Below are 56,949 nucleotides of genomic sequence, written 5' to 3'. Positions count from 1 at the left end.
GCCTGATGATCGCGGCGGAGGTCGCGCAGGGCGGGCTGGTGCTGGCGATCGCGCTCACCCTGCCGCCGCTGCCCGTGCTGCTGGTGCTGGTCGCGCTGCGGGCGGTCGCAGGTCAGGTGTTCCTGCCCGCGTCGCGGGCGGCGATGCCGGCATTGGTGGCGGACAAGGACCTGCCGGCGGCCAACGCGTTGTTGGGGTTCGGCGCCAACGGCGGTGAGGTGCTGGGGCCGCTGCTCGCCGCGGCACTCGTCGGGGTCATCGGCGTGCCAGGGGTGTTGCTGGTGGACGCGGCGAGTTTCGGGTTGTCCGCCTTGCTGTTGCTGGCGGTGCCGGCGATGAGGCGGGAAACCGAAGCCGGGCTGCTGGGCTCGGCGCTGGACGGCCTGCGGTTCATCCGGTCACACAAGGCGGTTCGGGTGATCGCGCTCGGTTTCTGTGCTGTGGTGGCATGTAACGGCGTGGACGACGTGGCTCTGGTGTTCCTGGCGCAGGACACCTTCGGCGCCGGCGACGGGGCGGTGGCGCTTCTCCTTGCGGCAGTGGGCATCGGGCTGCTGGCGGGTTACGCCCTGCTGTCCACACTGGGCGGGCGGGTGCCGATGACCGTGCTGCTGATCGCGGGCTTCGCGGTGAGCAGCGTCGGCAACCTGCTGACCGGTGTGGCATGGGCGGTGGCGGCGGCATTCACCGTGCAGACCGTACGCGGCCTCGGCATCGCGGCAATGGACGTCGCCACGAACACACTTCTCCCCCGCCTGGTGCCGGTGGCCATGCTGGGCCGGGTGTTCGGCAACCTGTACGGCGCGATCGGCGCGGCCGCCGCACTGTCCTATGTGGGCGGAAGCGTGCTGCTGGACCTCACCTCGCCGCCGGTGACTCTGATCGTCGCCGGCGGCCTCGGCACACTGGCCACCGCGGTTACCGCACTCGCGCTCAGGAGAGCAGCTCCCGCGTCGGGGCGTGGTGGACCTTCCCGTCGTGGGTGACACAGCAGCCCGACACGATGTCGTCGTCCAGGTCCAGTGCGAGTTTTCCCTCGGATGCCATGTGCAGCAACAGGTTCACCACGTTCGTCGAATACAGCTGGCTCGCCTGCGCCGGCATCTGGCTCGGCACGTTCGCACCGCCCCACACCCGTACGCCGCCGACCGCGATCTCCTCGCCCGGTACGGCGCCCTCGACGTTGCCGCCCTGCTCGGCGGCCAAGTCCACCACCACGGAACCCGGTCGCATAGCCGCCACCATCTCGCGGGTCACCAGAAGTGGTGCGCGCCGGCCCGGCACGGCGGCCGTCGTGATCAACGCGTCGGCCTCGGCCACGTGCGGGGCCAGCAGCTCCAGCTGCTTCGCCGCGCGGTCCTCGGTCATCTCCCGCGCGTAACCGCCCGCGCCCTCCAGCGGCGGCAGCTCCAGCTCCACGAACTCGGCGCCGACACTGCGGACCTCCTCGGCCGCCGCGGCACGCACGTCGTACGCCCGCACCACCGCGCCGAGCCTCCGTGCGGTGGCGATGGCCTGCAGACCGGCGACGCCAGCACCCAGCACCAGCACCTTGGCCGGCGCCACCGTGCCGGCCGCCGTCATCAGCAACGGGAAGAACCGGGGCAGCCGCTCCGCCGCCACGATCGCGCAGCGGTAACCCGCGACCAGCGCCTGCGAGGACAGCGCGTCCATCGACTGCGCCCGCGACGTCCTCGGCACCAGCTCCATCGAGAACGCCGACACGTTCGCGTCCCGCAGCGTCGTCACCAGCCCCAACTCCTGGGCGGGCGGCAGGAAGGAGATCACCACCGCGTGGTCGGCGAGGGTGTCGACCTGCGCCTCCGTCGGTGGTTGGACCCCCAGCAGCGCGGCGGCGCCGGACACCGCGTCGGGCGTCACGTCGGCACCGGCCGCGCGGTAGTCGTCGTCGGAATGGTGGGCGGCGGCACCGGCGCCCGGCTCGACCGCGACCTCGAAGCCCGCACCGGTCAGGCGCGACACGAGGTTCGGTACCAGTGCCACCCGCCGCTCACCGGATCTCGTCTCAGCAGCAATGGCGACCTTCACACTGCGTGACTGTAATTGTCCGTGCGGCTCTTGTCAGTCGCTTGCCGCGGTGACACGTTGGACTTCATGCGCACCCTGCTCACGCTGGCGGCTGCCACCGTGGCGCTGCTTTCCTTCAGCGCGCCCGCACAGGCCGCCCCACCCACCATCGACCCCCGCCCCACCAACGAGGTCCTCGGCGCGACGCTGAAAACGCTCGCGCGACAAAGCCATGGCCGCATCGCGGTCCGGTCCATCGGCGCGACGAACGAGGGCCGGCCCGTGTGGGCCGCGCGCGTCGGACACGGGCCAGTCCGCATCCAGTACGTCACGCAGCAACACGGTGACGAGCCGCTCGGCACCCCAGCCGCCGTGGAGTTCCTCCGGACGGTCGGCCTGCCCACCACCGGGTGGCATCGCTGGCTGCTGTCCCGCGTCACGGTCGACGTCATCGTTCGAGCTAACCCGGACGGGCACGTGCGTGACTGGCGGTACAACTTCGACCCGGACGCCGTCCCCGAGTTCGGCGAGCAGGGCAAGGGCTACGACATCAACCGCTACCACAACCCGACGCTCGCGCCGGACGACAACCCGGCGACCGAGGCCGGGCACATCCAGCGCGCGTACACCGAGTTCCGGCCGGACATCGTGATCGACTACCACATGCAGGGCCGGTACCGGGACGAACAGGGACGGGAGATCACCGCGTCGGTGCTGTGGCCCACCAACACGGGCGTGTCGCCCGCGCTGGTGGACGACGCCAAACGGGTCACGGTGGTGGCCCAGCAGTCCATCGACCGCCTCGCCGGCGGCAACGTGAGCCAGTACCCGGGCGGCGACTACGAGGGCATCGCCCGCAACGCGTACGGGCTGCGCGGCAGCGCCAGCGTGCTGTTGGAGCTGAGCGCGATCGACGACGAGCAGTCACAGATCCGGGCGGCGTACGTGGCGATGCTGGCCGTGGTCCAGACCGCGGCCGACGGTTCACTCGATCGGGTGGACCCGGCCCGTGCCGACGCCATCCCGCCACGCGGCGACCCGGCACGCGGCATCACCGACTGATCTTTCCCCTGGTCCTGACGCTCCGGGCAGGGCCCCGTCACCGATGAGGCTGCCTTGGCTGCCCCATCGGGTACGGCTGTGTCTTGATCGCTATCTGCGTGTCGCCCCGATGCTCTACTGACGTGGGTTCGCCGACGGACAGGTGGATCGAAGGGGTGGATCGGCTTGGCGAGCAAGAGCAGCAGGGCACAGCACCGGAGAAGGGGCCGGCGGGCGAACATGTTCGCGTGGCCCACCGCGGGGCAGGGCAGGCACCGGCTGCGCGTCCCGTCCAGCGGGTTGATCGCGATGAGCGCCGTGGTGCTGGCGGCGTCGGCCGCGTCGTCGACAGTTCAGGCGGCGCCCGAGCCGCCGGCACCACCCGCGGAGCCGGTGCCGCTGCCCGCGTCAGCGGACGGTGGCACGCTGCCCACGATGCGGTTTCCCGACGTCGAGACTCATCTGACGAGCGGCCGGTTCGTCGGCGCCGACGTGCCGGCGACGACGACCGGGAGCGTCCCGGCGGCCGTGCTGGCCGCGTACCAGCGGGCCGTCGAGCGCACGAACATGCTGCAGCCGAACTGCCACATCCCGCTCGAGCTGCTGGCCGCCATCGGCAAGGTCGAGTCGGGCCACGCACGCGGCGGCCGTGTGGACGAGACCGGCCGCACGCTGACGCCCATCCTGGGCCCGGTGCTCAACGGCGGCCCGTTCGCCGCGATCGCCGACACCGACGGCGGCGAGTTCGACGGCGACACGTCGTGGGACCGCGCGGTGGGGCCCATGCAGTTCATCCCGGGCACGTGGGCGCGCTGGGGGGCGGACGGCAACGTCGACGGCCAGCTCGACCCGCAGAACGTGTACGACGCCTCCCTGGCCGCGGCCAGGTACCTGTGCGCGGCGAACCGCGACCTGGGCACGCCACAGGGCCTGGACGAGGCGATCCTGAGCTACAACCACTCGACGAGCTACCTGTCCCTGGTCCGCTCGTGGATGGCCGTTTACCGGAACGGCATGGTCTCGGTGGAGGACATCCTGGGCGTGCCCGAGACCCCGGTGGACGCCCTGACCCAGACCCCACCCCCGACCACACCACCGCCGACGACGCCGCCACCGCCAACGGAACCACCGCCAACGACACCGCCACCAACGACACCTCCGCTGACAGAGCCACCGCCAACGAAGCCGCCGATGACACCGCCGACGGAGCCACCCCCGACGACCCCACCGGCCACGCCACCACCCGCGACCGCGGACCCGGGCACGCCACCGCCGACCACGGACCCGACCCCGCCACCGGCGCAGGACCCACCGGCGCCCGAGCAGTGCGACCCGACGGACACCGTGGGCGACCTGGTGAACGACCTGGTCGGCGGCCTACTCGGCGAGGACCCGAACTGCGTGCTGGAGCTGGAACTGGCCACCCCAGAGGCCCCCGCCCCCGCGTAGTTCACACACAAAACGCGCGAGTCTCGCTTCCGGCCCCCGCGAGTCTCGCTTCCGGCCCCTGCGAGTCTCGCTTCCGGCCCCTGCGAGTTACGTTTTCGGGAACACGAGGCTGTACTCGAAAACGCAACTCGGAGGGGCTGAACGCGCAACTCGCAGGGGCCCAACGCGCAACTCGCAGGGGCCCAACGCGCGACTCGCGGGGGCCGAACGCGCGACTCGCGGGTCTCCTGTGTTGGACTCGCGCGGGGCCGGAGGGAGCCGCGGGGTTAGTTGCCGCCGTTCGGGGCGTTGCTCGGTGGGGTGTTGCCACCGGACGGGGGCGTGCCGTTGCCGCCGTTGGTGCCGTCACGGCGGGTGCCTCCGCCTGGCATGTTGCCGAACTCCATGACCGTCTCGGCCGTGGCCTTGTCGTTCTCCGTCGTGGCGATGACCGTCACCTGGTCGCCCTCGGCGATGCCGCTCGCCACCTGGGTGTTGTCGTCGATGACGTACGTCTGCTCGTAGTCGTCCTCGCTCTTGACGGTGATCGAGTCGTCCGAGATGGCGGTGACCTCGCCCGTCTGGAACTCGCCGTGCTGGACGTCGCCGCCCATCGGGCCGCCCACGATCATCTGGCCTGGGCCACCGCCCGGGCCGCCACGCATGCCGCCGGGGCCGCCGCCCTGGGTGTTGTCCACCGAGCCGCTCGCCGCGTAGATCGCGGCACCGCCGGCGCCCGCGATGCCGACCGCGACCACCACGGCGATCAACGTGCGCTTCACCGTCCACTTCGAACGTGGCGCGGCCGGGGGCGGCGGGGCACCCCACTCGGCGGTCGGCTGCTGGCTCACGGCCGGCTGCTCCGTCGTCGAATCGGTCTGTTCGGTACTCATAGCAGACACCGTGCGTGGAGAACCTGTGGACGACCTGTGTTCACTGTTGGCAACCCCTGTGACATTCGCCCCGGCACAGGAAATCCACAGGTTTCACTTAGCGGACCCACACCTCCATGTATCACGATGACACCCATGGTGGAGCGGAGTGAGCTGCGGCGACCCGACGGGCAACCCGTCCGGGTCCTGGTCGTCGACGACGAGGCCACGTTGGCCGAACTCGTGTCGATGGCGTTGCGTCTGGAGGGCTGGGAGATCAAGAGCGCATCGGACGGCCTTGCCGCGGTGCGCACGGCCCGCGAGTTCCGGCCCGACGCCGTCGTTCTCGACGTCATGCTGCCGGACATCGACGGTTTCGAGGTCCTGCGGCGCATGCGCGCGGACCTGCCGAACCTGCCGGTCCTCTTCCTCACTGCCAAGGACGCCGTCGAGGACCGCATCGCCGGTCTCACCGCGGGCGGCGACGACTACGTCACCAAGCCGTTCAGCCTGGAGGAGGTCACCCTCCGCCTGCGTGCCCTGCTCCGCCGCACCGGCGTGACCGAGGCGACCGCCGGAGCGTCCCTTGTGGTCGGTGACCTCACCCTCGACGAGGACAGCCGCGAGGTCACCAGGGGCGGCGAGGAGATCGACCTGACCGCCACCGAGTTCGAGCTGTTGCGATACCTCATGCGCAACCCGAGACGTGTGCTGTCGAAGGCACAGATCCTCGACCGCGTGTGGAACTACGACTTCGGCGGGCAGGCCAACATCGTCGAGCTCTACATCTCCTACCTACGCAAGAAGATCGACGCGGGCCGGACGCCGATGATCCACACCATGCGAGGCGCCGGATATGTCCTCAAGCCAGGAGCGTAAGGGCGTCGAGTCGTGGTCGTTACGGCGACGGCTCATCTTCGAGCAGATCGTTCTGCTGGCCCTGGTCTGTGTGTGCATCGTGCTGGTGACGGAGGTCGCCCTGCGGGCTTTCCTCATCAACCAGCTCGACGAACGGTTGGAGGAGTCGAGCACACGGGTCGTGCTGTTCCGCGAGAGGCCTCCGCAGAACGGGCCCGCACCCGATGAGGTCGGCCCTGGGGGCGCGCCGGGACAGTCCTCCGGCACGATCAACGCGTGGAACGACGCACGCGGAGCGCAAGCCGTGCTGCAGACCAGAACCGGCCCGCAGGCACTGACCTCTGCCGAGACGGCCATCCTCTTCGACGTACCTTCGGACGGCAAACCGCATACCCAGACTGTCGGTGACCTCGGCGAGTTCCGCGTGCTCTCGGTGACAGGCCCCAATGGCGATGTGATCGTCACCGGGCGTCCGATGTCCGAGGTGAACGAAACGCTGCTGACCGCCGGGTTGATCATGGGTGGGGTGGCGCTCGCCGGGCTGTTGGCCGCGGCGGGCGCGGGGGCGTTCATCGTGCGAAGAGCGCTGGATCCGTTGCAGCGGGTGGCGGCGACGGCGTCCAAAGTGGCCGAACTGTCCCTCGACCAGGGTGAGGTGGAGCTGGCCGAGCGGGTGCCGAAACGCTATACCGACCCCCACACCGAGGTCGGTCAGGTGGGGCTCGCGTTCAACCGCATGCTCGGCAACGTGCGGGACGCGCTCGTCGCCCGCCACGAGAGTGAGACCCGCGTGCGCCAGTTCGTCGCCGACGCCAGCCACGAGCTGCGCACGCCGCTCGCCGCCGTCCGCGGGTACACCGAGCTGATCCGGCGCCGCGACGACGACGTCACGCCCGAGGTCTCGCACGCGCTCTCCCGCGTCGAGTCCGAGGCCGCCAGGATGACCACGCTCGTCGAGGACCTGCTTCTCCTGGCCCGCCTGGACTCCGGCCGGCCGCTCGAGTACTCGACGGTCGACCTGTCCCGGCTGGTCGTCGACGTGGTGAGCGACGCCCAGATCGCCGGCCAGGGCCACGTGTGGCGGCTGGACCTGCCGCCGGAACCGGTCACGACCGCAGGCGACGACGCACGGCTGCACCAGGTGGTGGCGAACCTCCTGTCCAACGCCCGAACACACACCCCGCCCGGCACGACTGTCACGGTTGGACTGTCGACAAACGGCAACGAAGCGCTGCTGATGGTCACCGACAACGGGCCCGGCATTCCCCCCGACCTGCTGCCGGAGGTGTTCGAGCGGTTCGCCCGCGGCGACTCGTCCCGTTCCCGCGCGGCCGGCAGCACCGGCCTGGGGCTGGCCATCGTGGCGGCGGTCGTGCAGGCACACCACGGTCACGTGAGTGTGCGCAGTGGTCCCGGGCTGACCCAGTTCATGGTGCGGTTGCCGCGCACAGCTCGTCCACAGATTTGACCAAGGCACCGCTCAGCAACGCTGAGCAGTTTGGTGTCATGACGACGATCGCCCCTTCTGTGCGCCGAACACGCATCCGGCCGGCGCTCCCCTTGCTGTTGACCGCGACCGGAGTGCTCTACCTGTGGGGGCTCGGCGCCTCCGGGTGGGCGAACGCGTACTACTCGGCCGCCGCGCAGGCCGGTGCCGCGAGCTGGAAGGCGCTGCTGTTCGGCGCCACCGACGCGGCCGGCGGGATCACCGTCGACAAGACCCCCGCGTCGGTGTGGGTCATGGGGTTGTCGGCGCGGCTGTTCGGCGTGAACGCGTGGAGCATCCTGGTCCCGCAGGCGCTGATGGGCGTCGCGACCGTCTGGCTTCTGTACGCGGCGGTCAAGCGGGTTGCCGGCGAGACGGCCGGGTTGCTGGCGGGGACGGTGCTCGCACTGACCCCGGTGGCCGTGCTGATGTTCCGGTTCAACAACCCGGACGCGCTGCTCGCGCTGCTGCTGACCGCGGGCGCCTACGCGACCGTGCGGGCCATCGACGACGGGCGGATGCGCTGGCTCGTGCTGGCCGGGGCGTGCGTCGGGTTCGGGTTCCTCACGAAGATGGGGCAGGCGTTCCTGGTGTTGCCGGCGTTCGGGCTGGCGTACCTCATCGGCGCGAAGCGGCGGCGGATCCTCGGTCTGGCAACGGCTTTCGGTTCGATGGTGGTCGCGGGCGGCTGGTGGGTGCTGCTGGTGTACCTGTGGCCGGCCGGCGACCGGCCCTACATCGGCGGGTCGCAGACGGACTCGGTGCTGGAGCTGACGTTCGGCTACAACGGGTTCGGCCGGCTCACCGGTGACGAGGTCGGCAGCGTCGGCGCCGGAGGCAACTGGGGCACGACAGGCTGGTTCAGACTTCTCACCGGCGAGATGGCCGGTGGTATCGCATGGCTGCTGCCGGCCTCGATCGTGCTGCTGGCCGGCGGTTTGTGGGCGACATTGTCCGGCTCCTCCGGAGAAAGTACGCGCTGGCGCAAGGACGCGGCGTTCCACTCCCTGGTGTTGTGGGGCACCTGGCTCGTGGTCACCGCGGGTGTCTTCAGCTACATGAACGGGATCATCCACCCGTACTACACCGTCGCGCTGGCCCCCGCGCTCGCCGCCGTCATCGGCATCGGCTCGGTCGCGTTGTGGCGCAAGGGATTCGTGGGTGTCGCGGTGATCTCGGGCGCGGTGGCGCTCGCGGCGCTGGAGACGTACATGCTGCTGGACAACATGGTGCTGTTGGTGATCGGTCTCGCGGCGGCGGGTCTGCTGCTGGTCGTCGAGCGGAACCTGTGGGTGGCCGCGCTCGCGGTGGTCGTGGCGCTGGCCGGACCGGCGGTGTACTCGCTCGAAACCGCGGCCGCGCCGCACACCGGCGCGATCCCGGCCGCGGGCCCGTCAGGCAGCGGCTTCGGCGGGGGCGGCGGCCCCGGAGGCGGTCGAGGCGGCATGGGTGGCGGGATGAGCGGGCTGCTCGACGCGCCGTCCGTCGGTGACGAGCTGGCCGCGTTGCTGTCCGACAGCGGCGACCACACGTGGGCCGCGGCGACCGTGGGCTCGAACAACGCGGCCGGCTACCAGCTGGCGTCCGGCAAGCCCGTGCTCGCCGTTGGCGGGTTCAACGGCACCGACCCGTACCCGACCCTCGCCCAGTTCCAGCAAATGGTCCAAAATGGACAGGTCCGGTACTTCATCGGTGACGGCGGCATGTCCAGCACGGCCTCAGGCGGCAGCGACGCGGGCGCACAGATCGCCGAATGGGTGGCCGACAACTACACGGCCAAGACCGTCGACGGCGTCACAGCCTACGACCTTTCATGACACACACAGCGTTCGCACAGGAGAGCCACACGGGCGTCCCAGCGGACTGCCCGAACGTGGACACCATGACGCTCACAGTGCCCAACCCCACCGACCGGGAGGCCATCGACCCCGATGGGGAGACCCCGGTGCTCGACATCGTCGTACCCGTGTTCAACGAGGAGCGGGACCTCGGCCCCTGTGTCCGCCGGCTACACGCCCACCTCGCCGGCAGCTTTCCCTACCGGTTCCGGATCACCATCGCGAACAACGCGAGCACGGACGGCACCGCGCTGATCGCCGACGACCTCGCCAGCGAGTTCGTCGAGGTGACCGCGGTGCACATGGCGGAAAAGGGCCGAGGGCGGGCGTTGCACCAGGTCTGGTCGGCGAGCGACGCGGCTGTCCTCGCCTACCTCGACGTCGACCTGTCCACCGATCTCAACGCGGTGTACCCGCTGGTCGCGCCGTTGCTGTCCGGCCACTCGGACCTCGCGATCGGCAGCAGGCTCGCCAGGGGGTCGCGGGTGGTGCGTGGCCCGAAGCGGGAGTTCATCTCCCGCTGCTACAACCTCATCCTGCGGGGTGCGCTGGCCGCCCGGTTCTCCGACGCGCAGTGCGGGTTCAAGGCGATCCGGGCGGACGTGGCGGCGAAGCTGCTGCCACACGTGAGCGACACCGGCTGGTTCTTCGACACCGAGCTGCTCGTGCTGGCCGAGCGCAGCGGCCTGCGGATCCACGAGGTGCCGGTGGACTGGGTGGACGACCCGGACAGCCGCGTCGACATCGTGTCCACCGCGGTCGCCGACCTGAAGGGCATCGCGCGGCTGGCACGGGGTTTCGCGAGCGGCCGGATCCCCGTCGCCGAGCTGCGCCAGCAACTCGGCAGGAACGCGCCGAAAGCCGGACTGCTGTCCCAGCTCGTCCGGTTCGCGACCGTCGGGGTGGTCTCCACGCTCGCCTACCTGGTGCTGTACATGGTGCTGCGCAACGGGTTGGGCGCGCAGGGCGCGAACTTCGTCGCACTGGGGCTCACCGCGATCGGCAACACGGCGGCCAACCGGCGGTTCACGTTCGGGGTCCGCGGCAGCACGGACGCCATGCGGCACCAGTTCGAGGGGCTCATCGTGTTCGGCCTCGGGCTGGCGCTGACGTCCGGCTCGCTCGCCATCCTGCACGGGCTCACCACGCCCCACCAGGCGCTCGAGCTGGCCGTGCTGGTCCTCGCCAACCTCGCGGCCACCGTGCTGCGGTTCCTTCTTCTCCGCGGCTGGGTGTTCCACCCGCGCCGCCAGACCGAAATGAGCGCACGTTGATCACCATGGTCAAACCGCAGGCAGCGCCGGCCCATGCGGCTCCGGCGCCACGCAAGCAGCGGCCGTGGGTGCTGCTTCTCCTCGCCGGCACCGCCGCGCTGTACCTGTGGAACCTCACCGCGACCGGCTGGGGCAACAGCTACTACGCCGCCGCGACACAGGCCGCGTCGCAGAGCTGGAAGGCGTGGCTGTTCGGCTCCCTCGACGCCGGCAACGTCATCACCGTCGACAAGCCCCCCGCGTCGCTGTGGCTGTCCGGCCTGTTCGCCCGGATCTTCGGGTTCAACAGCTGGACCGTGCTGGCCCCGCAAGCGCTTGCTGGCGTTGCCTCGGTGTGGCTGCTGTACGCGGCGGTCAAGCGGACGTCCGGTCAGGTCGCCGGCCTGCTCGCCGGCACGGCGCTCGCGCTGACCCCGGTGGCCACGCTGATGTTCCGCTTCAACCTGCCGGACCCGCTGCTGGTGCTGCTGCTCATCGCGGCCGCGTACGCGACGATCCGGGCCGTCGAGAAGGCGAGCCTGAAGTGGCTGCTGCTCGTCGGCACGGCCATCGGGTTCGCGTTCCTGACCAAGATGATGCAGGGCTTCCTGACCCTGCCGGCGATGGGTCTGGTGTACCTGCTGGCGGCGCCGACCACGCTGGGCAAGCGGATCGCGCACCTCGCGGCCGCGACCGGCGCCGTGATCGTGTCGACCGGCTGGTACATCGCGCTGGTCGCGTTGTGGCCGGCCGGTTCCCGGCCCTACATCGCGGGCTCGACCGACAACTCGGTGCTGGAGTTGGCGTTGGGCTACAACGGGTTGGGCCGGATCTTCGGCGGTGACGGCAACATGTCCGGCGGTGGCGGCGGCATGGGCGGCGGCAACGTCGGCTTCGGCGGGGAGTCCGGTATCGGCCGCATGTTCGGCGCCGCGTTCGGCAACGAGGTCTCGTGGCTGCTGCCGGCCGCGCTGATCGGGTTGGCCGCCGGGCTGTGGTTCACGCGGCGGGCGCCCCGCACCGACCGCACGCGTGCCGCGCTGCTGCTGTGGGGTGGCTGGCTCGTGGTGACCGCGGCGGTGTTCAGCTTCATGAGCGGCATCATCCACCCGTACTACTCGGTGGCACTGGCGCCGGCGATCGCCGCCGGTGGCGCGATCAGCGCACGGGAGCTGTGGCGCGGCCGTTCGCACCCGCCGGTCCGGTACGTGCTGGCCGCGATGATGGCGGTCACGGGCATCTGGACGTACATCCTGCTGGACCGGTACCCGGACTGGCTGCCGTGGCTGCGGTGGGTGATCGTCGTGGCCGCCGTGCTGATCGCGACCGCGCTCGCCGTCGGGATGAAGACCCGCGCACTGGCGGTGGCCGGTGTGGTGACCGCGTTGCTGGGCACGGGCGCGTTCTCGGTGGCGACCGCGGCGGAGCCGCACTCCGGCTCGATCCCGCTGTCCGGCCCGGTGTCCTCTTCGGACGGCGGCGGCATCGGCGGCGGTGGCGGCATGGGCGGCGAGTCGGCGTCGAGCGAGCTGGCGGCGCTGCTGTCGTCGACCGACACGGAGTGGGCGGCGGCCACGACCGGCGGCACGTCCGCGGCGAACCTGGAGCTGGCCAGCGGCAGGTCGGTCATCGCGATCGGCGGCTGGAACGGCGGCGACCCGGCACCGACGCTGGCGCAGTTCCAGCAGTACGTGTCCGAGGGCCGGATCGCCTACTACGTCGCCGGCGGCGGCATGGGCGGTGGCGGCATGGGCGGCAACTCCGAGATCGCCCAGTGGGTGGAGGCCAACTACACCTCCCAGACGGTCGGCAACGCGACGGTCTACGACCTGCGCGGCTGACCCGCGATGAAGGACGCCCTCCTCACCGCCAGCGTGACGAGGGCGTCCTTCATCGCTTTACCACCGGCCGCGCTGGTCCGGGATGATGAAGATCAGCGGGGTCGCCGCCAGCAGGAGTGCGGACAGCACAAGGAATCCGTGTGCCTGGGCCATCGCGGGGTTGCTGCTGTTGGTGGCGACGGCGGTCATCACCGAGACCGCGATGATCGAGCCGCTCTGGCGGAACATGCCGCGCAGACCGGCGATGGACGCGATCTGGTCCGGCGCCAGTTGCAGTCCCGCGTTGTTGGACGCCGGCACCGAGACGCCCATGCCGATCCCGGTGATGCCGGCCGCCACCATCAGCCACAGGTAGCCGTCGGCGCCCGGGGGCGGGAACGCCATCAACGCGAAGCCCGCCACGATGAGGGCGAAGCCGACCGCCATGGGGATCCGGCAGCCCAGCCGGCGCAGCGTGAGCACCGCCAGGGCGGCGACGCAGATGATGCCGGCACCCCGCGCGGTCAGCACGGTGCCGGCCTCCATCGCGTCGAGGTGGAACCGTTCCTCCGCGTACAGCGGCACGAGCGCGCCGAACCCGATGGCGGCGCCGCCGAACAACAGGTTCAGCACGTTCATCACGCCGAACCCGTTGCCCCGTAACAGGTTCATGGGGATGAACGGCGCACGTGCGCGGACGGTGTGCCAGGCGAAGAGCCACAGGAGCACCATGCCGACCAGGAACGGCACCAGGAACCACGGGCTCGTCACGCCGAGGTCGAGGTTCGTCAGGCCGTACATGGCGGACAGCATCATGAACGCCAGCAACACCAGGCCCCGCACGTCGATGCGCTCGGTCGGCCGGCGCGCGGTCTCGCGGATCAGCCGCCAGCCCAACAGGAGCAGCACGATCCCGATCGGCACGTTGACGAGGAACATCGTGCGCCACGAGGCGTAGGTGACGAACACGCCGCCGAGGATCGGGCCGAGGATCCCGCCGATCGGGAAGATCGACGTGAACATGCCGACCGCCCGGTCGCGGGACGGCCCGTAGTGGTCGGCGATGATGCCGGTGGCCGCCGGGATGAACGCGCCGCCACCCAGTGCCTGCACCGCGCGCAGCGCCACCAGCACGTAGATGTTGCCGGCGAGCCCGCATGCGAGCGATGCCGAGACGAACACGGCGACGGCGACCAGGAAGACCTTCTTGCGCCCGAAATGATCGCCGAGCTTGCCGGCAAGCGGCATCGCGATGATCTGGCCGAGCGAGTAGATCGTGATGGTCCAGCCGCTCCAGGTCAGCTCGGCGCCCAGATCGGCCTGGATCGCGTTCAACCCGGTCGCGACAATGGTCTGATCCATCGACGACATGAACAGGGCCATGGCGACGACCGCGAACACCAGGTGGCGACGGGGAAGAGCCTGCGCAGGAATGTCGACCGGTGCCACTACTCCTATGCTTCGCATCCCCATAAGCACACAGAATAAGTTGCTTGCCGGCAAGCAACTAGATGTCTGTGACCAACCAGTCAATTCGGGAGACAGGACGTGGATGCCGAGAACGTGACCCGCCTGCGCCGCGTCATCGGCCGGCTGGCACGACTGCTCAACGCCGCACCGGTCAGCGAGAACCTGACACCCACCCAGGCGTCCGTCCTCGCCCTGGTCTCCCACCGCGGCCCGATCGGCATGACCGAGCTGGCCGACATCGAGGGCCTCAACCCGACGATGCTGTCCCGGGTGGTCGGCAAGCTGGTCGAGGACGACCTCGTCCGCCGGCTGCCCAACCCGGCCGACCAGCGCGCGGTGCACCTGGCGGCCACCGACACGGGCCACGAGGTGCACCAGCGGATCATCGCCTCGCGCACGGCGACGGTGGCCAAGATCCTGGACGGCCTGTCCCCCGACGTCACCGACGCCCTGTTGGGCGCGCTTCCCGCCCTGGAGGCACTGGCGGAGGGCCTCCGCACGAAGAAGGGCTGATGGAGTGGTCGACTGATCCTTGAGCCGTCTTGTAGACGGCCCGGCGAGTCTCGGTTCACCACCCCATCACGAGGAGGGTTGCCGTGACCGTCGCAGTCACCACGGCCGCCGACGCCGAAATCGAGTGGGTGAGCTGCCCGAAGTGCCGCTCCCTGGTCTACGGCAAGCGCCTCGACCGCGGCCTGCGGGTGTGCCCGGACTGCGGGCACCACCACCGCGTGAGTGCCCGTCAGCGGGTCGAGCAACTGCTCGACCCCGGCTCGGTGGAGCCGCTCAGCCTCCCCGTGAAGGAGACCGACCCGCTCGGGTTCGTCGACTCCAAGCCGTACCCGGTGCGGCTCGCGAGCGCGCGGAAGAGCACCGGGCTCGACGAGGCGGTGGTGTGCGCGGCCGGTGCGATCGAGGGAAACCCGCTGGTCGTGGCCGTCATGGACTTCGGGTTCATGGGCGGCAGCCTCGGCGGCGCGGTCGGTGAGCTGATCACGTTCGCCGGCGAGACCGCGCTGCGCCGGCGGATCCCGCTGCTGATCGTCACCGCCTCCGGGGGCGCACGGATGCAGGAAGGCGCCCTCGCGCTGATGCAGATGGCGAAGACCAGCCAGATGCTCGGTCAGCTCGACGAGGCCGGTCTGCTGACGATCTCGCTGGTCACCGACCCGACCTTCGGCGGCGTGGCGGCCTCCTTCGCGACCCTGTGCGACGTGATCATCGCCGAACCCGCGGCACGGCTGGGCTTCGCGGGGCGGCGGGTCATCGAGCAGACGATCAGGCAGACGCTCCCGCCGGACTTCCAGACCGCGGAGTTCCTGCTGGCCAACGGCCTGATCGACCTCATCCGGCCCCGACAGGAGCTGCGGCCCACACTCGCACGGCTGTTGTCGATCGGCACGCCCCAGACCCCGGCGGTGCCCGACGAACAACCCGTCGGGACGAGCGCGGAGAGCGTCGCTCAAAGAGACCCGTGGGAGGTCGTGCAGCGGGCGCGGGACCTGAACCGGCCGACCACGCTGGACTACCTCGGCCTGCTGCTCGACGACTTCGAGGAGCTGCGCGGCGACCGGCTCGGCGCGGAGGACACCGCGATCGTCGGCGGGCTCGGCCGGCTGGCCGGCATCCCCGTCGTGGTGGTCGGTCACCAGAAGGGGCACACGGCGGCCGAGCTCTCCGCACGCAACTTCGGCATGCCGACGCCGGCCGGCTACCGCAAGGCCGCGCGGCTGATGCGGCTCGCGGCCAAGCTCGGCATCCCGGTCATCGCGCTGATCGACACGCCCGGCGCGTACCCCGGCAAGGAGGCGGAGCAGCACGGTCAGGCCATCGCGATCGCCGAGAACCTCCGGCTGATGTCCACGCTGCCCGTGCCGGTCGTCAGCGTGGTCACCGGTGAGGGCGGCAGCGGCGGCGCCCTCGCGCTCGGCGTCGCCAACCACGTGCTGATCTGCGCGAACGCCGTGTACTCGGTGATCAGCCCGGAAGGGTGCGCGTCGATCCTGTGGCACGACCCGGCCGCGGCGCCGAGAGCCGCGGCGGCACTGCGGATGACCGCGGCGGAGCTCGAACCGCTCGGCATCGTCGACCGGATCGTGCCGGAGCCGGACGGCGGCACCCAGGCCGACCACGTCGCCGCCGGCCAGAACCTGCGTGCCGCGCTGCTGACGAGCCTGCGGGAGCTGCTCCCGCAGACCCCCGAGCAGCTCGTCGCCGGCCGCCGGGCCCGGTTCCGGGCCTTCGGCGCCTGACCCGCCTGACCACCCGATTCGCAGAAGGGCACTACCGATGAGCTACCGACCGCGAGCTGTGCACGACGACGAGCGCGTCGAGGCCCCGGCCGACCTGGACGCCGCGCTGGCCTCGGTCCGCAGGACCGCGGCGGAGCTGCTCGCCAGCTCACCGGTGCCACCCGCCACGCTGAACGTGCGTGCCGGTGACGTGTCCGTCGAGATGGGGTGGGCGACGGGCGAGGCCGTGGCCACCACCACCGCCGCACCCACACGGCTGACCGTGGTGCCGGCGCCGGAGCCGACCGGCGAGACGATCAACGCGGCGACCGTCGGCGTGTTCTACCGGGCGCCCTCCCCCGGCGCGCCACCGTTCGTCGTCGAGGGCGACGAGGTCGGTCGCGGGCAACAGGTCGCCATCGTGGAGGCCATGAAGCTGATGCTGCCGGTGGAGGCCGACAAGGCAGGCCGCATCGCCGAGGTGCTGGTCGCGGACGGCGAGGCGGTCGAGTACGGCCAGCCGCTGTTCCGCCTCGCCGCCGCCGACCAGCAGAAGGCCGCGTGACCTCCCATGTTCGAGACGATCCTGATCGCCAACCGGGGCGAGATCGCGGTGCGGGTGTTACGGGCCTGCCGCGAGCTCGGCATCCGCACGGTCGCGGTCCACTCCACGGAGGACAGGGACTCCGCGGTGGTGCGGATGGCCGACCAGTCCGTGCAGATCGGGCCCGCCCCGGCGAAGCGGAGCTACCTCAACGCCGCCGCGGTGATCGAGGCGGCGAAGCAGTCCGGCGCGCAGGCGATCCACCCCGGCTACGGGTTCCTGTCCGAGGACGCCGACTTCGCCGAGGTCTGTGAGGCGAACGGCATCACCTTCATCGGCCCGCCGCCCGCGGTCATGGCGCGGCTGGGCGACAAGACGTCCGCCCGCGCGGCCATGACCGAGGCCGGGCTGCCGCTGTTGCCTGGCAGCGTCGAACCCCTCGCCGACGCCGAGTCCGCGAAACGGCTCGCCGACTCCATCGGCTACCCGGTGATCATCAAGGCGGCCGCTGGTGGCGGCGGGCGCGGCATGTCGATCGTGCACGAGGCGGACGAGTTCGCCCGCACCTACCAGCAGACCAAGGCCACCGCGCTGCAGCTGTTCGGCGACGGCCGGGTGTACGTGGAGCGGTACCTGGCGTCGGCCCGGCACGTGGAGATCCAGGTGCTCGCCGACCAGCACGGCAACGCGATCCACCTCGGCGAACGGGACTGCTCCGTACAGCGCCGCCACCAGAAGCTGGTGGAGGAGACCCCCGCGCCCGGCCTGCCCAAGGAGCTGACCGAACGGATGGGCGCCGCGGCCGTGCAGGGCGCGCTGGCCACCGGTTACGTCGGCGCCGGCACGTTCGAGTTCCTGGTGGACACGGAGAACGACTTCTACTTCATGGAGGTCAACTGCCGTATCCAGGTGGAGCACCCGGTGACCGAGATGGTGACCGGGATCGACCTCATCGCCGAGCAGCTGCGGGTCGCCGCCGGTGAGCCGCTGCGCCTGCGGCAGGAGGACGTGCGGTTGGACGGGGCGGCCATCGAGTGCCGCGTCAACGTCGAGGACCCGCGACGCGACTTCGCGCCGACGCCCGGCCTCCTGACCCGGTTCGTCCCGCCGGGCGGCCCGTTCGTGCGGGTCGACACGCACGGCTTCACCGGCTACAAGGTGCCAGCGGCGTACGACTCGTTGCTGGCCAAGGTGATCGCGTGGGCGCCGGACCGGCCGACGGCCATCGCGCGGATGCGCAGGGCACTCGCCGAGTTCGGGGTCGAGGGCCCCGGAGTGCACACGACCTGCGAGTTCCTGGACCAGGTGATGGCGGACGCCGAGTTCGCGGAGGGCAAGCACGACACCGGCCTGGTGGCACGTCTGCTGGGGTGAAGCCACGGCGCCAGGCCGGTGGGAAAAACCATACCGACCTGGTTGCACGTTTGTTGCGGTGTCGACCTCGTTGTCCTGCCTGGTCACAAGCCAGTAGCCTTTCTCTTCGCACTGGTCCGCGACGGGGAAGGACATCGCATGCCGCGTACGGAGGCCGTGGCACGGCGCACCTACGGCGGCCGCTCAGCGGCGGACCGGCGAGCTGAACGGCGAGAACGGCTGCTGGCGGCCGGGCTCGCACTGTTCGGCACCGACGGCTACGCGGCGTCGTCCATCGAGAAGCTGTGTACGCACGCCGGCGTGTCCACGCGGAACTTCTACGAGGAGTTCCACTCACGCGAGGACCTGCTGATCGCGCTGCACGCACGGGCGAACGAACGGTCATGGCGCGCGGTGCACGCCGCGCTCGAGAACAAGTGCGACGCGGCGCTCGCGGAGCGGATCGAGCTGTCGGTGCGGACGTTCATCAACGCCATGGCCAGCGACCCGCGCCTGGCCCGGCTCGCGTACGTCGAGATGATCGGCGTCAGCGACAAGGTCGAGGCACGCCGCATGGCATGGCGCAAGAAGTGGTGGGACTTCATGGTCGGCGAGGCGGACCGCGCGGTCCTGCGCGGCGAAGCCAAGCCGAGGGACTTCACGCTGCCCGCGCTCGCGGTCATCGCATCGGTCAACGAACTGGTGCACCACTACTCGGTCAACCGGGGAAGGATCACGTTGGACGAGGTCATCGCCGAGGTCGTACGGGTCGCGGTGGCGGCGGTGACGGCGCCATGACTGTCTCCGCAACCGCTTCTGCCGCGGCACTGTTGGAACGCCTGAACGCCGTCGCGGCCACCGACGTGACCCCGGCCGCGACGCTGCTGGCCGACGCGGTGCGCGACAACGGCGTCATCCAGGCCTTCGGCACCGGCCACTCGCAGGGCACGGCCCTGGAGATCTCGGGTCGCGCGGGCGGCCTGATCCCGACGAACCGCATCGCACTGTCCGACCTCGTGCAGTTCGGCGGCGAGGACCCGGCGGTGCTGGCCGACCCGATGCTGGAACGGCGAGGTGACGTGGTCTCGCGGCTGTACGAGCTGGCCGCGCCAGCCCCGCAGGACGTGTTCGTGATCGCGTCCAGCTCCGGCGTGAACTCGTCCGTGGTGGAGATGGCGCGGGTCGTGAAGGCGGCCGGGCACAAGCTGGTGGCCATCACGTCACTGCAGCACAGCAGCCAGGTGCCCGCCCGTCACGAGTCCGGCAAACGCCTGTCCGACCTGGCGGACGTGACCCTGGACAACGGCGCCCCCTTCGGCGACACGCTCCTGCCGCTGGCGGACGGCGCGTCGGTCGGTGGCGTGTCGTCGCTGACCGCGGCCCTGCTGGTGCAGATGACGGTGGCTGAGACGGTCCGGCTCCTGCAGGAGGCGGGGTACGAGCCGCCGGTGTACGTGTCGAACAACGTTCCGGGCGGCTTCGAACGCAACCTCAAACTGGAAGCACTGTACGAGGGTCGAATCCGCCGAACAGCGAGCTAGACCCGCGGCGCGGCGAGGTGCCGCGCCGCTTCCGGCCACGTCGGATGGTTGAAGGTGAACCCGGCCGACGGCAACCGGGTCGAGACCACGCGGCGGCTCTTCAGCAACAACTCCGTGTCCGAACGGACGACCCACGCCCCGACCTCCGCCATCCACCGGGTGGCGGGCAGACCGAACGGAATCCGGTACACCTTCCGCAAGGTACGCATGAAGTCCCGATGTGGCACGGGGTTCGGCGCCGCCAGGTTCACCGGGCCGGACAGGTCGACCGTGAGCAGGAACCGCACCGCGCGGACGAAGTCCTCCTCGTGCAGCCACGAGATGTACTGCGCCCCACCCGCCACCGGTCCGCCGAGACCGAGCCGCGTCATGAGGCGCAACGCCGGGAACGGGCCACCCTTCGCCAGGCTCATGACCATGGCGGTGCGTAGCGCCACCTTGCGTGTGGCAGGCGTGTCGGCCCGCTCCTGCTCCTCCTCCCAGCGCCGCGCGATCTCGACGCTGTGGTCCCAGTACCTCGGCACCTCCGGCTCCGCGCCGCCGATGACGCCGGTGACCTCGTCGTTCGCCGCGTCGAAGCGATGGGCGTAGATGGTGGCCGTGCTCATCTGCAGCCACACCCGGGGCGGCCGAACGGCTGGGCGATCGCCGCGCCGACGGCACGCGTCGAGTCGACCCGGGAGTCCATCATCTCCTTCAGGTTCGGCGCCGTGTATCGGCAGTTCACGCCGCGGCCGGCCAGGTTGATCACGGCGTCCGCACCGTCGACGACCGACGGGTCCAGCGTGCGCCCGTCCCAGCGCACCCCCTCACGGCGGCCGACGATCGTCACCTCATGTCCCGCCGCGACCAGCGCGGGCCGCAGGAAGCCGCCGATCTGGCCAGTGCCACCAGGAATCACGATCCGCATACCCTCACCCCAGTATTTTGAACACGTTCAAAATCGTTAGTATACGGGCATGGAACTGCGGCTCGACCTGGGCGAGCGTCAGCGGGTGGAGTTCACGTGTGGTTGCTGCAAGGCGCCAGTGGAGCGCACCTGGTCAGGTGTGTACCGGGGCGAGGCCATGCACGCCGTGTACTTCGCCAACTGCTACCACCACACCGGCCAGCCGCACGACACGTGGCTCGACGTCATCCTCGGCTCGTTCCAGCAGCCGTATCTGGACCATGTGACGTTCGGGTGCCGCGTCGGACCGACCGACGGTGATCCGACGCCCGGCGCGACGCTCGTCGACGCGTGCATGGACGGGTCAGGGACGAGCCCCATGCACGGTCTCGTCATGACGCGTGAGCAGGGGCTGGCGCACTTCCGGCTCACGGAGTTCTGGCAGATCGTCGACCTCGTGCTGGAGCAGGACCCGACGGTCCGCCAGCACCTGTATCAGACCTGATACTGGTCGTGGCCTGCGAGGAACTCGCGGTACTCCTCCGGGCTGAGCTGTCGGCCGGAGGTGGCGATCTCCGCCAGTTCCAGGAAGTACCGCTCGCGTGGGGCTCCGGGGGCGAACAGGATGAGCATCGACGCCGGTTCGTCGCTGTCGTTGCGGAACGCGTGGATGCCGTTCGGCGGAACGTACAGGTAGTCGCCCTTCACGGCGGTCACCCATGACGCGCCGTCGTACAGGCGGACCTGGCCGTCCAGTACGTAGAAGCTCTCCGAGAACGTCTTGTGGTAGTGCGCCTCGGGGCCGCCGGCCTGAGGGTTCATGTCCCACTGGAAGAGTCCGAAATGGCCGTCGGTCGTGGCGCCGGTAGCCAGGAACTTCGACGTCACCGTGGGACGGTTCAGCTCGGGCGGGGTGCCCGTCGGCCGGTACGTCGCGGTGACCTCACCGGTGAACGACATGTCTGCGATAGTAGGCCACACCATGTACATCCTGCTGAGCTGTGCGATCTCACTCGACGGCTACCTCGACGACACGGCGAGCGAGCAGCTCGTCCTGTCCAACGCGGCGGACCTCGACCGGGTGGACGAGGTGCGGTCCGGAGTGGACGCCATCCTGGTCGGTGCCAACACGATCCGCCGCGACAACCCGCGGCTCTCGGTCCGGTCACCCGCGCGTCGGGCCGCCAGGGAAGCGGCCGGGAAACCACCGACCCCGCTGAAGGTGATCCTCTCGTCCCGGGAGGTGCCGGCGGACGCGGCGTTCCGTGCGGACGGAGAGTCCCTGATCTCGAGCGGTTCGCTGGCGGACGTGGTGGCGGAACTGGCAGAGCGGGGCGTCGAGCGGCTCATGGTCGAGGGCGGCGGCCGGGTACTGACCGAGTTCCTGACCACCGGCCTGGCCGACGAGCTGCAACTCGTCATCGCCCCGTTCTTCGTCGGGGACACGGACGCGCCCCGGTTCGTCCACGACGGACAGTTCCCGTGGACGTCCCGGTCGCGGGCCACCCTCGCGTCGGTCGAGACCATCGGCAACGTGGCACTGCACCGCTACCTGCTGAGCGAGTCCGCGGCGCACCGGCACTGGCTCGCCCACGCCATCGAGCTGTCCCACCGCTGTCCCCCGTCGACCACGGCGTTCAGCGTCGGCGCGGTCATCGTCGACGCGGCCGGTGAGGTCATCGCGTGGGGCTACTCGCGGGAGACCGACGACCTCGTGCACGCGGAGGAGTCAGCGCTGGCCAAGCTCGCCGGCGACGACCCCCGCCTGCGCACCGCGACGCTGTACAGCTCGCTGGAACCGTGCAGCGAAAGGAAGTCCCGACCGCGGTCGTGCAGCAGGCTGATCCGCGAGGCCGGCATCCCCCGCGTGGTCTTCGCCCTCCGCGAGCCGTCGACGTTCGTGGTCGGCGAGGGCGCGGAGGAACTGACCGCGGCCGGCGTGACGCTCGTCGAGGTACCCGAACTGGCCGACCAGGTACGCGAGGCCAACCGGCTACAGCTGGGTCTCCCCTAACCCGGCAGGCCGAGCAGACCGGCCAAAGTGGTCGGACCGCCGCCGGACCAGGACAGTTCGCCCGGCAGGCCGGACTGTTGGGGCGCGGCGGCCGGAGCCGGCACGTCCACCGGTTTGCCGCCGAACGGGGCGTTCTGCGAGCCACGCACACCGGTCGGGCTGCCCGGCGGTTCCGCGCAGTAGGCCTGATCGTTCACCGGCACGTCCGTCGTCTCGTTGGCGCCGCGCTGGTTCGTGCCCTCGTAGCCGCGGGTGCACGAGAACGGGTCGTTGAACGTCAGCACCAGTCCCAGATGTCCGGTGCCGTCCGGGTTCGCGCCGGGAGCGGTCGCCGTGATCATGGGGAAGGCCACCAGCAGTTCCTCGATCCCGTCCGTGCGGGTCGCGGTGATCTGCATGGTGGTCAGCAGGTTCGCGATGATCACGCCGAGGTCCTGGCCCGAGTCACGCAGGATGTCGTTGACCTGCACGGCAACCGTCGGGGTCACGTCGATCAGCGTGCGCAGGTCCGGGTTGGACGTCTTCAGCTGTTCGGCCAGCAACCGCAACGACGAGCTGTAGCTCAGGATCTGGTCTGTCTGCGCGGCCTGCGTGTCCAGTACCGTCCGGCCGTTCGCCAGCAGCGAGGTGGTCTGCGGCAGGTGCTCGGTGGCCGTCGTGGTCAGCTTGCCCGCACTGTCCAGCAGCACCCGCAACGCCGGCCCCGTGTTCTGGAACGCCAGGAACAGCTCGTCCACAGTGGTCCGCAAGGACTCCAGCGGCACACTGGACACCAGGCTGTCCAGATTGGACAGCAGAACCTCCGGGCCGGCCGGGGTCGCCGTACGGGACTGGGGCACCACCGAGCCGTCCGCCAGGTACGGGCCGCGGTCATGCGGCGGCTGCAGATCGACGTACTGCTCGCCCACCGCCGACCGGTTCGCCACGACCGCGCGTGTGTCCTCGGGAATCGGGGGCGCGTCCTCCTCGATGTCCAGGATCACGTCCACACCCGTGTCCGACAGGCTCAGCCGCTCCACTCGACCGACCGCGACACCGCGGTAGGTCACCTCGGCGTTCGCGAAAATACCGCCGGAGTCAGCCAACTGCACGGTCACCCGGTAACCCCGCGCACCGAACAAGCGGTCCAACCCCGCATACGTGCCACCGACGTACACGATGCCGACCACCGCGATCATCGCGAACAGGAACAACCGGATCTTCGTGCCACGCAACAACATCAGCGACCACCACCCAGCAGTGAGCCCAGCAGGCCGGTCAACCCGCCGGGGGACGAGGACGGTGGCGGGGCCGGGAGCGTCGGTAGCGGCAGCCACGGCTCCGCCGACTGCGTCGGTGCGGCCGGCGGGTTGACACCCGGGATCGGGATCAGCGGCGTGCTCGCGTTCTCGACGTTCTCCAGCAGCACGGACAGGTCCAGGTCGAACGTGACGTCCACATTGACGTAGTCGCCCTTGACGGCGTTGAGGAAGTAGTCGGTGAACGGGTAGGTCACCAGGAACTGCAACGAGTTCGGCAGGTTGGCGCCCGCCTCGGCCAACTTCTGGAGCGTCGGTGCGAGCAGCTTCAGATCGTCGACGAGGTCGTCGCGGCTACGGTTCACCGTGTCGACCGCGACGGTCGACAGGTTCTCCAGCGCGGACAACATGGTCACGAGCTGGTCCCGCTGCTCGTTCACCACCGCGAGACCGGGCCCCAGCCTGTCGAGCACGACCTTGATGTCGTCGGTCTGCGCGGCCAGGTTCGCCGAGAGACGACCCAGCGCGTCGATGGCTTTGGTGATGTTGTTCTTCTCGCCGTCGAGCGTCCGCACCACGGTGTCGATATTGGACAGTGTGGCGCGCAGCTCCGGTTCGTTGCCCGCCAGCGCGGCGTTCACCTCGGTCACGATGGTCGACAGCTGGTTGATACCGCCACCGTTGAGCAGCAACGACAACGCGCCGAGGACCTCCTCGATCTCCGGGTTGCGGTTCGTGCGCTCCAGCGGGATCACCGCGCCGTCGGCGAGTGTCCCTTCGGGAGTGTCGGGTGTCTGCAGCTCGACGAACTTCTCCCCGAGCAGCGACGACTGCCGCAGCTCGGCACTCGCGTTGGCCGGCAGGTGCACGTCGCCGTTGACCAGCATCGTCACGACCGCGGTGGTGTTGTCCTTCGCCAGCTCGATCGAGTCCACCCGGCCCACCGCGACGTCGTGGACCTTCACGCCGGCGTGCGGCACCAGGTCGAGCACGTCACCGAAGTGCGCGACGACCCGGTACGGGTGATCGCCCAGGTCCGCGCCGCCGGGCAGCGGCAACTCGTAGGCCCCGGAGAACCCACCGGTGCTACACCCCGTGAGGAGCAGAACCAACAGGAGCAGCAGCCGTTTCATCGCCCACCTGCCGAGAACGCGCCGCTCAGGTCGACGAGTGGGATGGGCAGCGGTGGCAGTTCTCCCGCCTGCAAGGAGGCCAGCGCCTCGGCCGGGGTCGGCAGCGGGAGCGCGCCGTCGAGGTACGGGGCGAGCCGCGTGCACAGGTCGGCGAGTGTCTGCGGCAGCTGCACCGGCGTGGACGCCTTGATGGTGCGGCACAGCAACAGCACCGGCGGGTACGTCAGCTCGTTGAGGTTGCCGCGGATCGCGAACGACGCGGACGCGGCGTCGTAGGTGTTCAGGAAGTTCGACATGGCGAGCGGTGCCACGTCGAGGATCTCGGCGATGGCCGCCCGCTGGTCGACGAGTGCCTGGGTGATCCCGGTCAATTTGTCCACATTGGACGAGATGAGGTCCTTGTTGTCGGCGATGAAGCCCTGCACCTCGGTGAGCGCCACCGCGAGCGAGCTGAGTGCCGAGGCGAGCTCGTCGCGGTCCTCGGCGAGGTAGCCGCTCACGTCCGCGAGCCTGTCGTTGAACGACCGCACCTGCGCGTCGCTCTCGGCGAGCGCTGTCACGAAGGTATTGAGGTTGTCGACCGTCGTGAACAGGTCACCGCGCGAGTCGGCGAGCGCGGCGGACGCGTCGGACAGCTGCCTGATGGTCTGGTTGAACAGCTCGCCGTTGCCGGCCAGGTTCGCGGCCGCGGTGTCGAGCACGTCGGACACCGCGCCGTTCTTGTTGGCCCCGTTGGGTCCCAGCGCGGTCGTCAGCTCATTGACGCTCGCGGTCAGGTCGTCCAGCTCGACCGGTGTCGCCGTGCGTTCGAGTGGGATGACCGTGCCGTCCTTCATCAGCTGGCCCGACTCGTAGGCGGGGGTCAGCTGCACGTACCGGTCGCTGACCAATGACGGCGCCACCACGACCGCCGACGCCTCGGCCGGGATCTCGATGCCGTCGTCGACGGTCAGCTCCACCTTGACCCGGTCGCCCTGCGGCGTGACCGACGTGATGCGCCCGACGCCGATGCCGAGCACCTTGACCTCGGAACCCGCGTACACGCCGACCGCTTTGTTGAAGTAGGCCGTGACGCGGGTGCCGCTCTGCCCCATTGTGACCCACCACAACGCGAAGCTGATCAGCAGCATCAGCGCCAGCGCGTAGATCACGACAAGTGCGGCGCGCCGGCTCGCGCGGCTCTCGGTCAGTTTGGCGTGAACGTTCATCGCCCACCGCCCTGCTGCCCGTAGACGTGTGGTGTTTCGCAGCCCTGCGGGTTGATGTCGAAGATCCCCAGATCGGTGGTCGGGGGCAGCAGTCCACAGATGTAGCCCTCGAACCACCGGCCGTTGCCGACCACGTTGTTGAACATCCGCACGTACGGCGCGAGCGAGTGCAGGCTCGCACTTAGGTTCTGTTGGTTCTTCGACAGGATCGTCGTGACCTTGTCCAGCGAGTCGAGTGTCGGCTGGAGCAGTTCCTGGTTGTCGGCGACGAGTCCACGCAGCTGGGTGGCCAGGTTCGTGGTGCCGGTCAGCAACGCGTGCACTGCGTCCCGCCGGAACTGCAGCTCCTCGAGCAGGAGCGACGCGTCCGTGAACAGCCTCTTCAGCTGCTCGTCGCGGTCAGCCAGGGTTTGGCTGAACCCGGCCGTGTTGGCGAGCAGTGTCCGCAATTGTTCGTCCCGAGTGGACAGTACGGACGAGATCTGCGACAGGCCGGTGAGCGTGTCCCTGATGTGCTGCGGGCTGTTGGCGAACGTGTCGGCCAGCACCTGGAAGCTCTGCGCGAGCTGGACGGTGTCGATCTGGTCGACGGTCTGCGAGAGCTGACTGACAGCCGGGACGATGTCGAACGGTGTCCTGGTGCGGTTGACCGGAATGGGGTCGTTGGCGCTCTGCGGCTCACGCCCCGACGAGGAGATCGCCAGGTACTTGTCGCCGAGCAGCGTCTTGATCTCGATGGACACCGTGCTGCGGTCGCCGAGGCTGACGTCCTTGACCCGGAAGTCCACGACCACCTTGTTGCGGTCCAGCTCGACGCTGCGTACCGCGCCGACCTTCACGCCAGCCAACCGCACCTCGTTGCCCGGCCGCAGCCCGGCGGACTCACGGAACTCGGCCGTGTAGGTGGTGCCGCCGCCGATGATCGGGAGATCGTCGGCGTTGAACGCGAGGAGCAGACCGAGCACCAGCAACACGATCGTGACGGTGCCAACGGCCGCCTGATCCCTGTCCTTCAACCGTTTCATTGGCACCTCTCCGCCATCGGCGTGCCAGCGATCGGGACCAGCGGCAGGTCCACCATGACGCCGAGGTCGGACACCCCGACCCGGCCGGACATGCTGCAGAGGTAGTAGTTGTACCAACCGCCGTAGCTCGACACCCGGTTGATCGTCTGGACCTTGTGTGGCAGGCCGGCGAGGAACTTGTCCACTGTGTCCCCGTGCTCGGCGAGGGTTCCCGCCAGGTCACCGAGTGCCGCGATGTCGTCCTTCAACGGTGGTCGCGCCGAGGACAGCAGACCGGCCGTGGACGTGGTCAGGTCTCCGAGCGCGCCGATCGCCTCGCCGATCGGTTCTCGTTGCTCCGCGAGGCCGGTGGCCAGCTGCTGCAGCTGGTCGATGAGCCCCGCCACCTCGGTCGTGCGCTCGTTCACCGTGGTGAGCACGGTGTTGAGGTTGTCGATGACCTGACCGATCACCTGGTCCTTGCTCGCGATCGTCGAGGTCAGCGATGCGGTGTGCGCGAGCACGCTGTCGATCGTGCCGCCTTCCCCTTGCAGTACCTGGATCAGCTCACCGGCGAGCTTGTTCACCTCTTCCGGTTGCAGCGCCTGGAAGAGCGGCTGGAACCCGTTGAACAGCTGGGTGAGGTTGAGCGCCGGCTGCGTGTGTTCGACCGGGATCATGTCACCGGGGTGCAGCACCGCGTTCGTCTCGCCGGTGCCGATGCCCAGCGACACGTACCGCTGGCCGATCAGGTTGCGGTACTTGATGGTCGCGGTCGTGGCACGGCCCAGCTGCCGCCCGGCCTCGATGTCGAACCGGACGTCGGCGTAACGGTTGTCCGCCACCGAGATGTCGGTGACCTGCCCGATGCGCACCCCGGACATGCGGATGTCGTCACCCACGTTGAGTCCGGTCGCGTCGGTGAACCGGGCCGTGTAGCCGGCGGTCGAGCCGAGGTTGGTGTTGGCGATCGTGAGGCCCAGCAAGGCCGTCAGTGTGACCGTGACGACCGCGAAGATCACCACCTTGATGAGCGGCGCGATGAAATTCCTCATTGGACTGTCACCTCCGCGCCGCGGAACACCGGGCCGAGCAACAGCGAACTCCACGCCGGCACCTGTGACGGGTCGACCCCGAGGCCGGGAGCGACGAGCGCGGCGATGAGTTCCTGCTCGGCGGGACTGTTGGCGATCTGCGGCGCACTCAACGCGGACTGCGGCAAGGTGTTCGGGAAGTCCTGCGGCCGCTCGTTCTTGGGGGGCGGCGGCTTGGACGAGCCGTCTTTCAGCGGCTCACCCTCGGGGTACTGCGGGAACACGGCGGGTGGATGCGCGACCGGATAGCAACGCGGACCGCGTTTGTCGTCGTAGCGCGGAGTGTCCACTCCGGGCAGGTACTTGCCACGGCTCGACGTGATCTCGATCGTCACCCGCGTGACGTTCGGCTTGTCCGTACCCTTGCCGAACGCGGAGTCCGCGGCCGGGATGGCGTCGACGAGCTGCTTGAGCAGGCACGGATACTCGGGCGCGTACTTCGCCAGCACCGCAAGGGTGTCCTTAGAGGTACTGGCCAGGTTGATGATGTTGTCCTGGTTGGCGGCGAGGAAGTTACCGAGGTCGATCGACGTGTTGGTCAGCGTGGCGTAGAGGTTCCCCAGCTGGTTTCTCCGCTCCACCACGGTCTGGGTGGTCACGGTCAGGTCCCGCAACGCCGTCACCAGCTCGGGGCCGGCCTGCGCGTACGTGTCGGCAACCTCGGCGAGCCGCTGGATGTTCGCTCGCAGGTCCGGCAGCGACGGTTCCAACTGTTCCAGGTACGCACCGAGCTGGACCAGCGTGTCGCCGAACTCCTTGCCCTGGCCCGACAACGCGGTCGCCATGGCGTTCAGCGCGGTCGACAGCTTCTCCGGTTGGATGGACTCCAGCACCGGCATGAGGTGGTCGAGCACCTGCTCGATCTCGATGGCCGAGCTGGTGCGGTCCTGCCCGATCACCGCGCCTTCCCGCAGCTTTCCGTTCGGCGCGTCCGGCATCTGCAGGGCCACATAGCGTTCGCCGAACAGCGTCTTCGGCAGCAGACGGGCGGTGACATTGCCCGGGATCTGTCCGATCTGGTCTGGGTCGAGCGCGAGGTCCAGGATGGCGTGGTCACCGTTGGGCCGGATGCCCCGCACCTCGCCGACGATCAGCCCGCGTAGCTTGACGTCCGCCCCGGAGCGGAGCTGGTTGCCGACGTGGTCGGTCTCCAGTGACACCGGCACCACGGACACGAACGTCTTGCGGTAGAAGGCGACCGACAGCACGACGAACATCGCGGCGATCACCAGGAAGATCAGCCCGTAGATCTGGTAGCGGAGTTTTTCTTTCATCCGGCTATCCGCACTGTCGTGGTAGCGCCCCAGATCGCCAGGGAGAGGAAGAAGTCGAGGAGCATCTGCACCACGATCGCCGCCCGCACGGCCCTACCCACGGCCACACCGACACCGGCAGGGCCGCCACTCGCGGTGTAGCCGTAGTAGCAGTGCACGAGGATGATCACGACGCTGAACACCATCACCTTGAGGAACGACCACAGCACGTCCTCCGGTGGTAAGAACAGATGGAAGTAGTGGTCGTACGTGCCACTCGACTGGCCGTAGAACCACACCGTCACCTGCCGTGACGCCACATAGGACGACAGCAGACCCACCAGGTACAGCGGGATCACCGCGGCCACGGCGGCAACCACCCGTGTCGTCACGAGGTACGGCAGGCTCGGCACCGCCATCACCTCGAGCGCGTCGATCTCCTCGGAGATCCGCATGGCGCCGAGCTGCGCGGTGAACCCACAGCCCACGGTCGCCGACAACGCGAGTCCGGCCGCGAGCGGCGCGACCTCCCTGGTGTCGAAGTACGCCGCGATGAACCCGGTCAGCGCGGACGTGCCGAGCTGGTTGAGCGCGGAATAGCCCTGCAGGCCGACGATCAGACCGGTGAAGACGGTCATCCCGATCATCACACCGAGCGTGCCGCCGATGACCGCGAGCGCACCGGAACCGAAGAACACGTCCGACAGGATCCGCAGTATTTCCCGGGGATAGTGCGCGATCGTGCGCGGTACCCACGCGAGGGCACGCGCGTAGAACGCGAGCTGCTGGCCGAGCGTGGCGAGCCCGTCGAGCGGCTGGTTCGCGATGACCACCAGCCGCCGAGGCACTTTGGGGGGAATATCCACCGTGGCCAAACAGATCACATCCCCTTCGGTGGCACGACCTGCAGGTAGATCCCCGTGATCACCACGTTGATCAGGAACAGCAGCAGGAACGTGATCACCACGGTCTGGTTCACCGCGTCGCCGACGCCCTTCGGGCCGCGCCCGGGATTCAGCCCGCGGTAGGCGGCGACCGTGCCGGCGACGAACCCGTACAGCACGGCCTTCAGCTCCGACACCCACAGATCGGAGATCTGGGCCAGCGCGTTGAACGAGGCCAGGTACGCGCCGGGCGTGCCGCCCTGCATGACCACGTTGAAGTAGTAGCCACCGACCACACCGACGACGCTGACGAGACCGTTGAGCAGCACCGCGACAATGGTCATACCAAGCACGCGCGGCACGATGAGCCGCTGGATCGGTGACACGCCGAGGACCTCGAGCGCGTCGATCTCCTCGCGGATCGTGCGGGAGCCGATGTCCGCGCACATCGCCGAACCACCCGCACCCGCCACCAGCAGCGCGGTGATGAGCGGGCTGGCCTGCTGCACGATCGCGAGCGCGCTGGCCGCGCCGGTGAACGACTGGGCGCCGATCTGTTGGGTCAACGAACCGAGCTGCAACGCGATGACCGCGCCGAACGGGATCGACACGAGCGCGGTGGGCAGGATCGTGACGCTCGCGAAGAACCAGCACTGCTGGATCAGCTCACGCCACTGAAAAGGGCGGCGTGGGGTGTTCCGCACGATCTCCCACGCGAGCGTGGACATTCGACCGACCTGGGCGAGGGCACGCACAGGCGCGGCACGCACTTCAGCACCATTGCTCAATTGCCATCACCTGTGTAGTCCAACGAGCGGGAACCCTCGTGGTTACCCGAAACTCGACAGCGAATGTGCCGCTGTCACACCCCCGTCCGCGACGAACTCGGCGCCGGTGCAGTACGAGCTCTCGTCGCTCGCGAGGAACACCACCAGCTCCGCGATCTCGGCAGGCTGGCCGACGCGTTTCATCGGCACCTTCTTGCTGGCGAAGGAGAGGTCGACCGGCTGTCCGCCGAACGCGGTCGGCAGCAAGCCGGTCTCGATCATGCCGGGGTGCACCGAGTTCACGCGTACGCCCTTGTCCGCCAGCTCCAGTGCGGCGACCTTCGTCATGCCGCGGATCGCGAACTTGCTGGCGGTGTAGGCGGTGAGGAACGGCGCCGCTCTCAACCCCTCGATGGAGGACACGTTGATGATCGAGCCGGCGCCGGCCTCGACCATGCCCGGCACGACCGTACGCATGCCGAGGAACGTGCCCACCTGGTTGATCTGGACGATCCGCATGTAGTCGGCGAGCTTTGTGTCCTGCAACGTCGAGAAGTGCAGGACGCCGGCATTGTTGACGAGCACGTTCGGCGGCCCGTACACGTCGGTCACCTCGGCGACGGCCGACGTCCAGTCGTCCTCTTCGGACACGTCGAGGTGGCGGTAGTGCGCGCCGATCTCCTCGGCGAACGCCTTGCCCTCCTCGTCCTTCACGTCGGCAACGACAACCTGTGCGCCCTCGGCGACGAACCGCCGGGCCGCGGCCGCGCCCTGTCCACCGGCCGCACCGGTGATGAGCGCGACCTTCCCCGACAACCGACCCACGAAGGCTCCTTTACATCAGCTCGTCGCCGAGCGGCATCAGCACCGTCTTCAGTTCGGTGTAGGCCTCGAAGGAACTCTGCCCGCCCTCACGGCCGAGACCGGACTGCTTGAAGCCCCCGAAGGGCAGGTGCGGCTCGACCTGGAACCCGTTGATCCCGACCGTACCGGCACGCAACCTGCGCGCCAACCGGAACGCACGCCTGGCGTCCGTTGTGTACAGTCCAGCGCCCAGGCCGTAGTCGGTGTCGTTGGCGATCCGCACCGCCTCGTCCTCGTCGGTGAACGGGATGACCGTCAGCACCGGGCCGAAGACCTCCTCACGGGCGATCTCCATGCTGTTGTCGACATCCGCGAAGATGGTCGGCTGCACGAAGTTGCCCGCGGCGAGGTCGCCGTCGGCACGCTCACCGCCGCACACCAGCCGGGCGCCGGACTCGCGGCCACGTTCGATGAAGCCGAGCACCCGGTCCAGCTGGCGGCCGTTGATCAGGGCACTCGCCGTGGTGGACAGCTCGAACGGGTCGCCGTAGTTCACCGCGCCGGCCATCATCTGCGCGGCGCCGAGGAACTGGTCGTAGACGTCCCGGTGCACCAGTGCCCTGGTGTGCGCGACGCAGGCCTGACCGGACAGTCCCATGGTGACGGTGCCGACCGTGGTCATCGCCGCCATGCCGATGTCGGGCGCGTCCGGGAAGACCAGCGTCGGGCTCTTGCCGCCGAGCTCCAGCGACACCCGCTTGAGGGTGCCCGCGGACGCCTCGACGATCCGCTTGCCGACCGTCCTGCTGCCCGTGAAGCTGATCTTGTCGACCAGCGGGTGGGTGATCAGGGCCTCGCCGGTCGGGTTGCCCGGCCCGGTGACCACGTTGACCACACCGTCCGGCAGGCCGGCCTCGGACAGCAGCTCCACCATGCGCAGCACCGCGAACGACGCGAACTCCGACGGCTTGAGCACGACCGTGCAGCCGGCCGCGAGCGCCGGGCCCAGCTTCTGCGCGAACAGCATGAAGGGCGCGTTCCACGGCAGGATCGCCGCCACCACGCCGATCGGCTCGCGGTAGGTCATCGCAAGGTGGTCACCACCCTGGTACGGCGGCAGGGTCTGACCACCCAGCTTGTCGACCCAGCCCGCGTGATGGGTGAAGATGTCCGCGGCGACCTCGACCGAGCCTGCGTAGATGTTGGTGCTGAACATGATCGGCACGCCGTTGTCCAGCGCCTGCAGGTTGCGCAGTTCCTCGGCGTGTTCCCGCAGCAGCGACGCGTACTTCAGCAGCACCTGGATTCGGGTCTGCGCCCTGGCGGTCGGCCAGCTGCCCTCGTCGAAGGCGCGGCGCGCGGCCTTGACCGCCTCGTCCACATCGGACTCACCGGCCACCGGGACGGTGGCGATCGCCTCGCCGGTGGCCGGGTGGTGGTGGGTCCAGATGGCGCCGTCGCCCGCCGGCCGCCACTTCCCGTCGATCAGCAGCAGCCCGTCCGTGAGACCGATCTTGTCCCGGTGAGCAACCAGGCTCAGCGTCATTGATCCTCCTCGAGCATCATCAGCTCAGTGGCGGAAAAGGTCTTCTTCGGGTCACGATCGGCGAAGTAGCCGCCGAGTGCGGTGTCCAGCGACTCATGAGTCCACTGTGGATCGTCGAACCGTGCCTCGACGGTCGGCGGCGCCAGCAGCGCGACCATGCCGCCGTAGACGACGAACACCTGTCCGCTGATCTTCTCCGCGGCAGGAGAGGCGAGGTAGGCGACGAGCGGGGCGACGTGTTCCGGGGACAGGGGATCCACGTCTCCCTCCGGCGCGTCGCCGAACACACCGGCGGTCATCGCGGTTCGGGCACGGGGGCAGATCGCGTTGGCCTTCACGCCGTAGCGGGCGAGCCCTCGGGCGGTCGCGAGCGTCAGCGCGGTGATGCCGGCCTTGGCCGCCGCGTAGTTCGGCTGCCCTTCGGAGCCGAACAGGAACGCCTCGGACGCGGTGTTCACCACCCGCCCGTAGGTCGTGCCGCCGTTCGCCTTGGCCTGCCCGCGCCAGTACGCGGCCGCGTTGCGGGACAACAGGAAATGGCCACGCAGATGCACCCGGACGACAAGATCCCACTCGTCGTCGGACATGTTGAACAGCATCCGGTCCCGCAGCACACCCGCGTTGTTCACCAGGATGTGCAGGCCGCCGAACCGGTCGACGGCGGTGGCCGTGATCTCCTTCGCGACGTCCGAATCGGACACGTCGCCACGCACCAGCACCGCCTTGGCGCCCAGGGACTCGATCTCGTCGACCACGTCGCTGTCGGCCACGTCGTTGACGACCACGTCGGCGCCGGCTCGGGCGAGCGCGAGTGCCTCCGCCCGCCCGAGCCCCGCGCCCGCACCCGTGACTACCGCGACCTTCCCGTCCAAAGTCATGACTGGTCCGCCTCCCCGGAATTCAATGTGTTGGTTGCGTTGGCGGAGGGAGGGTTCTGTTTGGTCACGTACTTGTGGCTGGCTTGCGTCACGTTCCCCTGAGGTGCGGCTGCGAAGCACTCGGCCTGGTGTGACCTCGAGGTTGACAGAGGGTTTCTCATGTCAGAACGTCACAATCTGCCGGATGACGTTGGCCCCGTCCTTCAACGCCTGCAGGCCGTCGTTGATCTCGTCGAGCGTGATCCGTTTGCTGATCATGCTGTCGAGGTCCAGCCGGCCGGCCCGCCACAGCGACAGCAGGCGCGGGTAGTCGCGGCGCACGTCCGCGCCGCCGTAGAACGAACCGAGTAGGCGCTTGTCGTGCAGGAACAGCTCCTGTGCACTGAACTGGACCATCGCGTCCCCGCGGCCGGCGCCGACCACGACGGCCGTGCCGCCGCGACGGGCGTTGTCCCACGCGGCCCGAATCGTCCCGGCCGCGCCGACGACGTCGAACGCGTAGTCGAAGCCCTGGCTCTCGGTCAGCGACGCGTGCAGCCCCGCGACCTCGTCCGGCGTGACGGCGTGCGTCGCACCGAAGTGCCTGGCCGCCTCGTGCTTCTCGGTCAACGGGTCGACCGCGACGATCCGCGACGCGCCCGCCAGCCGCGCACCCTGGATCACCGAGATGCCGACGCCGCCGCAGCCGTACACGAGCACGGTCGAGCCGATCTCCACCTTCGCCGTGTTGATCACCGCGCCGACCCCGGTCATCACCCCGCAGGCGACGAGCGCGGCGATCTCGAACGGCACGTCGTGCGCGATCTTGACCGCACCCTCGACCGGTACGACCAGCTCCTCGGCGAACGTGCCGGTCCCGGCGTAGCCGAACACGGGCGTGTCGCCGATCTTGAAGCGCGGGTTCATGAACGCGGCGATCGCGTGGACCGCGCACAGGTGCGGACGCCCACCCACACAGTTGACACAGTTGCCGCACGGCGGCACGAAGGTGAGGACCGCGTGGTCGCCGGCCTCGAACTCGGTGACGTGCGAACCGACCTCGACGACCTCGCCGGCGCCCTCATGACCGACGATCCCCGGCGCCAGCGCGGGCAGCGTGCCGTCCATGGCGGACAGGTCGCTGTGGCACACGCCGGTGGCCCGCACCCGAATCCTGATCTCACGCGGACCGACATCGGTGGTGGTGACGTCGTCGCGCAGCTCGAGTTTGGTGTCCCCGATCTGGTTGAGAACTGCCGCCTTCATCGCCGGACCTCCTCGATTGGCTCGGACTCTAGTACATTCTTAGAACGTGTTCTAGTAGCGAGCGAAGCGAGCCAATTCAACACAGGGAGTGCGGATGCACATCGCCTATACGCCTGAGCAGGAGGCTTTGCGGCGTGAGCTGCGGGCGTACTTCGCCGACCTGATGACCCCCGAGCGGCGCGACGCGCTCGCTGCCGGCGGTGACTACGGCGACGGCGACGTGTACAAGGAGGTCGTGCGGCAGATGGGTGCCGACGGCTGGCTCGCGCTCGGCTGGCCGGAGGAGTACGGCGGGCAGGCCCGGCCGATGCTCGACCAGCTCATCTTCACCGACGAGGCGGCCGTCGCCGGGGCGCCAGTGCCGTTCCTGACGATCAACACGGTCGGCCCGACGATCATGAAGTTCGGGACCGAAAACCAGAAGCGGTTCTACCTGCCGAAGATCGCCGCGGGCGACCTCCACTTCTCGATCGGCTACTCGGAGCCGGAGGCCGGCACGGACCTCGCGTCACTGCGGACCAGGGCCGTCCGCGACGGCGACGACTGGGTCGTCAACGGCCAGAAGATGTGGACCTCGCTGATCCAGTACGCGGACTACGTCTGGCTGGCGGTACGCACCGACCCGGACGCGGCCAAGCACAAGGGCCTGTCGATCCTGATCGTGCCGACCGACGCGGAGGGTTTCTCGTGGACGCCGGTGCGGACGATGTCCGGGCCGACCACGAGCGCGACGTACTACCAGGATGTTCGGGTGCCCGCCGAGAACCTCGTCGGCGAGCTGAACAAGGGCTGGCCGCTGATCACCAACCAGCTCAACCACGAACGGGTCGCACTGACCTCGTCGGCCCCGATCCGCGAGGCACTGCGGGCCGTACGGGAGTGGGCGCAGGAGACGAAGCTGCCGGACGGGCGGCGGGTGATCGACCAGGAGTGGGTGCAACTGCACCTGGCCCGCGTGCACGCGAAGGTCGAGTTCCTGAAACTGATCAACTGGAAGATCGCCTGGGGCGTGAACAAGGGACTCAACCCGGCTGACGCGTCGGCGACGAAGGTGTTCGGCACCGAGTTCGCGACCGAGGCGTACCGGTTGTTGATGGAGGTGCTCGGCACGCAGGCGTACGTGCGGGCCGGTTCGCCTGGCGCACTTCTGCGCGGACGGATCGAACGAATGCATCGGGCCGCGTTGATCCTGACCTTCGGCGGCGGGACGAACGAGGTGCAACGCGACATCGTGGCGGCCGTCGGTCTCGGCATGCCTCCGGCCCGGCGATAGCGGAGCGACGGAGCGGGCCCCGCCTGGACTGACGAGCACGGAGGCCCGGCGAGGAACGAGCCCGGGGCATCCGCGCGCAGGAGGGAAGGCGGGGTCTTGAGCGGAGGAGCGAAGCCGCCAATGAAAACAGAGGTGAATTGTTAGTGGACTTTTCATTTGATGAAAACTTCAGCGATCTTGCCGAGTTGACTCGGACGATCTGCGCGGATCACGTCACGCCGGCGCGACTGGCGGAGATCGAGGCGACCGGCGACCGGTTCGACCGTGCACTGTGGACGGACCTGGCGAAGGCGGGCGTGCTGTCCGCCGCGCTGCCCGAGTCCGTCGGCGGCAGCGGACTGGGGCTACTGGAACAGTGCGCCGTGCTCGTCGAGCTCGGCCGAACTGTCGCACCAGTGCCGTATTTGTGCTCGATCGTCCAGAGCGCGGCGGCCATCGCGGAGTTCGGGACCGACGCACAGCGGGCCGAGTGGGGCGCGCCGGCAGCGGACGGCACGGTGGTGCTGACGGCCGCACTGTCCGAAGAGGTCGGTGACGATCCGACACGTCCCGTCACCGTGGGCGAGCGTGCAAGTGCATCTGCACAATGGCGTCTGCACGGGACGAAGGTCGCCGTTCCCGCTGGTCCGGTCGCGGATCTTTTCCTTGTGCCGGCCGATACTTCCGCTGGGCTCACTGTGTTTCTCGTCACTCCGAACGACTCCGGAGTGACCGTCCGGCGCCAGGAGATCGTCGATGGCGACGCCGAGGCGGTGCTGGAACTGGACAACGTTCGACTCGAAGAAGATCGCGTACTCGGCTCGCCGGGCGACGGCGCGGCCGTCGTCGACTGGCTCACGACCCGCGGGACGGTCGGCCTCTGTGCGCTCCAGGCCGGGGTCTGCACGGAAAGTCTGCAGATGACAGCCGCGTATGCAACTAGCAGAGTGCAGTTTGAGCGTCCCATCGCGACATTTCAGGCAGTGGGTCAACGCCTTGCCGACAGCTACGTGGATGCCGAGGCAATTCGGCTGACACTGTGGCAGGCCGCTTGGCGACTGTCCAAAAATCTCCCTGCCCACAATGAGATCGCGACGGCGAAGTTCTGGGCGGCGGACGGCGGTCATCGCATAGCGCACGCGGCCGTGCATGTTCACGGCGGTATGGGTATTGACGTGGACTATCCGTTGCACCGATATTTTGTTGCTGCCAAACGCATCGAGTTCAGCCTTGGCGGTGCGACCACACAACTGCGCCGCATCGGCGCCAACCTGGCCGCGGAGCCGGCCTGAAGGAGGTTCGCATGGCCGCGCCTGGGGATCCGGTCCCCACTGTCACGGAGCTGTTGCTCGCGCGCGCGGACGATGTGAACCCCGGTCTCGTGTTCGAGGGCCAGCGATGGTCCTGGAAGGACCACGTGCAGGAGTGCGCGGACCGTGCCGCGTTGCTGCGGTCCTTGCGACGGCCCGGTCCGTTCCACATCGGCGTGCTGTTGGACAACGTGCCGGACTTCTCGTTCCTCCTCGGCGGCGCCGCGCTCGCCGGCGCGGTGCTCGTCGGCCTCAACACCAGCCGCCGCGGCGAGGCGCTGGTCCGGGACGTCAAGCAGGCCGACTGCCAGGTCGTGCTGACCGACAGCCGGTACGTGGAACTGTTGCAGGGCTTGGACGTCGGCGCCCGCGTGCTGGACATCGACTCCGCGGCGTGGCACATGACCACCTACCGCCACCAGTACTCCCCGATCGAGGCGGCGGAGGTCACCGCGGACGACCTGCTGATGCTGATCTTCACGTCGGGCACGAGCGGCGAGCCGAAGCCGGTGCGGGTCACCCACGGCAAGATCACCATCCCTGGCCGGTTGCTCGCGGAGCGGTACGAGCTCGGCGCCGACGACACGGTGTACGTGTCGATGCCGATGTTCCACTCGAACGCGATCATGGCCGGCTGGGCCGTTGGTCTGGCGGCCGGCGCCCGGCTGGCACTGCGCAGAAGGTTCTCGGCAAGCGGTTTCCTGGCCGATGTCCGCACGCTCGGCGTGACCTACGCCAACTATGTCGGCAAACCGCTGTCGTACATCCTGAGCACCCCGCCGGAGAAGGACGACGCCGACAACCCGCTGAAGGTCATGTTCGGCAACGAGGCGAACCCGGCCGACGTCGTCGAGTTCGCCGAGCGGTTCGGCTGCCGGGTGGTCGACGCGTACGGGTCGACCGAGGGCGGGATCACCGTGGTCCGCCCGCCGGAGACCCCGGCCGGCTCGCTGGGTCAGCTGGACGACACGCTGGCGGTGCTGGACCCCGACACCGGCAAGCCATGCCAGCCGGGCGTGGTGGGCGAGCTGGTCAACACGGCAGGCGCCGGGATGTTCGCGGGCTACTACAACGACTCGTCGTCGGACGCGGAGCGCCTCCGGGACGGCATGTTCTGGAGCGGTGACCTGGTCTACCGCGACGAGGAGGACTTCGTCTACTTCGTCGGCCGCACGAGCGAGTGGCTGCGGGTGGACGGCGAGAACCTCGGCACGGCGCCGATCGAACGCGTCCTGCTGCGCCACCCGGCCGTGGCGGAGGTGGCCGTCTACGCGGTGCCGGACCAGGCCGTCGGCGACCAGGTGATGGCCGCGCTCGTCTACCGGGAGGACTTCGACCCGGTGGCCTTCGCCTCGTTCCTCGCCGCCCAGTCCGACCTGGGCCCCAAGCAGGTGCCGCGGTTCATCCGGCTCACGGCCAGGCTCCCCCGCACGGCCACGTTCAAGGTGCTGAAGCGCACCCTGTCGGCCCAGCGCTGGCGGACGCCGGACCCCGTCTGGTGGCGCCCGGGACCCGAACTGGTGTACGAGCCGTTGACCCCATCCAGCGACCCGATCCGGCTCGACTGGGGCGCCCGCTCCGTGCGACCCTGAGGTCATGCCTGACACACCGGAACCCACATCTCCTGAGACCGAGACAGAGACACCGCAGGAGGATGTGAAGGCCGCCTTCCGCGCGGCGCTGGAGCGCAAGCAGGCGAGCAACCGCCAGGGCCAGGAACACGCGGACTCGCGTTCCAAGGTGGACCACGCCCACGGCCCCGCCGCCGCGAAGCGCACGTTCCGCCGCAAGAGCGGCTGATCACTGCCATAGGGGCCGACCGTGTGGTCGGCCCCTTCATGTTCCCGGCTGTACGAGCCCCGTCTCGTACGCCCAGATCACCAGCTGTACGCGATCCCGTAGCCCGAGCTTCCCGAGCACCCGTGTCACGTGCGTCTTGGCCGTGAGCGGGCTGATGACCAGCCGTTCCGCGACGGCCGCGTTGTCAAGGCCGCTGGCCACGAGGCCAACGACCTCCAGCTCCCTGGCGGTCAGCGTGGCCGGCGCCGGCACGGCCCGTGGCGCCGGCCGTCCGACGAAGGAACTGACCACCCGGCGGGTCACGCTCGGTGACAGCAGCGCCTCCCCCGACGCCACCGCCTCGATGGCCGTGCGCAGGTCCCTCGGCTCGACCTCCTTGGTGAGGAAACCGCTTGCTCCAGCACGAAGCGCCGCGAACACGTGCTCGTCGGTCTCGAACGTGGTGAGGATGATCACTCGGCACCTCGGCTGTTCGGCCACGATCCGTGCCGTCGCGGCGATCCCGTCCATGCCCGGCATCCGGATGTCCATGAGCACGACGTCCGGGGTCAGCGTCCGTGCCGTCCGCACGGCCTCGTCGCCGGTCGACGCCTCCCCGACCACCCGGAACGGCTCACGCCGCAGCAGACTGCGGAAGCCGGCCCGGACGAGCGCCTGATCGTCGGCGAGCAACACGGTGATGGTCACAGGGGCAGTCTCGCGGTCAGCTCGAACCCGTAGCCGTTCGGCCCGGCCCTCAGGATCCCGCCGAGGGCTTCCACACGCTCACGCATGCCGGCGATCCCATGTCCCCCCGGCGCGGTGGGCAAACCGGAACCGTCGTCCACTACGGACACCGTCACCGCCGCCGTCTCCCGCGTGACCGTCACCGTCGCGGCCGACGCTCCGGCGTGCTTGAGCACGTTCGTGAGCCCCTCCTGCACCACCCGGTAGGCGGCCAGCGCGACCGGCGTCGGCAGCCCGGCCAGGTCGCCCGCCAACCGCACCGGCAGCCCGGTCGCCGACGTCCGTGTGACCAGTTCGGCCAGGTCGGGGGCGTCGTCCGGGTGCGGCTCGGCGCGAAGCGTGCCGATCAGCGACCGCAGGTCCGCCATGGCCTGCCCACGCACCGACTGCGCCAGCCGCAGCGCCTCCCGCGCCTGTCCCGGGTCCTCGTCGAGCGTGTCGACGGCCACGTTGAGGTGGATGCCGACGACGGCCAGCGTGTGTGCCACCACGTCATGCAGCTCCCGGGCGATGGCCAGCCGTTCCTCGGTCACCCGGTGCCGGGACCGCTCGGTGTAGGCGTACGCGCCGACCATCGCCAGCGCGAGCCACAGCGCCTCGACGCCCAGCCACGCCTGCGACGGCACGAACGGCGTCATGGCGGCGATGTTGACCACGCCGAGCCCGAGCGCCCACCGGTACTGGCCGGCGAGCACGACCGTCACGTACGCCACGGTCGCCGGCCACACCCAGCCGGGCGTGCCCAGGTCGGTGCCGCCGAAGCCGCAGAGCACCACCACCGAGCCGGCCAGTACCAGGACCGGCCAGCGCCGCCGCGCGAGCAGCAGCACCCCGAGCCAGGTGGCGAGCGGGACCGTGCCGCCGTGGGAGAAGTCGCCGGTGATCGCGGCGCCCGTGAGCACGGCCACCGAGGTCAGGGCGGCGAGCGCCAGGTCGAGTCGCATGGTGCGCATCATGTCCGCCGCAGCGTCCGCGCGGCCAGCACGAGCCAGCCGAGCTCGGCGACCAGGAGCAGCCGCTCGACCAGGCCCGCCACGTGACCGAGGTGGTCCGGCCCGTCCCCCATGACCTCGACGGTCCCGACGGCGAGCAGCACGACGAGTACGGCCGCCACCAGCCCTGGCCAGGCGGGCACGTCCCGCCGCAACCGCCACGCCGCGACCGGGATGGCGACGAACGCGGCCCAGCCGCCGATGCCGTGCACCAGCGTGGCGAGGGACTGGTCGTCCCACTGCCCGTACGGCTGGGTCGGCACGAGCCCGGCGACCACCAGCCCGGCCCCGAACACCGCGACCGCGGCGCGGCGGCGCAGGTGGGGCAGCAGCGCGAACGCGGCCACGGCGCCGGCCAGGATGAGGACCGTGACGAGCCACCCGGCCCGCGCGTGGACGAAGTAGCTCGCCATGTGCGCGGCCGGGTACAGCACCGGGTGGTCGAGGTTGAGCAGGTCGACGAGCAGGAGCGCGGCGAGCGAGGTCGCCACGCCGAGGTAGACGAGGATCATGCCGGAAAGCCTGTCCGGCAGGCGGTTTCGGCGCGTCGTACCAACCGACGCACCTCGGGGTACACCAATTGGTGTACGTCAGGCCCGCATCGTGAACAGGAGATAGGCCGCGAGCGTCGGGCCGTCGGCGATCACGCCGTCGCGGAGCATGCGCTCCATTTCCTTGCGGGGGAACCACTCCTGCCGCATGTCCTGCTCGGTCGGCTCCCGGTGCGGTTCGCCCGGCGTCAGGTCGGTCGCCAGGAACACGTGGCAGCTCTGGCCCGTCATGGCGTTGGCCGGGTTGAGGTGACCGAGCCGCTCGAGCCTGCCTGCCGTGAACCCCGTCTCCTCCGCCAGTTCCGCCGCCGCGAGTTGTTCCGAAGTGCCTGTCACGCCGGCCGGGAAGGAGCCGGACGGGAACTCCCACGACCTGGCCCCGACCGGGTACCGGTACTGCTCGACCAGGTGGAACCCGTCGTTCTCGAACGGCACCACCACGGCGAAGTCGTGGGCGTCGACCACCGAGTAGAGGCCCTGTGACCCGTCGGCACGCAGCACCTGGTCTTCGCGCAGTGTCAGCCACGGGTTCTCGTACACGACTCGGGAGGACAGTGTCTTCATCCGGGCATTAGCCCAGAAAAACGCCCCGGGGGACAGCAGGCACATCCCCCGGGGCGTGTCCGGTCGGTCAGCCGCCGATCTGGTAGGCCCGCAGAACGGTCTGTCGCACGGTGTTGCCGGCCGAGTCGGTCGCCGTGGCCCGCAGCGACGCGTAGCCGGTCGCCGGGTGGTTGACACCGACCGTCCAGTGGTCACCACTTCGCCGGGTGGTGGTCGGTTGCCAGGTGCGACCGTCGTCATAGGACACCTCGGCCGAGAACGCGGTGACGGTGGCCGCGCCGTCCTGCCGCTCGACATAGGCGGGGAACGAGAACCTCCGACCGCCCGGCGCCCGGTTGTCGACGCCGACCGCGGGGTCGAACCGGGCGGTCAGCAGCGGCAACGCCTTGGCGTCGCCGACATTCGACGAACGGAAGGTCCACTCCGCGTTCACCGTCGTCCACAGTGGCCAGTTGGGGTCGTCGGCGCGGGTGCTCTCGGCGACCAGCCGGTAGGCCCCGTCCTCCGCCGGCACCGGGATGCTGGCAAAACTCGGATCCGGCTCACTCTTCACGAGCGTGCCGTCCCGGTAGAGGCTGATCGACCCGGTGACACCCTCCATGGGACCAAGCAGACGCGGCCGGCCGGCGGAGTCGCCGAACATCGGCAGCGCCATGTCGAACACACCGTCCTTGCGCCACGCCCACGGCCGCCACCCCTCGCCGGAGTAGACCTGGGTGAGCCCACGCAGCGACGGACCCGCGACCGCCTTGTTCCACGAGATCTCGTTGCGCTTTCCGGCCGTGAACTCCCGCGTGTCGCCGAGGCTTCCTCGCCAGGCCGAGCTCCAGTGGAGATCCCAGGTGCCCGGCGTGAAGTACTCCTTGCGCACCTGCCCCGACGCCGCGAACTCGCTCCAACCGGTGCCGAAGGAACGGCCGAAGAAGTGCGGAGACGCGGCGTAACCGACCTTGGCTGGGGCGTTGTCGTGGTACGCGGTGCGCACCTCCGCCAGGTCACGGGTCTTCGGCCGGTGCACCTGCGGCGTCGTGACCTGTCCCTCGACCCCGTAGCCCAGCTCGTAGCGGAGGGTGGACATCGGCCTGCTGACATACGTCGCCGCCGCGCCTCCGGCCCTGACGTAGCGGACGAACCGCGCCGCTGTCTCACTGTTCACGCTGAACATGACCGGCAGGGCCAACGCCGGGGGTTCCCCGCCGCCGCGCAACGCCGCGCTCATGACCTCGCTGGTGAAACTCAGCATGGCGAGGGTCCCGCCCGCGGCCTTGACGTTGGCGACACGCTCGACGATGTCGGTGTAGTCCATCCCCACGGGCAGGTCGAGCACCACCATCCGGCCGCCGGCGTCGATCTCGGCCAGTTCCTCCGGTGTACCGCTGCCGCCGTACACCGCGGGCGTCGTCACGGTGCCGGCCGGGGCCGGCTCTTCGAGCCAGTCGGCCCGGATCTCGAACCGCTGCCCGTCGTCCGCGCTGAGCACCAGCGTCGGCTCGACCGCCCGCCGTGCCTGGCCCATCGCGAAGGTGTCCGACCTCGTGCCGGGCACCGTCGCCGCGAACGTCTCGTGGAAACGCGGGTCGACGTCGAGGGAGAAGGCGGCCGCGCAGTCACAGACGCGGAGTTTGTTCAGTGCCGTGAGGTTGTACGTGCCTCCGCGTGCCGCGGCGTTGTCCGGCTCGGCCGAGAACCGGGCGCCGGTCCGGGCGTCCAGTACCTGGGTCGTGTCGGCGTCGAGGACGAGTTCCGGATAGGTGATGAGGGTGTACGAGGGCTCACCGCCCTGACGGGGGGTCAGGATGACGCCGTTCACGACGTACCGACCGCGCGGCAACCGGTACGTCTCCGACCCGCCCTGCACGGAGTGGGCGGTGTCCAGGTTGAGGATCGCCACCGAGACGTGCTGCGCGGGAGCGCCGTCGCGATCGACCGCGGTGATCGTGACGTCGTACATCTCCTCCTCCTGGCGCACCGACAACGCGGTTCGGGTGGTGACCGAGCCGCCGGTGGCGGTGAGCACGCCGGAGTAGGTGCCCGGCTTGCCGTCCTGTGCGGTCACGGTGATCTCGACCGACGCGCTGTCGCCGGCCGGCACGGTGACGCTCCGCGCGGACAGCGCGAACAGTCCGGCCGGGGCCGGCTGACCGTCGGTGCCGGTCAGTCCGGCGCTCAGGTCGAGGGTCACCGGTTCCGTGCCGGCGTTCTGCCAGGTGACGGTCTGCTTCTTCTGGGCGCCGACGTTCGGCCACGGCAGGAAGGCCGAGACGGCGCCGGTCGCGACGACCGACGTGCGCGTGGCGCGGGCGAGGTCCACCCGGCCAGCGCCGACGCCGAACGGTCCGGCGCCGTCGATCGCGACGGCACTGCTCACCAAGGCGTCCTTGAGCCGGTCCGGTGTCCAGTCCGGGTGCTGCTGCGCCACGATCGCCGCCGCGCCCGCCATGTGGGGCGAGGCCATCGACGTGCCGGACAGTCGTTGGTAGGCGTCGCCGACCGGCTCGCCCTCCGGCGCGACACCGTCCGGCCTGGCGGCCACGATCCCGTCGCCCGGCGCCGCGATCTCCGGCTTGACGGCGCCGTCGCCACCGCGGGGACCCCTGCTGGAGAAGCGACTCAGAGTGTCCTGTTTGGTCACACTGGCCACGGCGAGCGCGGCGTCGGCCGCCGCCGGCGCGGCCACCGACCCGTCCTGACCGAAGTTGCCCGCGGCGACCACGAACAGCGTGCCGTACTCCTTGGTCAGCGTGTTCGCCGCGGCCGACAACGGATCCGTGCCGTCGGTGCCCGCCACACCGCCGAGGCTCATGTTCACGACCTTCGCGTCCGTCTCGGCGGCCGCCCACTCCATGCCGGCGATGATGCTGTCGAAGCTGCCGCTACCGGTGTCGTCGAGCACCTTGCCGACCGCGAGCGTGGCGTCCGGCGCGACGCCCTTGTACCTGCCCTGTGACGCCGCGCCCGATCCGACGATCGTGGACGCGACGTGCGTGCCGTGCCCGGCGCCGTCCTCGACCGAGCCCTTGCCGGAGAAGTCCTTGCTGAGGTCGACCTTGCCGGCCAGGTCGGGGTGGTCGGTGTCGATGCCCGTGTCCAGCACCGCGACACGCACGCCGCGGCCGGTCAGACCGCTCTCCCACGCCGTCGGGGCGCCGATCTGCGGCACGCTCTCGTCGAGGCTCGCGTGCACCTTGCCGTTGAGCCACACCTTCCGCACACCGGCGGACCTCATCTGCTGACCGGCGGCCAGTCCGGCCCAGAACTGGGCCGTGTCGGTCTTCTGTGTGTCGAGGGCCGCCATGGCGAAGTCCGGAAGCGCCCGCCGCACGGTGGTGCCGGCCGGCGGCGCGGCGCGGGTGACCGCCGCGCGATCCGCGTACTGCACCAGCAGCGGCACGGCTTTGGTGTGCGCATCGTCGTAGCCCTGGCGGACCAGACCGGTGACGTTGAACAGTTCGCGGTCCAACAGTCCGGACTGGATCAGACCGGCCGCGTCCGCCGGCACGACGTAACTGTCGCCGTCCCGCGTGAACTCCTGGAAGGGCACGGGTCGCGCGCGTCGGGCCGGTTCGACCCGCAGCCCGGTCGTTCCCACCGAGACCCGGTCACCGGTGATCAGCGTGACCCAGCTCCGCGCCGCCTGCCCTGGACCGTCGCCGGACGGCGCGGCTCGAGATGGTGTGCCGCCGGGTGGTCCGACCAACAGGAACGCGGCGGCCGCGGCGAGCATGGCGCCGACCCATGGCGATCTCTTTCTCATGCACCTCACCGTGACACGCACAGGTTCGGCCACCGTCCGCGTCGTGTGCGGATTTCGTGACAAGATCACGACAACGGCTATCGTGCGGTCATGCCGCGAGTTCTTCTGGTCGAGGACGACGACGCGTTGGCCGAGGCGCTCTCGGTCGGGCTCGGCGGGCTTGGCCACGAGATCCGGGTGGCCAGCACCGGTGAGCAGGCGCTGGACACGTTGTTCGGCCCCGGTCCCGCCATCGATGTCGTGCTGCTCGACGTGATGCTGCCCGGCATCGACGGTTTCGAGGTCTGCCGCCGTGTCCGGGCGAAGAGCATGGTGCCCGTGCTCCTCCTGACCGCCCGAGGCGATCCGATCGACGTGGTCGTCGGGCTGGAAGGCGGCGCGGACGACTACGTGATCAAGCCGTCCGAGCCGCGGATCATCGACGCGCGGATGAAGGCGGTGCTGCGCAGGGTGGTCCCGACGCCGACGCGTGAGCCGGCTCTGCGGGTCGGCGCGCTGGCGATCGACAGTGCCGCGATGCTCGTGACCAGGAACGGCGCCGAACTGCACCTCACGGCCACCGAACTGCGGCTGCTCCTCGAGTTCGCCCGGCATCCGGGTCAGGTGCTGAGCAGGCAGGCCTTGCTCAAGCAGGTGTGGGACTACGGCTACGTCGGCGACTCCCGGATCGTGGACGCCACCGTGGCGAGGCTCCGCGCCAAGATCGAGGACGACCCCGCCAACCCGTCGATCCTGCGGACCGTGCGCGGGCTCGGCTACCGCCTGGCCCAGCCGTGAGACCCGGGCTGCGCACACGGATCACGCTCGTGATCGTGCTCATCACGATCACCACCGCAGCCGGGATGGGCATCGCCGCGTACCGCCTGCAGACCAGCACGATCGAGGGTCGCTTCACCGCGTCGGCGAACGCGGGCTTCACCTCGGACCTCGCCCAGGTGCGGGACATCGCCGTGGGAGCAACGGACGCGTTCCAGGCCGCCGCCGACTACATGAACGGCAGGCGCGGCATCGACTGGGTGCTGTACGACCTCGCGACGACGTCCTCTCCGCAGGCCGACAGGACGGCGACGGGCTTTTCCTCGATGTCCGCGCCGCTGAAGCGGATCTCCGACGACCTGCCGACCGAGCTGATCAACGAGGCCTTCCGGACCGGGAAGGCCAGCGCCGAACTGCCCGCCGTCGCGGGCCCACCGGTGCTGGCGTTCGTCGCGGTCATCCCGCCCGACATCGTGCTCATCGAGTACTACGACCTGGCCGCGATGCGACAGGAGCTCACCGTGCTGCAGCGCGACCTCGCGGCGATCGCCCTGGGCGTCACGGTCGTCGGCCTGGTCGCGGCGCTGCTCGCCGCGAGTGGCATCCAGCGGCCGGTGCGCCGGGTCGCGGCCGCCGCACGCCGTCTGGGCCAGGGCGAGCTGGACATCCGCCTCCGGGTGCGCGGGCGGGACGAGCTGGCTGACCTCACCCGCTCGTTCAACACGATGGCCGGCAGGCTCGGCGCGTCGATCGAGCAGCAGCGGCGGTTCATCGCCGACGTCACCCACGACCTGCGCACACCGGTGGCGGCGATGATCGCGGTGGTCGACAGCCTGGCGGACGCCGACCCGGAGGCGCGGGCCCGGTCCGCACGGCTGCTCGGCACCCAGACCCGCCGGCTCGCGCGGCTGGTCGAGGACCTGCTGGAGATCTCCCGTTTCGACGCTGGTGTGGCCGACTTCCGGCCAGAGCCGGTCGACCTCCGTGCACTGCTGATGGACGCGGTGGAGGTCAGCGCCAGCAGCGCGACGGTCGTCGGGGACGCGACCGTGACCGCAGACCCGCGGCGGCTGCACACCATTGCCTGCAACCTGCTCGTGAACGCCAAACGGCACGGCGCCGAACCGGTCACCGTCACGATCGACACGACCGCGCCGGAGGGGGTGACCGTCCGGTTCGCCGACTGCGGCCCCGGCGTGCCGGCGGATCTCATGCCGATCCTGTTCGACCGCTTCGTCCGCGGCGACCGGTCCCGCACGTCCAGTCTGAGCAGCGGGCTGGGCCTTGCCATCGCACGGGAGAACGCGCTCGTCCACGGCGGCCGGCTCGAGGTGCACAACGAGGGCGGCGCCGTGTTCACGCTCACTCTTCCGCGCGCATCCGCAGAAGCAGATAGGCGGCCAGCGACGAGTCGTCCGTGATGACGCCGTCGCGGAACATGCGCTCCACGTCCTTGCGGGGGAACCACTCCTGCCGCATGTCCTGCTCGGTCACCTCGCGGCGCGGCTCGCCCGGCGTCAACTCGGTCGCCAGGAACACGTGGTAGCTCTGGTTGGTGATGCCGTGCGCGGTGTTGAGGTAGCCGAGCTGTTCCAGCCGGCCGGCCTTGAACCCCGTCTCCTCCTCCAGTTCCGCGGCGCCCAGTTCCTCCGGCGTGCCGGTCACGCCCTGTGGGAAGGCGCCCTGGGGGAACTGCCACCGGCGCTCACCGAGCGGGTACCGGTACTCCTCCACCAGGTGGAAACCGTCGTTCTCCATCGGTATGACCAGCGCGAAGTCGGGTTTGTCGAGCACCGAGTAGATGCCGCGCGAGCCGTCCTCGAACTCGATCTCGTCCTCACGCAGCGTCATCCACGGGTTCTCGTACACGACCTTCGAAGAAACAGTCCGGATCACACCTTCAGTCTGGCGCGTGCCTCCTCGATCTCGGTCAGCAGGCTCGCCATCACCTCGGCGACCGGGCGGACCTCGTTCATGCGACCGACGATCTGCCCGACCGGCATCGCGACGACGTCGGGGTCGCCGCCACGCATCATGCGCAGGTGCGCCTCGCCGACGAGCAGGTTCTGCAGCGGCATCGGCAACGGCTCTGGCGCGTCCGGCTCGGTCCACGCCTGCGTCCACTTGTTCTTCAGCAGACGGGCCGGCTTGCCCGTGTAGATGCGGGCACGCACGGTGTCGCTGGAGCTGGCCCGCACCAACGCGGTCTGAATTGGACTGTCACCGAGCTGGTACTCCGCCGTGGTGAGCCAGTACGAGCCCATCCACACGCCGGACGCGCCGAGAGCATGTGCCGCCAGCACCTGGCGGCCGCTGCCGATACCGCCGGCGGCCAGCACCGGCACCTGGTCGCCGACCGCGTCGACCACCTCCGGGACGAGCACCATCGACGCGATCTCACCGGTGTGCCCGCCGGCCTCGTAGCCTTGCGCCACCACGATGTCCACGCCGTTGTCGACGTGCCGTCGTGCGTGGGCCGCGGTGCCGGCCAGGGCGGCGACCGGCACGCCGTGCTCGTGCGCCTGCTCGATCACGTCGACCGGCGGGGAGCCAAGCGCGTTGGCGATCAACGAGATGCGGTGTCCCAACGCGACGTCCACATGCGACCGTGCGACGGAGTGCAGCCAGCCGAGGACACCCGCGCTGTTCGCCTCGTCCCCCGACAATGGCGGCACACCGAGCTTCAGCAGCGTTCGCTCGACGAAGTCCTTGTGTCCCTCGGGAACGAGCGCGGACAGGTCCGTCGACGTGCCCTCGGTCGGGATCTTGGCCGGCATGACGATGTCCACACCGTACGGTTTGCCGTCGGTGTTCTCGTCCATGTAGTCCAGCGCGGCGTCGAGGTCGGCCGGGTCGTTGAACCGGACGCAACCGAGCACACCGAGCCCACCTGCCCGGCTGATGGCCGCGGCGACGTGTTCCGACGGCGTGAACCCGAAGATCGGGTACTGGATGCCAAACTTCTCAGACAGTGTTGAATTGGTCGCTGCGCTCATCCGCCCAGCCGCCTCCTTCACTACGCTCCCGCAGCGACATTGGCCGCCTTCCACGCCGGTTCGTTCTCTTCCGCGTACTTCTTCGCCCAGGGATAGTCGGGTTTTCCGCTCGGCGCGCGGCCGATCTGCTCGACGGTCCAGACGCTGCGTGGCGTCTTGTACCCGGCGACGTGCCCGCGCACGTGCGCGTCGAGTGCCGCGAAGTCGATCTCGCGACCCTCCCACGGCTGCACGAGCGCCGCGACCCGCTGCCCGAGCCGCTCGTCCGGCACACCGACCACGAGCGCGTCGTACACGTCCGGGTGGGACTTCAGCGCCGCCTCGACCTCCTCGGGGAACACCTTCTCGCCGCCGGTGTTGATCGAGACGTTTCCCCGGCCCAGCAACGTGATCGTGCCGTCCTCCTCCAACCGGGCGTAGTCGCCGGCCACCACGTACCGCTCGCCGTCGACCTCACGGAAGATCGTCGCGGTCTTCTCCGGGTCCTTGTAGTAGCCGACCGGCACGTGCCCGCCACGCGCGAGCCAGCCGACCTCACCCGGCGCGGTCTTCTGGTTGTCGTCGTTGATCACGATGGTCTTGGGGCCGCTCTTCACCCTGGGCAGGCTGGAGTCCACCTTGGTGCCCTTGAGGATCAGGCCGATGCCCTGGAAGCCGGACTCCGACGAGCCGATGGCGTCGGTGATCACCGCGTTCGGTGGCAGCACCTCGAGGAACTGCTCCTTCACCGACGGCGAGAACAGCGCGGCGTGGCTCGAGAACGCGAAGACCGAGGAGACGTCGTAGCCGCCCTCGCGGAGCGCCTCGAGCAGCGGCCGCGCCATCGCGTCGCCGACGATCGTCATCACCTGGACCTTGTGCCGTTCGACCGCCTTCCACACCTCGTGCGCGTCGAACTGCGGCAGCAGGACCACCTTGTCGCCGGCGAACAGCGAGGGCAGCGTCGCCCACTGGGCCGCGCCGTGGATCAGCGGCGCGCACGGGAGCCGGGTCATGCCGCCGGACTCCTTGCCCTTCTCCGACTGCGTCCACTCGTCGGCCAGGTGCTCGCCGGTGTAGAAGTCGATGCCGCCGCCGAGCGTGCGCCAGACGTCCTCGTGGCGCCACATGACGCCCTTGGGGAAGCCGGTGGTGCCGCCGGTGAACAGGATGTAGATGTCGTCGGGGCTGCGTTCGTCGAAGTCCCGGTCGGTCCGCTGGGCCGCGAGCGCGGCCTCGTACTCGACGCTCCCGGACTCCAGGTCGGTGCCGTCCTCGATGACGATCGTGTGCCGGACACCCGGCGTGTCCGGCAGGACCGCGGTCACCTTGTCGGAGTAGCGCCGTTCGTGGACGACCGCGACGAGATCGGCGTTGTCGAACAGATATCGCAACTCGTTCTCGACATAGCGGTAGTTCACGTTAACCGGCACCGCGCGCAGTTTGTACACGGCGAGCAACGTCTCGATCGCCTCGATGGAGTTGCGCGTGTAGAACCCGACGTGGTTGCCGTGCCCGATACCCTGTTCGGCCAGGTGATGGGCCAGTTGGTTGGCACGCCCTTCCAGCTCGGCGTAGGTCGCCGTGCGGTCGCCGCACGCGATCGCGACCCGGTCCGGAAAAGCGTCGACTGCATGCTCGAAGAGGTCCGCGATGTTGAGGGCCACGGGACTAAACTAGAACGTGTTATCGTTCCTGGCAATGCCCTTCTCGGAGGTGAATTGATGGCGGACTGCCTAGTCGAGCAGGACGAGCACGTGCTGATCGTGACGATGAACCGCCCGGAGGCCAGAAACGCACTGTCCTCCGAGATGCTCAAGATCATGCGCGAGGCGTGGGACCGCGTGGACGAGGACGAGTCCATCCGCTGCTGCATCCTGACCGGCGCGGGCGGCGCGTTCTGCGCGGGCGCCGACCTGAAGGCGATGACCGCCAACCACCCGGGCGAGTCGTCCTTCGACGCGGCGAGGATCGAGCCGCTGCTGAAGGGCCGCCGCCTGACCAAGCCCCTCATCGCGGCCGTCGAGGGCCCCGCCATCGCGGGCGGCACGGAGATCCTGCAGGCCACGGACATCCGCGTGGCCGGTTCGAGTGCCCGCTTCGGCGTCTCGGAGGCACGGTGGGGCCTGTACCCACTGGGCGGCTCGGCCGTGCGGCTACCCCGTCAGATCCCGTACACGCTGGCAATGGACGTACTGCTGACCGGCCGACACCTCCGAGCGGACGAGGCACTCCAGATGGGCCTGATCGGCCACGTGGTCCCAGACGGCGAAGCGTTGCCGAAGGCCATGGAGATCGCCCACACGATCGCGGCGAACGGCCCCTTGGCGGTACAGGCGATGCTCCGCACGATCCGCGAGACGGAAGGCCTACCGGAAAACGAGGCCTTCGAGATCGACGCCCGCAACGGCATGGCGGTCTTCCGCAGCGCCGACGCAAAGGAAGGCCCAAAAGCCTTCGCAGAAAAACGAAAGCCAAACTTCGAAGGCAAGTAGCCCCACCCGGCCGGCCGGGCCGGCCGAACCACCGGGGACCGGCCTCCGGCCCCCCGGTTTCCAGCCTACGGCAACCCACCGACATTCCCGCCGCCGTAGCCCGAGGTCATCCACACCCCGCGCGTGTCCAACACTCCAGACCCGCGTGTCCAACAATCTGGACCGGTGAGTTCAACAATTCAGTCACGTGCATGACTGTTGAACTCACCGGTCGGTGTGGTTGGACACGCGGGTTCAGTGTGTTGGACACGCGCAGGTTGTCCACAGGCGGCAGCCGGAGCGGCCGGGATTGTCGGTGGTGCCCGGTACGCTGGAAACCGGGGGCCGGAGGCCGCCGGTTTCACAAGCGGCGCGGACCTCAGTGGCGTCACCGCCGCGGTTCGCCGGGTCTCGCTGCGAAAGGCGCGGTCACCACACACGCGGTGTGGTGACCGGCGCGTTCCTAGCGGTGGACCCAGATCCGCCGATGATCTTGTCGGGATGTCGCACATCCCGAGAGTTGTGGGCCTGGTCAGGCGCTTCGCGGGTCCCGAAAGACGCGTTCGGGGCATCACCGATGTCTCGAAAGACGCGCTGATGACATTCAATGACCCGAAAGCGTCTTTTCGAGACATCGCCGGTGGCAGGCGTCCTTCGGCACGCGGACACTGCCCGCGAAGCGGGCTTCGCCCGCGGAGCCACAGAACCTCGCGCGGGCGGCATGATCATCGGTGGATCTGGGGTGGACGAGCCAACGCGCCTTTCACAGCAGCGCCGCCGTGCCGAACGCGCCTAATCACAGCGGTCGGCCCTCGCGTCGGAGCCGGCGCAGGCAGTCAAAGCACTGGGCCGGGTCTGGCTTGTCCGGTCAGATGGCGCGTTCCTGGTCGGCCCAGTACGGGTCGCGAAGCTTTCGTTTGTACAGCTTGCCGTTCGGGTCGCGGGGTAGTTCGTCGACGTAGTCGATGGAGCGGGGCAGCTTGAACTTGGCGAGCCGCTCCGTGGCGAACGCGAGCAGCTCGGTTGTCAGCTCGTCGCCCGGCGCGATCCCGTCGGCGGGCCGCACGACCGCCTTGATCTCCTCGCCCCAGTCCGGGTTCGGCACCCCGAAAACCGCGACGTCCGCGACCTTCTCGTGCACCGCGAGCGTGTTCTCGATCTCCGCCGGGTAGATGTTCACCCCGCCGGAGATGATCATGTCGGCCTTGCGGTCGCACAGGAACAGGTACCCGTCCTCGTCGAGGTATCCGATGTCCCCCAACGTGAACAGGTCGCCGACGCGCGCGGCCTTCGTCTTCTCCTCGTCCTTGTGGTACGAGAAGTTCGAGGTGCCCATCCGCATGTACACGAGCCCCGGGGTGCCGGGTGGCACCTCCTCGCCCGCGTCGTCGAGCACCTTGACCACCGAACCCGGCCACGGGCGGCCCACCGAACCCGGTTTCTGCAGCCACTCGTCGGCCATGATCGTCGTGCCGCCGCCCTCGGTGGCCGCGTAGTACTCGACGACCACCGGGCCCCACCAGTCCAGCATGCGCCGCTTGACCTCCTGCGGGCACGGCGCCGCGCCGTGGATCATGCAGCGCAGCGAGGAGACGTCGTAGCGTTCGCGCACGTCCTCCGGCAGTTCGAGCAGCCGGTGGAACTGTGTCGGCACCATGTGGCTGTGGGTCACGCGGTACTTCTCGATCAGCCGCAGCATCTCCTCCGGCCGCCAGCGATCCATCAGCACGGCCGTGTGTCCCAACTGGACGGAGTGCGCGACGAAGTTCAGCACGGCCGTGTGGTACATGGGCGAGCCGCAGAGGTGCACGTGGTCACCGAACGGGCCGAGCCCGAAGATCCCGAAGAACCATGTGGTCATCGGCGGGACCTCGTCGGGGTTCGCGCCGGTCAGCGGGCGCCGCACGCCCTTGGGCCGACCGGTCGTGCCCGACGTGTACAGCATCGGCGAGCCGGCGGTCCGCTCGTCCGGGCGGCCGGTCTCGCCCTTGCCCAGCTCGTCGAGCGGCGTGAACCCAGGTACCTCGCCGACCGCGAAACCCCGGACACCGGTGCGCGCCAACGCGTCCGACGCGGTCTCGGCGAAACGTTCGTGCACGATGAACGCCTTCGCGCCGCTGTCCTCGATGAGGTACGCGACTTCCGCACCGACCAGGTGCCAGTTGGCCATCACGACGTACAGGCCGGTCTGGTACGCACCAAAGTAGACGGACACGAGATCGATGCCGTTGGGCAGCAACAGGACGACCGCGTCACCCGGTTCGAGACCCATCGCCTGGAAGCCGCGGCCGTACCTGTCGGCCGCGGCGGCCATTTCGGCGTAGGTCACCTGCCGGCCGTCCGGGTCGACGACCGCGGTCCGTTCCGGTTGCTCACGGGCGATGTTCCACAGTCCGATGGAGGCCACCGAACCAATCTAGAACGTGTTTCAGTTCTCGGCAAGGACCTCCGCGAGCGTGCGCGCCTCCTCGACGGTCCTCGGACTGACCATCAGCATCGTCACGCCGCGGTCTGCCCACTGCTTGACCTGCGTCCGGACCTGCTCGGCGTTGCCGATGATGGCGATGTCCCGGATCAGCTCGTCGGGCACCACGGCCGCCGCCTCGGCCTTGCGCCCGGACCGGAAGAGCGCGGTGACCTCGTCGACCACCTCGCCGTACCCCATGCGGCGCAACAGGTCCGCGTGGAAGTTCTTCTGCTCGGCGCCCATCCCGCCCGCGTAGAGCGCGAGGACCGGCCGGAGCCGGTCGAACTCGGCCGGCGCGTCGTCGGTGACCCGGACCGTCACACTGGCGGCGACCTCGAAGTCCGCCCGCGACCGCCGTGCGCCGGGCCGGGCGAAGCCCTCGTCGAGCCAGGAGTTGTACTGGTCGGCGAGCTTCTCGGTGAAGAAGATCGCGAGCCAGCCGTCGGCGATCTCGGCGGTGAGCGCGACGTTCTTCGGCCCCTCCGCGCCGAGCCAGATGGGCAGGTCCTTGCGCAGCGGGTGCGTGATCGGCTTGAGCGGCCGGCCGAGCCCGTCGGCGCCGGGCCCGGTGTAGGGCAGCGGGTAGTGCGGCCCATCGTTGATGACCGGCGCCTCACGCGCGAGGACCTGCCGCACGACGTCGACGTACTCGCGGGTGCGCCCGAGCGGCTTGCCGAACGGCGCGCCGTACCACCCCTCGACGACCTGCGGACCGGACACGCCCAGCCCCAGGATGGCCCGCCCACCGGACAGGTGGTCGAGGGTGAGCGCGGCCATCGCGACGGCGGTCGGCGTACGAGCCGACAACTGCGCGACGGCCGTGCCGAGCCGCACGTTCCGCGTCGCCGACCCCCACCAGGCCAGCGGCGTGAAGACGTCCGACCCCCACGACTCGGCGGTGAACACGGAGTCGAACCCGACCTCGTCAGCGACGGCGACCATCTCCGCCGCGTTGGCCGGCATACCGGCGCCCCAGTACCCGAGCTGCAGTCCAAGCTTCATACGCGCATAGTAGAACGTGTTCCAACTCGAACTAGATCACCCGTTCGATACAAGGCCATTTTCGCGCCTGGCGACTAAGCTGGACCCATGGCAGCGGAACCCGTCGCACCACCCAGGTCGATCGACTTCAGGGAGGCCTCTCCCAAGGAGGTCAGGGCTGCGATCGTGCCGGAGGAGCAGGCCGACTTCGATCGGCAGTGGCGGAACGCGCTGAAGGAAGCGGCCGAGTCGTTAGAACTGGACTGCGTGTACCGGATCCTGGACAGTTGGCGACGCCGCGCCATGATCACCACGTATCTCGGCCACAACGGCTACCGAGAGATGCTCGCGCGGGCAGAAGAGCGGCTACGCACCGGAGAAGAACCGCCCGACTCGGTCCCGCTCGAAGACATCAAGGAACTCATAGCGGAGCGGCTGGGCCGATAGCGTGTACCGAGTCCGGACCGACCACACGGCTCTGGATCAGATAGCAGCACTCCCCGACGACGCCCTGGAGCACTACGCCCAGGTCCTCGGCGTGCTCGAACTCGTCCCGTGGCATGGCCTCCCCCATAACGAAGACAACCCCAAGGCCGCAGTCCGCCAACTTCCTTTCGAAGCCGACCG

The 56,949-nt window shown here is 69.5% G+C and carries 53 protein-coding genes (2 of these 53 cut by a window edge); 25 read left to right on the top strand and 28 right to left on the bottom strand.

Features of this window, described 5'->3' with window-relative positions:
- A protein-coding gene (locus tag VF106_RS12420; RefSeq protein WP_330839802.1) for an MFS transporter crosses the window boundary here: on the top strand, positions 1-986 show its 3' portion. Its footprint begins 232 nt before the window's first position; 986 of the gene's 1,218 nt are visible here — the last part of the coding sequence; its start codon lies off the left edge, out of view; its stop codon occupies positions 984-986.
- Here the strand turns inward: VF106_RS12420 and VF106_RS12415 are convergent.
- Positions 934-2,049, bottom strand: a complete 1,116-nt coding sequence (locus VF106_RS12415; RefSeq protein ID WP_330839801.1) for a Re/Si-specific NAD(P)(+) transhydrogenase subunit alpha — start codon at positions 2,047-2,049, stop codon at positions 934-936. The genes VF106_RS12420 and VF106_RS12415 overlap by 53 nt on opposite strands.
- 66 nt (positions 2,050-2,115) lie before the next feature.
- On the opposite strand from VF106_RS12415, the gene VF106_RS12410 reads away from it, so the two are divergent.
- Both VF106_RS12410 and VF106_RS12405 read left to right on the top strand, forming a co-directional pair.
- Positions 2,116-3,090 carry a M14 family zinc carboxypeptidase gene (locus VF106_RS12410; RefSeq protein ID WP_330839800.1) on the top strand — a complete coding sequence of 325 codons (975 nt, stop codon included), beginning with the start codon at positions 2,116-2,118 and terminating at the stop codon, positions 3,088-3,090.
- Between the two features lie 165 nt (positions 3,091-3,255).
- Entirely contained in the window at positions 3,256-4,518 is a 1,263-nt protein-coding gene (locus VF106_RS12405; protein WP_330839799.1) for a lytic transglycosylase domain-containing protein, read from the top strand.
- A gap of 266 nt (positions 4,519-4,784) precedes the next feature.
- Here VF106_RS12405 and VF106_RS12400 read toward each other — a convergent pair whose 3' ends face one another.
- Positions 4,785-5,390, bottom strand: a complete 606-nt coding sequence (locus VF106_RS12400; protein WP_330839798.1) for a hypothetical protein — start codon at positions 5,388-5,390, stop codon at positions 4,785-4,787.
- Positions 5,391-5,525: 135 nt separating this feature from the next.
- Between VF106_RS12400 and VF106_RS12395 the strand changes: the two genes are divergently transcribed.
- From VF106_RS12395 to VF106_RS12375, 5 genes are all read left to right on the top strand, one after another.
- Positions 5,526-6,248, top strand: a complete 723-nt coding sequence (locus VF106_RS12395) for a response regulator transcription factor (RefSeq protein ID WP_330839797.1) — start codon at positions 5,526-5,528, stop codon at positions 6,246-6,248.
- Positions 6,226-7,695 (top strand): sensor histidine kinase, encoded by a 1,470-nt coding sequence (locus VF106_RS12390; protein ID WP_330839796.1) that lies wholly within the window; start codon positions 6,226-6,228, stop codon positions 7,693-7,695. Before VF106_RS12395 ends, VF106_RS12390 begins: the two co-directional genes overlap by 23 nt.
- Positions 7,696-7,733: 38 nt before the next feature.
- On the top strand, positions 7,734-9,530 hold the full coding sequence (locus VF106_RS12385) for a glycosyltransferase family 39 protein (RefSeq protein WP_330839795.1): 1,797 nt from the start codon (positions 7,734-7,736) through the stop codon (positions 9,528-9,530).
- Positions 9,531-9,595: 65 nt separating this feature from the next.
- On the top strand, positions 9,596-10,825 hold the full coding sequence (locus VF106_RS12380; RefSeq protein ID WP_330839821.1) for a bifunctional glycosyltransferase family 2/GtrA family protein: 1,230 nt from the start codon (positions 9,596-9,598) through the stop codon (positions 10,823-10,825).
- 5 nt (positions 10,826-10,830) lie between these two features.
- On the top strand, positions 10,831-12,645 hold the full coding sequence (locus tag VF106_RS12375) for a glycosyltransferase family 39 protein (protein WP_330839794.1): 1,815 nt from the start codon (positions 10,831-10,833) through the stop codon (positions 12,643-12,645).
- 57 nt (positions 12,646-12,702) lie between these two features.
- Here VF106_RS12375 and VF106_RS12370 read toward each other — a convergent pair whose 3' ends face one another.
- Positions 12,703-14,073 carry an MFS transporter gene (locus VF106_RS12370; protein ID WP_330839793.1) on the bottom strand — a complete coding sequence of 457 codons (1,371 nt, stop codon included), beginning with the start codon at positions 14,071-14,073 and terminating at the stop codon, positions 12,703-12,705.
- Positions 14,074-14,172: 99 nt separating this feature from the next.
- Between VF106_RS12370 and VF106_RS12365 the strand changes: the two genes are divergently transcribed.
- The 6 genes from VF106_RS12365 (at position 14,173) to VF106_RS12340 (ending at position 19,763) form a co-directional block, all read left to right on the top strand.
- Positions 14,173-14,607 (top strand): MarR family winged helix-turn-helix transcriptional regulator, encoded by a 435-nt coding sequence (locus VF106_RS12365; RefSeq protein WP_330839792.1) that lies wholly within the window; start codon positions 14,173-14,175, stop codon positions 14,605-14,607.
- Between the two features lie 83 nt (positions 14,608-14,690).
- Positions 14,691-16,346 (top strand): acetyl-CoA carboxylase carboxyltransferase subunit alpha, encoded by a 1,656-nt coding sequence (locus VF106_RS12360; protein ID WP_330839791.1) that lies wholly within the window; start codon positions 14,691-14,693, stop codon positions 16,344-16,346.
- Positions 16,347-16,383: 37 nt separating this feature from the next.
- Positions 16,384-16,890 (top strand): acetyl-CoA carboxylase biotin carboxyl carrier protein, encoded by a 507-nt coding sequence (locus VF106_RS12355; protein ID WP_330839790.1) that lies wholly within the window; start codon positions 16,384-16,386, stop codon positions 16,888-16,890.
- A gap of 6 nt (positions 16,891-16,896) precedes the next feature.
- Positions 16,897-18,243, top strand: a complete 1,347-nt coding sequence (gene accC / locus VF106_RS12350) for an acetyl-CoA carboxylase biotin carboxylase subunit (protein WP_330839789.1) — start codon at positions 16,897-16,899, stop codon at positions 18,241-18,243.
- A 138-nt stretch (positions 18,244-18,381) separates the two neighbouring features.
- The gene (locus tag VF106_RS12345; RefSeq protein ID WP_330839788.1) at positions 18,382-19,020 is read left to right on the top strand and encodes a TetR/AcrR family transcriptional regulator; all 639 of its coding nucleotides are present in this window, start codon (positions 18,382-18,384) and stop codon (positions 19,018-19,020) included.
- On the top strand, positions 19,017-19,763 hold the full coding sequence (locus VF106_RS12340; RefSeq protein ID WP_330839787.1) for a sugar isomerase domain-containing protein: 747 nt from the start codon (positions 19,017-19,019) through the stop codon (positions 19,761-19,763). The genes VF106_RS12345 and VF106_RS12340 overlap by 4 nt, the downstream gene beginning before the upstream one ends.
- Here the strand turns inward: VF106_RS12340 and VF106_RS12335 are convergent.
- Together VF106_RS12335 and VF106_RS12330 are read right to left on the bottom strand one after the other, a co-directional pair.
- A complete protein-coding gene (locus VF106_RS12335; protein WP_330839786.1) occupies positions 19,760-20,371 on the bottom strand; it encodes a DUF1731 domain-containing protein in 612 nt (203 codons plus the stop codon). The genes VF106_RS12340 and VF106_RS12335 overlap by 4 nt on opposite strands.
- Positions 20,368-20,673 (bottom strand): NAD-dependent epimerase/dehydratase family protein, encoded by a 306-nt coding sequence (locus VF106_RS12330; protein ID WP_330839785.1) that lies wholly within the window; start codon positions 20,671-20,673, stop codon positions 20,368-20,370. Before VF106_RS12330 ends, VF106_RS12335 begins: the two co-directional genes overlap by 4 nt.
- A gap of 49 nt (positions 20,674-20,722) precedes the next feature.
- On the opposite strand from VF106_RS12330, the gene VF106_RS12325 reads away from it, so the two are divergent.
- A complete protein-coding gene (locus VF106_RS12325; protein WP_330839784.1) occupies positions 20,723-21,157 on the top strand; it encodes a hypothetical protein in 435 nt (144 codons plus the stop codon).
- Here the strand turns inward: VF106_RS12325 and VF106_RS12320 are convergent.
- Positions 21,148-21,612, bottom strand: coding sequence for a cupin domain-containing protein (locus VF106_RS12320; RefSeq protein ID WP_330839783.1), 465 nt, complete (start codon positions 21,610-21,612; stop codon positions 21,148-21,150). The genes VF106_RS12325 and VF106_RS12320 overlap by 10 nt on opposite strands.
- Between VF106_RS12320 and VF106_RS12315 the strand changes: the two genes are divergently transcribed.
- Positions 21,611-22,666: a dihydrofolate reductase family protein gene (locus VF106_RS12315; RefSeq protein WP_330839782.1), complete on the top strand. Its 1,056-nt coding sequence runs from the start codon at positions 21,611-21,613 to the stop codon at positions 22,664-22,666. The two genes, VF106_RS12320 and VF106_RS12315, sit on opposite strands and share 2 nt — an antisense overlap.
- Here the strand turns inward: VF106_RS12315 and VF106_RS12310 are convergent.
- From VF106_RS12310 to VF106_RS12255, 12 genes are all read right to left on the bottom strand, one after another.
- Positions 22,663-23,886, bottom strand: coding sequence for an MCE family protein (locus tag VF106_RS12310; RefSeq protein WP_330839781.1), 1,224 nt, complete (start codon positions 23,884-23,886; stop codon positions 22,663-22,665). The genes VF106_RS12315 and VF106_RS12310 overlap by 4 nt on opposite strands.
- Positions 23,886-25,037, bottom strand: a complete 1,152-nt coding sequence (locus tag VF106_RS12305; protein ID WP_330839780.1) for an MCE family protein — start codon at positions 25,035-25,037, stop codon at positions 23,886-23,888. Before VF106_RS12305 ends, VF106_RS12310 begins: the two co-directional genes overlap by 1 nt.
- Positions 25,034-26,245: an MCE family protein gene (locus VF106_RS12300; protein WP_330839779.1), complete on the bottom strand. Its 1,212-nt coding sequence runs from the start codon at positions 26,243-26,245 to the stop codon at positions 25,034-25,036. The genes VF106_RS12305 and VF106_RS12300 overlap by 4 nt, the downstream gene beginning before the upstream one ends.
- Positions 26,242-27,270 (bottom strand): MCE family protein, encoded by a 1,029-nt coding sequence (locus VF106_RS12295; protein WP_330839778.1) that lies wholly within the window; start codon positions 27,268-27,270, stop codon positions 26,242-26,244. The genes VF106_RS12300 and VF106_RS12295 overlap by 4 nt, the downstream gene beginning before the upstream one ends.
- On the bottom strand, positions 27,267-28,304 hold the full coding sequence (locus VF106_RS12290; RefSeq protein WP_330839777.1) for an MCE family protein: 1,038 nt from the start codon (positions 28,302-28,304) through the stop codon (positions 27,267-27,269). The genes VF106_RS12295 and VF106_RS12290 overlap by 4 nt, the downstream gene beginning before the upstream one ends.
- On the bottom strand, positions 28,301-29,617 hold the full coding sequence (locus VF106_RS12285) for an MCE family protein (protein ID WP_330839776.1): 1,317 nt from the start codon (positions 29,615-29,617) through the stop codon (positions 28,301-28,303). Before VF106_RS12285 ends, VF106_RS12290 begins: the two co-directional genes overlap by 4 nt.
- Positions 29,614-30,444: an MlaE family ABC transporter permease gene (locus VF106_RS12280; protein ID WP_330839775.1), complete on the bottom strand. Its 831-nt coding sequence runs from the start codon at positions 30,442-30,444 to the stop codon at positions 29,614-29,616. Before VF106_RS12280 ends, VF106_RS12285 begins: the two co-directional genes overlap by 4 nt.
- 32 nt (positions 30,445-30,476) lie before the next feature.
- A complete protein-coding gene (locus VF106_RS12275) occupies positions 30,477-31,208 on the bottom strand; it encodes an MlaE family ABC transporter permease (protein WP_330839820.1) in 732 nt (243 codons plus the stop codon).
- 102 nt (positions 31,209-31,310) lie between these two features.
- Positions 31,311-32,072 (bottom strand): glucose 1-dehydrogenase, encoded by a 762-nt coding sequence (locus VF106_RS12270; protein WP_330839774.1) that lies wholly within the window; start codon positions 32,070-32,072, stop codon positions 31,311-31,313.
- 10 nt (positions 32,073-32,082) lie between these two features.
- A complete protein-coding gene (locus tag VF106_RS12265) occupies positions 32,083-33,597 on the bottom strand; it encodes an aldehyde dehydrogenase family protein (protein WP_330839773.1) in 1,515 nt (504 codons plus the stop codon).
- Positions 33,594-34,475, bottom strand: coding sequence for a 3-oxoacyl-ACP reductase (locus tag VF106_RS12260; RefSeq protein WP_330839772.1), 882 nt, complete (start codon positions 34,473-34,475; stop codon positions 33,594-33,596). The genes VF106_RS12265 and VF106_RS12260 overlap by 4 nt, the downstream gene beginning before the upstream one ends.
- A 162-nt stretch (positions 34,476-34,637) precedes the next feature.
- Positions 34,638-35,720: a Zn-dependent alcohol dehydrogenase gene (locus VF106_RS12255; RefSeq protein ID WP_330839771.1), complete on the bottom strand. Its 1,083-nt coding sequence runs from the start codon at positions 35,718-35,720 to the stop codon at positions 34,638-34,640.
- Between the two features lie 94 nt (positions 35,721-35,814).
- On the opposite strand from VF106_RS12255, the gene VF106_RS12250 reads away from it, so the two are divergent.
- The 4 genes from VF106_RS12250 (at position 35,815) to VF106_RS12235 (ending at position 40,082) form a co-directional block, all read left to right on the top strand.
- A complete protein-coding gene (locus VF106_RS12250; RefSeq protein ID WP_330839770.1) occupies positions 35,815-36,993 on the top strand; it encodes an acyl-CoA dehydrogenase family protein in 1,179 nt (392 codons plus the stop codon).
- Between the two features lie 143 nt (positions 36,994-37,136).
- Complete coding sequence (locus VF106_RS12245; RefSeq protein ID WP_330839769.1) at positions 37,137-38,264, top strand: acyl-CoA dehydrogenase family protein; 1,128 nt, start codon at positions 37,137-37,139, stop codon at positions 38,262-38,264.
- An 11-nt stretch (positions 38,265-38,275) separates the two neighbouring features.
- The gene (locus tag VF106_RS12240; RefSeq protein ID WP_330839768.1) at positions 38,276-39,874 is read left to right on the top strand and encodes a long-chain-fatty-acid--CoA ligase; all 1,599 of its coding nucleotides are present in this window, start codon (positions 38,276-38,278) and stop codon (positions 39,872-39,874) included.
- Positions 39,875-39,878: 4 nt separating this feature from the next.
- Positions 39,879-40,082 carry a DUF5302 domain-containing protein gene (locus tag VF106_RS12235; protein WP_330839767.1) on the top strand — a complete coding sequence of 68 codons (204 nt, stop codon included), beginning with the start codon at positions 39,879-39,881 and terminating at the stop codon, positions 40,080-40,082.
- A 36-nt stretch (positions 40,083-40,118) separates the two neighbouring features.
- On the opposite strand, the gene VF106_RS12230 is transcribed toward VF106_RS12235, so the two are convergent.
- The 5 genes from VF106_RS12230 to VF106_RS12210 form a co-directional block, all read right to left on the bottom strand.
- The gene (locus tag VF106_RS12230; RefSeq protein WP_330839766.1) at positions 40,119-40,769 is read right to left on the bottom strand and encodes a response regulator; all 651 of its coding nucleotides are present in this window, start codon (positions 40,767-40,769) and stop codon (positions 40,119-40,121) included.
- On the bottom strand, positions 40,766-41,752 hold the full coding sequence (locus tag VF106_RS12225) for a sensor histidine kinase (RefSeq protein WP_330839765.1): 987 nt from the start codon (positions 41,750-41,752) through the stop codon (positions 40,766-40,768). Before VF106_RS12225 ends, VF106_RS12230 begins: the two co-directional genes overlap by 4 nt.
- An 8-nt stretch (positions 41,753-41,760) precedes the next feature.
- Positions 41,761-42,312: a DUF998 domain-containing protein gene (locus VF106_RS12220; RefSeq protein ID WP_330839764.1), complete on the bottom strand. Its 552-nt coding sequence runs from the start codon at positions 42,310-42,312 to the stop codon at positions 41,761-41,763.
- Between the two features lie 78 nt (positions 42,313-42,390).
- Entirely contained in the window at positions 42,391-42,915 is a 525-nt protein-coding gene (locus VF106_RS12215) for an NUDIX domain-containing protein (protein WP_330839763.1), read from the bottom strand.
- 67 nt (positions 42,916-42,982) lie between these two features.
- On the bottom strand, positions 42,983-46,669 hold the full coding sequence (locus VF106_RS12210) for a S8 family serine peptidase (RefSeq protein ID WP_330839762.1): 3,687 nt from the start codon (positions 46,667-46,669) through the stop codon (positions 42,983-42,985).
- 90 nt (positions 46,670-46,759) lie between these two features.
- Between VF106_RS12210 and VF106_RS12205 the strand changes: the two genes are divergently transcribed.
- Both VF106_RS12205 and VF106_RS12200 read left to right on the top strand, forming a co-directional pair.
- Positions 46,760-47,446: a winged helix-turn-helix domain-containing protein gene (locus VF106_RS12205; RefSeq protein WP_330839761.1), complete on the top strand. Its 687-nt coding sequence runs from the start codon at positions 46,760-46,762 to the stop codon at positions 47,444-47,446.
- Positions 47,447-47,481: 35 nt separating this feature from the next.
- Positions 47,482-48,846, top strand: a complete 1,365-nt coding sequence (locus VF106_RS12200; RefSeq protein WP_330839760.1) for a sensor histidine kinase — start codon at positions 47,482-47,484, stop codon at positions 48,844-48,846.
- Here the strand turns inward: VF106_RS12200 and VF106_RS12195 are convergent.
- From VF106_RS12195 to VF106_RS12185, 3 genes are read right to left on the bottom strand one after another with little or no spacing between them, the layout of a single operon-like run.
- On the bottom strand, positions 48,788-49,318 hold the full coding sequence (locus VF106_RS12195) for an NUDIX domain-containing protein (RefSeq protein WP_330839819.1): 531 nt from the start codon (positions 49,316-49,318) through the stop codon (positions 48,788-48,790). The genes VF106_RS12200 and VF106_RS12195 overlap by 59 nt on opposite strands.
- Positions 49,318-50,421, bottom strand: a complete 1,104-nt coding sequence (locus VF106_RS12190; RefSeq protein WP_330839759.1) for an NAD(P)H-dependent flavin oxidoreductase — start codon at positions 50,419-50,421, stop codon at positions 49,318-49,320. Before VF106_RS12190 ends, VF106_RS12195 begins: the two co-directional genes overlap by 1 nt.
- A 20-nt stretch (positions 50,422-50,441) precedes the next feature.
- Entirely contained in the window at positions 50,442-52,067 is a 1,626-nt protein-coding gene (locus VF106_RS12185) for an acyl-CoA synthetase (protein WP_330839758.1), read from the bottom strand.
- A gap of 57 nt (positions 52,068-52,124) precedes the next feature.
- Between VF106_RS12185 and VF106_RS12180 the strand changes: the two genes are divergently transcribed.
- Positions 52,125-52,895, top strand: a complete 771-nt coding sequence (locus VF106_RS12180) for a crotonase/enoyl-CoA hydratase family protein (RefSeq protein WP_330839757.1) — start codon at positions 52,125-52,127, stop codon at positions 52,893-52,895.
- Positions 52,896-53,742: 847 nt separating this feature from the next.
- On the opposite strand, the gene VF106_RS12175 is transcribed toward VF106_RS12180, so the two are convergent.
- Both VF106_RS12175 and VF106_RS12170 read right to left on the bottom strand, forming a co-directional pair.
- Complete coding sequence (locus VF106_RS12175; RefSeq protein ID WP_330839756.1) at positions 53,743-55,281, bottom strand: acyl-CoA synthetase; 1,539 nt, start codon at positions 55,279-55,281, stop codon at positions 53,743-53,745.
- Positions 55,282-55,302: 21 nt separating this feature from the next.
- On the bottom strand, positions 55,303-56,343 hold the full coding sequence (locus VF106_RS12170; protein WP_330839755.1) for an LLM class F420-dependent oxidoreductase: 1,041 nt from the start codon (positions 56,341-56,343) through the stop codon (positions 55,303-55,305).
- Positions 56,344-56,430: 87 nt separating this feature from the next.
- Here VF106_RS12170 and VF106_RS12165 point away from each other — a divergent pair, with 87 nt between their 5' ends.
- On the top strand, positions 56,431-56,769 hold the full coding sequence (locus VF106_RS12165) for a DUF6247 family protein (protein WP_330839754.1): 339 nt from the start codon (positions 56,431-56,433) through the stop codon (positions 56,767-56,769).
- A gap of 91 nt (positions 56,770-56,860) precedes the next feature.
- A protein-coding gene (locus tag VF106_RS12160) for a hypothetical protein (protein ID WP_330839753.1) crosses the window boundary here: on the top strand, positions 56,861-56,949 show its 5' portion. 76 nt of this gene lie beyond the right edge of the window; only the first 89 of its 165 coding nucleotides appear in the window; the start codon lies at positions 56,861-56,863; the stop codon falls past the right edge of the window.

The sequence above is a fragment of the Actinophytocola sp. genome (assembly GCF_036378875.1).
Lineage (GTDB): Bacteria > Actinomycetota > Actinomycetes > Mycobacteriales > Pseudonocardiaceae > Actinophytocola.
The sequence above is the reverse complement of the archived record's forward strand: the minus strand, read 5'-3'. Positions and strand labels throughout refer to the sequence as shown.

What these genes read in the sequence shown, in the direction of transcription:
- VF106_RS12320 (WP_330839783.1), bottom strand. Translation starts at nt 21,612, where the DNA reads ATGTCGTTCACCGGTGAGGTCACCGCGACGTACCGGCCGACGGGCACC.
- VF106_RS12235 (WP_330839767.1), top strand. Translation starts at nt 39,879, where the DNA reads ATGCCTGACACACCGGAACCCACATCTCCTGAGACCGAGACAGAGACA.
- VF106_RS12340 (WP_330839787.1), top strand. Translation starts at nt 19,017, where the DNA reads ATGACTGTCTCCGCAACCGCTTCTGCCGCGGCACTGTTGGAACGCCTG.
- VF106_RS12240 (WP_330839768.1), top strand. Translation starts at nt 38,276, where the DNA reads ATGGCCGCGCCTGGGGATCCGGTCCCCACTGTCACGGAGCTGTTGCTC.
- VF106_RS12330 (WP_330839785.1), bottom strand. Translation starts at nt 20,673, where the DNA reads ATGCGGATCGTGATTCCTGGTGGCACTGGCCAGATCGGCGGCTTCCTG.
- VF106_RS12255 (WP_330839771.1), bottom strand. Translation starts at nt 35,720, where the DNA reads ATGAAGGCGGCAGTTCTCAACCAGATCGGGGACACCAAACTCGAGCTG.
- VF106_RS12355 (WP_330839790.1), top strand. Translation starts at nt 16,384, where the DNA reads ATGAGCTACCGACCGCGAGCTGTGCACGACGACGAGCGCGTCGAGGCC.
- VF106_RS12335 (WP_330839786.1), bottom strand. Translation starts at nt 20,371, where the DNA reads ATGAGCACGGCCACCATCTACGCCCATCGCTTCGACGCGGCGAACGAC.
- VF106_RS12410 (WP_330839800.1), top strand. Translation starts at nt 2,116, where the DNA reads ATGCGCACCCTGCTCACGCTGGCGGCTGCCACCGTGGCGCTGCTTTCC.
- VF106_RS12165 (WP_330839754.1), top strand. Translation starts at nt 56,431, where the DNA reads ATGGCAGCGGAACCCGTCGCACCACCCAGGTCGATCGACTTCAGGGAG.
- VF106_RS12375 (WP_330839794.1), top strand. Translation starts at nt 10,831, where the DNA reads ATGGTCAAACCGCAGGCAGCGCCGGCCCATGCGGCTCCGGCGCCACGC.
- VF106_RS12190 (WP_330839759.1), bottom strand. Translation starts at nt 50,421, where the DNA reads ATGAGCGCAGCGACCAATTCAACACTGTCTGAGAAGTTTGGCATCCAG.
- accC (WP_330839789.1), top strand. Translation starts at nt 16,897, where the DNA reads ATGTTCGAGACGATCCTGATCGCCAACCGGGGCGAGATCGCGGTGCGG.
- VF106_RS12265 (WP_330839773.1), bottom strand. Translation starts at nt 33,597, where the DNA reads ATGACGCTGAGCCTGGTTGCTCACCGGGACAAGATCGGTCTCACGGAC.
- VF106_RS12250 (WP_330839770.1), top strand. Translation starts at nt 35,815, where the DNA reads ATGCACATCGCCTATACGCCTGAGCAGGAGGCTTTGCGGCGTGAGCTG.
- VF106_RS12310 (WP_330839781.1), bottom strand. Translation starts at nt 23,886, where the DNA reads ATGTTGTTGCGTGGCACGAAGATCCGGTTGTTCCTGTTCGCGATGATC.
- VF106_RS12305 (WP_330839780.1), bottom strand. Translation starts at nt 25,037, where the DNA reads ATGAAACGGCTGCTGCTCCTGTTGGTTCTGCTCCTCACGGGGTGTAGC.
- VF106_RS12315 (WP_330839782.1), top strand. Translation starts at nt 21,611, where the DNA reads ATGTCTGCGATAGTAGGCCACACCATGTACATCCTGCTGAGCTGTGCG.
- VF106_RS12385 (WP_330839795.1), top strand. Translation starts at nt 7,734, where the DNA reads ATGACGACGATCGCCCCTTCTGTGCGCCGAACACGCATCCGGCCGGCG.
- VF106_RS12390 (WP_330839796.1), top strand. Translation starts at nt 6,226, where the DNA reads ATGTCCTCAAGCCAGGAGCGTAAGGGCGTCGAGTCGTGGTCGTTACGG.
- VF106_RS12345 (WP_330839788.1), top strand. Translation starts at nt 18,382, where the DNA reads ATGCCGCGTACGGAGGCCGTGGCACGGCGCACCTACGGCGGCCGCTCA.
- VF106_RS12290 (WP_330839777.1), bottom strand. Translation starts at nt 28,304, where the DNA reads ATGAGGAATTTCATCGCGCCGCTCATCAAGGTGGTGATCTTCGCGGTC.
- VF106_RS12215 (WP_330839763.1), bottom strand. Translation starts at nt 42,915, where the DNA reads ATGAAGACACTGTCCTCCCGAGTCGTGTACGAGAACCCGTGGCTGACA.
- VF106_RS12260 (WP_330839772.1), bottom strand. Translation starts at nt 34,475, where the DNA reads ATGACTTTGGACGGGAAGGTCGCGGTAGTCACGGGTGCGGGCGCGGGG.
- VF106_RS12380 (WP_330839821.1), top strand. Translation starts at nt 9,596, where the DNA reads ATGACGCTCACAGTGCCCAACCCCACCGACCGGGAGGCCATCGACCCC.
- VF106_RS12295 (WP_330839778.1), bottom strand. Translation starts at nt 27,270, where the DNA reads ATGAAACGGTTGAAGGACAGGGATCAGGCGGCCGTTGGCACCGTCACG.
- VF106_RS12285 (WP_330839776.1), bottom strand. Translation starts at nt 29,617, where the DNA reads ATGAAAGAAAAACTCCGCTACCAGATCTACGGGCTGATCTTCCTGGTG.
- VF106_RS12400 (WP_330839798.1), bottom strand. Translation starts at nt 5,390, where the DNA reads ATGAGTACCGAACAGACCGATTCGACGACGGAGCAGCCGGCCGTGAGC.
- VF106_RS12205 (WP_330839761.1), top strand. Translation starts at nt 46,760, where the DNA reads ATGCCGCGAGTTCTTCTGGTCGAGGACGACGACGCGTTGGCCGAGGCG.
- VF106_RS12170 (WP_330839755.1), bottom strand. Translation starts at nt 56,343, where the DNA reads ATGAAGCTTGGACTGCAGCTCGGGTACTGGGGCGCCGGTATGCCGGCC.
- VF106_RS12275 (WP_330839820.1), bottom strand. Translation starts at nt 31,208, where the DNA reads ATGTCCACGCTCGCGTGGGAGATCGTGCGGAACACCCCACGCCGCCCT.
- VF106_RS12220 (WP_330839764.1), bottom strand. Translation starts at nt 42,312, where the DNA reads ATGATCCTCGTCTACCTCGGCGTGGCGACCTCGCTCGCCGCGCTCCTG.
- VF106_RS12395 (WP_330839797.1), top strand. Translation starts at nt 5,526, where the DNA reads ATGGTGGAGCGGAGTGAGCTGCGGCGACCCGACGGGCAACCCGTCCGG.
- VF106_RS12180 (WP_330839757.1), top strand. Translation starts at nt 52,125, where the DNA reads ATGGCGGACTGCCTAGTCGAGCAGGACGAGCACGTGCTGATCGTGACG.
- VF106_RS12325 (WP_330839784.1), top strand. Translation starts at nt 20,723, where the DNA reads ATGGAACTGCGGCTCGACCTGGGCGAGCGTCAGCGGGTGGAGTTCACG.
- VF106_RS12225 (WP_330839765.1), bottom strand. Translation starts at nt 41,752, where the DNA reads ATGCGACTCGACCTGGCGCTCGCCGCCCTGACCTCGGTGGCCGTGCTC.
- VF106_RS12210 (WP_330839762.1), bottom strand. Translation starts at nt 46,669, where the DNA reads ATGAGAAAGAGATCGCCATGGGTCGGCGCCATGCTCGCCGCGGCCGCC.
- VF106_RS12300 (WP_330839779.1), bottom strand. Translation starts at nt 26,245, where the DNA reads ATGAACGTTCACGCCAAACTGACCGAGAGCCGCGCGAGCCGGCGCGCC.